55 protein-coding genes, 1 pseudogene and 1 riboswitch (1 of these 57 only partly in view) are annotated in these 55234 nt (G+C 65.1%); of the genes and pseudogenes, 26 read left to right on the top strand and 30 right to left on the bottom strand.

Annotated features, from left to right (window positions below):
* Nucleotides 1-114 precede the first annotated feature (114 nt).
* The 3 genes from OIN59_RS09180 (at nt 115) to OIN59_RS09170 (ending at nt 2883) form a co-directional block, all read left to right on the top strand.
* The gene (locus tag OIN59_RS09180) at nt 115-366 is read left to right on the top strand and encodes a hypothetical protein (protein ID WP_274109456.1); all 252 of its coding nucleotides are present in this window, start codon (nt 115-117) and stop codon (nt 364-366) included.
* A gap of 22 nt (nt 367-388) precedes the next feature.
* Nucleotides 389-1816 (top strand): tRNA adenosine(34) deaminase TadA, encoded by a 1428-nt coding sequence (tadA, locus tag OIN59_RS09175; protein WP_407655076.1) that lies wholly within the window; start codon nt 389-391, stop codon nt 1814-1816.
* A gap of 83 nt (nt 1817-1899) precedes the next feature.
* A complete protein-coding gene (locus OIN59_RS09170; protein ID WP_274109452.1) occupies nt 1900-2883 on the top strand; it encodes an LD-carboxypeptidase in 984 nt (327 codons plus the stop codon).
* Between the two features lie 70 nt (nt 2884-2953).
* On the opposite strand, the gene OIN59_RS09165 is transcribed toward OIN59_RS09170, so the two are convergent.
* Entirely contained in the window at nt 2954-3313 is a 360-nt protein-coding gene (locus OIN59_RS09165) for a hypothetical protein (protein ID WP_274109450.1), read from the bottom strand.
* A 400-nt stretch (nt 3314-3713) separates the two neighbouring features.
* Between OIN59_RS09165 and OIN59_RS09160 the strand changes: the two genes are divergently transcribed.
* From OIN59_RS09160 to OIN59_RS09150, 3 genes are all read left to right on the top strand, one after another.
* Nucleotides 3714-4643 (top strand): adenylate/guanylate cyclase domain-containing protein, encoded by a 930-nt coding sequence (locus tag OIN59_RS09160; RefSeq protein WP_274109448.1) that lies wholly within the window; start codon nt 3714-3716, stop codon nt 4641-4643.
* A gap of 81 nt (nt 4644-4724) precedes the next feature.
* Nucleotides 4725-7277, top strand: coding sequence for a penicillin acylase family protein (locus tag OIN59_RS09155; RefSeq protein ID WP_274109446.1), 2553 nt, complete (start codon nt 4725-4727; stop codon nt 7275-7277).
* 20 nt (nt 7278-7297) lie between these two features.
* Entirely contained in the window at nt 7298-8311 is a 1014-nt protein-coding gene (locus tag OIN59_RS09150; protein ID WP_274109444.1) for an asparaginase, read from the top strand.
* 81 nt (nt 8312-8392) lie between these two features.
* Here OIN59_RS09150 and OIN59_RS09145 read toward each other — a convergent pair whose 3' ends face one another.
* Nucleotides 8393-9010, bottom strand: coding sequence for a hypothetical protein (locus OIN59_RS09145; RefSeq protein ID WP_274109886.1), 618 nt, complete (start codon nt 9008-9010; stop codon nt 8393-8395).
* 238 nt (nt 9011-9248) lie between these two features.
* Between OIN59_RS09145 and OIN59_RS09140 the strand changes: the two genes are divergently transcribed.
* Entirely contained in the window at nt 9249-9977 is a 729-nt protein-coding gene (locus OIN59_RS09140) for a hypothetical protein (RefSeq protein ID WP_274109442.1), read from the top strand.
* A 36-nt stretch (nt 9978-10013) separates the two neighbouring features.
* Here the strand turns inward: OIN59_RS09140 and OIN59_RS09135 are convergent, their stop codons facing one another.
* The 5 genes from OIN59_RS09135 to OIN59_RS09115 all read right to left on the bottom strand — a co-directional run bounded on the left by OIN59_RS09135 (nt 10014) and on the right by OIN59_RS09115 (nt 15911).
* Nucleotides 10014-11288 carry an acyl-CoA dehydrogenase family protein gene (locus OIN59_RS09135; protein ID WP_274109440.1) on the bottom strand — a complete coding sequence of 425 codons (1275 nt, stop codon included), beginning with the start codon at nt 11286-11288 and terminating at the stop codon, nt 10014-10016.
* 54 nt (nt 11289-11342) lie between these two features.
* Nucleotides 11343-12428, bottom strand: a complete 1086-nt coding sequence (locus OIN59_RS09130; RefSeq protein WP_274109438.1) for a phosphotransferase — start codon at nt 12426-12428, stop codon at nt 11343-11345.
* A 46-nt stretch (nt 12429-12474) separates the two neighbouring features.
* Nucleotides 12475-13194, bottom strand: coding sequence for a Crp/Fnr family transcriptional regulator (locus OIN59_RS09125; RefSeq protein WP_063460954.1), 720 nt, complete (start codon nt 13192-13194; stop codon nt 12475-12477).
* A 186-nt stretch (nt 13195-13380) separates the two neighbouring features.
* Nucleotides 13381-14160, bottom strand: coding sequence for an oxepin-CoA hydrolase, alternative type (locus tag OIN59_RS09120; RefSeq protein ID WP_274109434.1), 780 nt, complete (start codon nt 14158-14160; stop codon nt 13381-13383).
* Nucleotides 14161-14387: 227 nt separating this feature from the next.
* Nucleotides 14388-15911: a 3-hydroxyacyl-CoA dehydrogenase gene (locus tag OIN59_RS09115; RefSeq protein WP_274109432.1), complete on the bottom strand. Its 1524-nt coding sequence runs from the start codon at nt 15909-15911 to the stop codon at nt 14388-14390.
* Nucleotides 15912-16077: 166 nt separating this feature from the next.
* Between OIN59_RS09115 and OIN59_RS09110 the strand changes: the two genes are divergently transcribed.
* Nucleotides 16078-18207, top strand: a complete 2130-nt coding sequence (locus OIN59_RS09110; protein ID WP_274109430.1) for a hypothetical protein — start codon at nt 16078-16080, stop codon at nt 18205-18207.
* Between the two features lie 92 nt (nt 18208-18299).
* Here the strand turns inward: OIN59_RS09110 and OIN59_RS09105 are convergent, their stop codons facing one another.
* From OIN59_RS09105 to OIN59_RS09090, 4 genes are all read right to left on the bottom strand, one after another.
* Nucleotides 18300-19196, bottom strand: a complete 897-nt coding sequence (locus OIN59_RS09105) for a thiamine phosphate synthase (protein WP_274109428.1) — start codon at nt 19194-19196, stop codon at nt 18300-18302.
* Nucleotides 19189-19998: a thiazole synthase gene (locus OIN59_RS09100; RefSeq protein ID WP_274109425.1), complete on the bottom strand. Its 810-nt coding sequence runs from the start codon at nt 19996-19998 to the stop codon at nt 19189-19191. The genes OIN59_RS09105 and OIN59_RS09100 overlap by 8 nt, the downstream gene beginning before the upstream one ends.
* An 83-nt stretch (nt 19999-20081) precedes the next feature.
* On the bottom strand, nt 20082-20279 hold the full coding sequence (thiS, locus tag OIN59_RS09095; protein ID WP_055393858.1) for a sulfur carrier protein ThiS: 198 nt from the start codon (nt 20277-20279) through the stop codon (nt 20082-20084).
* The gene (locus OIN59_RS09090; protein WP_274109423.1) at nt 20276-21406 is read right to left on the bottom strand and encodes an FAD-dependent oxidoreductase; all 1131 of its coding nucleotides are present in this window, start codon (nt 21404-21406) and stop codon (nt 20276-20278) included. Before OIN59_RS09090 ends, thiS begins: the two co-directional genes overlap by 4 nt.
* A 270-nt stretch (nt 21407-21676) precedes the next feature.
* Here OIN59_RS09090 and thiD point away from each other — a divergent pair, with 270 nt between their 5' ends.
* Nucleotides 21677-22552, top strand: a complete 876-nt coding sequence (thiD, locus tag OIN59_RS09085; protein ID WP_274109421.1) for a bifunctional hydroxymethylpyrimidine kinase/phosphomethylpyrimidine kinase — start codon at nt 21677-21679, stop codon at nt 22550-22552.
* Between the two features lie 80 nt (nt 22553-22632).
* Here the strand turns inward: thiD and OIN59_RS09080 are convergent, their stop codons facing one another.
* From OIN59_RS09080 to OIN59_RS09020, 13 genes are all read right to left on the bottom strand, one after another.
* Complete coding sequence (locus tag OIN59_RS09080; RefSeq protein ID WP_274109419.1) at nt 22633-23913, bottom strand: purine-cytosine permease family protein; 1281 nt, start codon at nt 23911-23913, stop codon at nt 22633-22635.
* A gap of 72 nt (nt 23914-23985) precedes the next feature.
* Nucleotides 23986-24090, bottom strand: a riboswitch (TPP riboswitch).
* A gap of 38 nt (nt 24091-24128) precedes the next feature.
* On the bottom strand, nt 24129-25010 hold the full coding sequence (locus OIN59_RS09075; protein ID WP_274109417.1) for an AraC family transcriptional regulator: 882 nt from the start codon (nt 25008-25010) through the stop codon (nt 24129-24131).
* Between the two features lie 16 nt (nt 25011-25026).
* A complete protein-coding gene (locus tag OIN59_RS09070; RefSeq protein WP_274109415.1) occupies nt 25027-25386 on the bottom strand; it encodes a nuclear transport factor 2 family protein in 360 nt (119 codons plus the stop codon).
* A 129-nt stretch (nt 25387-25515) separates the two neighbouring features.
* Nucleotides 25516-26571: an NAD(P)/FAD-dependent oxidoreductase gene (locus OIN59_RS09065; protein ID WP_274109413.1), complete on the bottom strand. Its 1056-nt coding sequence runs from the start codon at nt 26569-26571 to the stop codon at nt 25516-25518.
* 124 nt (nt 26572-26695) lie between these two features.
* A complete protein-coding gene (gene fdxA, locus OIN59_RS09060; RefSeq protein ID WP_055393870.1) occupies nt 26696-27025 on the bottom strand; it encodes a ferredoxin FdxA in 330 nt (109 codons plus the stop codon).
* Nucleotides 27026-27155: 130 nt separating this feature from the next.
* Nucleotides 27156-28529 (bottom strand): sulfate adenylyltransferase subunit 1, encoded by a 1374-nt coding sequence (locus OIN59_RS09055; protein WP_274109407.1) that lies wholly within the window; start codon nt 28527-28529, stop codon nt 27156-27158.
* The gene (gene cysD / locus OIN59_RS09050) at nt 28529-29497 is read right to left on the bottom strand and encodes a sulfate adenylyltransferase subunit CysD (RefSeq protein WP_274109405.1); all 969 of its coding nucleotides are present in this window, start codon (nt 29495-29497) and stop codon (nt 28529-28531) included. The genes OIN59_RS09055 and cysD overlap by 1 nt, the downstream gene beginning before the upstream one ends.
* A 21-nt stretch (nt 29498-29518) precedes the next feature.
* On the bottom strand, nt 29519-30166 hold the full coding sequence (locus tag OIN59_RS09045; protein ID WP_407655075.1) for a phosphoadenosine phosphosulfate reductase domain-containing protein: 648 nt from the start codon (nt 30164-30166) through the stop codon (nt 29519-29521).
* On the bottom strand, nt 30166-30546 hold the full coding sequence (locus OIN59_RS09040; protein WP_274109403.1) for a DUF934 domain-containing protein: 381 nt from the start codon (nt 30544-30546) through the stop codon (nt 30166-30168). Before OIN59_RS09040 ends, OIN59_RS09045 begins: the two co-directional genes overlap by 1 nt.
* Before the next feature lie 13 nt (nt 30547-30559).
* Nucleotides 30560-32398: a nitrite/sulfite reductase gene (locus OIN59_RS09035; RefSeq protein ID WP_274109401.1), complete on the bottom strand. Its 1839-nt coding sequence runs from the start codon at nt 32396-32398 to the stop codon at nt 30560-30562.
* A gap of 37 nt (nt 32399-32435) precedes the next feature.
* Nucleotides 32436-33239 carry a sulfite exporter TauE/SafE family protein gene (locus OIN59_RS09030; protein ID WP_274109399.1) on the bottom strand — a complete coding sequence of 268 codons (804 nt, stop codon included), beginning with the start codon at nt 33237-33239 and terminating at the stop codon, nt 32436-32438.
* Nucleotides 33240-33374: 135 nt separating this feature from the next.
* Nucleotides 33375-35336 carry an FAD-dependent 5-carboxymethylaminomethyl-2-thiouridine(34) oxidoreductase MnmC gene (mnmC, locus tag OIN59_RS09025; RefSeq protein ID WP_274109397.1) on the bottom strand — a complete coding sequence of 654 codons (1962 nt, stop codon included), beginning with the start codon at nt 35334-35336 and terminating at the stop codon, nt 33375-33377.
* 183 nt (nt 35337-35519) lie between these two features.
* A complete protein-coding gene (locus OIN59_RS09020) occupies nt 35520-35792 on the bottom strand; it encodes an oxidative damage protection protein (protein WP_010461281.1) in 273 nt (90 codons plus the stop codon).
* A 158-nt stretch (nt 35793-35950) separates the two neighbouring features.
* On the opposite strand from OIN59_RS09020, the gene OIN59_RS09015 reads away from it, so the two are divergent.
* The 11 genes from OIN59_RS09015 (at nt 35951) to OIN59_RS08965 (ending at nt 46114) form a co-directional block, all read left to right on the top strand.
* On the top strand, nt 35951-36973 hold the full coding sequence (locus OIN59_RS09015; protein ID WP_274109391.1) for a sulfate ABC transporter substrate-binding protein: 1023 nt from the start codon (nt 35951-35953) through the stop codon (nt 36971-36973).
* A gap of 179 nt (nt 36974-37152) precedes the next feature.
* The gene (ssuE, locus tag OIN59_RS09010) at nt 37153-37743 is read left to right on the top strand and encodes an NADPH-dependent FMN reductase (RefSeq protein WP_274109390.1); all 591 of its coding nucleotides are present in this window, start codon (nt 37153-37155) and stop codon (nt 37741-37743) included.
* A 169-nt stretch (nt 37744-37912) separates the two neighbouring features.
* The gene (locus OIN59_RS09005; protein WP_274109389.1) at nt 37913-38887 is read left to right on the top strand and encodes a sulfonate ABC transporter substrate-binding protein; all 975 of its coding nucleotides are present in this window, start codon (nt 37913-37915) and stop codon (nt 38885-38887) included.
* 26 nt (nt 38888-38913) lie between these two features.
* Nucleotides 38914-39933, top strand: coding sequence for a sulfonate ABC transporter substrate-binding protein (locus tag OIN59_RS09000; protein WP_274109388.1), 1020 nt, complete (start codon nt 38914-38916; stop codon nt 39931-39933).
* Nucleotides 39934-40075: 142 nt separating this feature from the next.
* The gene (gene ssuD / locus OIN59_RS08995) at nt 40076-41254 is read left to right on the top strand and encodes an FMNH2-dependent alkanesulfonate monooxygenase (protein ID WP_274109387.1); all 1179 of its coding nucleotides are present in this window, start codon (nt 40076-40078) and stop codon (nt 41252-41254) included.
* Nucleotides 41255-41291: 37 nt separating this feature from the next.
* Nucleotides 41292-42155, top strand: a complete 864-nt coding sequence (ssuC, locus tag OIN59_RS08990) for an aliphatic sulfonate ABC transporter permease SsuC (protein WP_274109386.1) — start codon at nt 41292-41294, stop codon at nt 42153-42155.
* A gap of 74 nt (nt 42156-42229) precedes the next feature.
* The gene (locus OIN59_RS08985) at nt 42230-43039 is read left to right on the top strand and encodes an ATP-binding cassette domain-containing protein (protein ID WP_274109385.1); all 810 of its coding nucleotides are present in this window, start codon (nt 42230-42232) and stop codon (nt 43037-43039) included.
* 63 nt (nt 43040-43102) lie between these two features.
* Entirely contained in the window at nt 43103-43318 is a 216-nt protein-coding gene (locus tag OIN59_RS08980) for a TOBE domain-containing protein (protein ID WP_274109384.1), read from the top strand.
* A 182-nt stretch (nt 43319-43500) separates the two neighbouring features.
* Nucleotides 43501-44109, top strand: coding sequence for a TetR/AcrR family transcriptional regulator (locus tag OIN59_RS08975; RefSeq protein ID WP_274109383.1), 609 nt, complete (start codon nt 43501-43503; stop codon nt 44107-44109).
* A 216-nt stretch (nt 44110-44325) separates the two neighbouring features.
* On the top strand, nt 44326-45327 hold the full coding sequence (locus OIN59_RS08970; protein ID WP_274109382.1) for an NADP-dependent oxidoreductase: 1002 nt from the start codon (nt 44326-44328) through the stop codon (nt 45325-45327).
* A gap of 79 nt (nt 45328-45406) precedes the next feature.
* Entirely contained in the window at nt 45407-46114 is a 708-nt protein-coding gene (locus OIN59_RS08965; protein WP_274109381.1) for an SDR family oxidoreductase, read from the top strand.
* On the opposite strand, the gene OIN59_RS08960 is transcribed toward OIN59_RS08965, so the two are convergent.
* Entirely contained in the window at nt 46093-46557 is a 465-nt protein-coding gene (locus OIN59_RS08960) for a hypothetical protein (RefSeq protein WP_274109380.1), read from the bottom strand. The genes OIN59_RS08965 and OIN59_RS08960 overlap by 22 nt on opposite strands.
* Before the next feature lie 381 nt (nt 46558-46938).
* On the opposite strand from OIN59_RS08960, the gene OIN59_RS08955 reads away from it, so the two are divergent.
* The 4 genes and pseudogenes from OIN59_RS08955 (at nt 46939) to OIN59_RS08940 (ending at nt 49228) form a co-directional block, all read left to right on the top strand.
* Nucleotides 46939-47154 (top strand): hypothetical protein, encoded by a 216-nt coding sequence (locus OIN59_RS08955; RefSeq protein ID WP_274109379.1) that lies wholly within the window; start codon nt 46939-46941, stop codon nt 47152-47154.
* A 12-nt stretch (nt 47155-47166) separates the two neighbouring features.
* A complete protein-coding gene (locus OIN59_RS08950) occupies nt 47167-48150 on the top strand; it encodes a DUF6976 family protein (RefSeq protein WP_274109378.1) in 984 nt (327 codons plus the stop codon).
* Nucleotides 48151-48242: 92 nt separating this feature from the next.
* Nucleotides 48243-48365 (top strand): annotated as a pseudogene (locus OIN59_RS08945) (short-chain dehydrogenase); the annotation flags it as partial.
* A gap of 458 nt (nt 48366-48823) precedes the next feature.
* Nucleotides 48824-49228 carry a GreA/GreB family elongation factor gene (locus OIN59_RS08940; RefSeq protein ID WP_274109377.1) on the top strand — a complete coding sequence of 135 codons (405 nt, stop codon included), beginning with the start codon at nt 48824-48826 and terminating at the stop codon, nt 49226-49228.
* 472 nt (nt 49229-49700) lie between these two features.
* Here the strand turns inward: OIN59_RS08940 and OIN59_RS08935 are convergent, their stop codons facing one another.
* Complete coding sequence (locus OIN59_RS08935) at nt 49701-50567, bottom strand: LysR family transcriptional regulator (RefSeq protein ID WP_274109376.1); 867 nt, start codon at nt 50565-50567, stop codon at nt 49701-49703.
* A 109-nt stretch (nt 50568-50676) separates the two neighbouring features.
* Between OIN59_RS08935 and OIN59_RS08930 the strand changes: the two genes are divergently transcribed.
* Nucleotides 50677-51687 carry a zinc-dependent alcohol dehydrogenase family protein gene (locus OIN59_RS08930; RefSeq protein WP_274109375.1) on the top strand — a complete coding sequence of 337 codons (1011 nt, stop codon included), beginning with the start codon at nt 50677-50679 and terminating at the stop codon, nt 51685-51687.
* Between the two features lie 47 nt (nt 51688-51734).
* Nucleotides 51735-52106: a nuclear transport factor 2 family protein gene (locus OIN59_RS08925; RefSeq protein ID WP_274109373.1), complete on the top strand. Its 372-nt coding sequence runs from the start codon at nt 51735-51737 to the stop codon at nt 52104-52106.
* Between the two features lie 177 nt (nt 52107-52283).
* On the opposite strand, the gene OIN59_RS08920 is transcribed toward OIN59_RS08925, so the two are convergent.
* The 4 genes from OIN59_RS08920 to OIN59_RS08905 all read right to left on the bottom strand — a co-directional run.
* Entirely contained in the window at nt 52284-52820 is a 537-nt protein-coding gene (locus OIN59_RS08920; RefSeq protein WP_274109371.1) for a hypothetical protein, read from the bottom strand.
* A 170-nt stretch (nt 52821-52990) separates the two neighbouring features.
* The gene (locus OIN59_RS08915) at nt 52991-53767 is read right to left on the bottom strand and encodes a YkgJ family cysteine cluster protein (RefSeq protein ID WP_274109369.1); all 777 of its coding nucleotides are present in this window, start codon (nt 53765-53767) and stop codon (nt 52991-52993) included.
* Nucleotides 53764-55230: a sensor histidine kinase gene (locus OIN59_RS08910; protein WP_407655074.1), complete on the bottom strand. Its 1467-nt coding sequence runs from the start codon at nt 55228-55230 to the stop codon at nt 53764-53766. The genes OIN59_RS08915 and OIN59_RS08910 overlap by 4 nt, the downstream gene beginning before the upstream one ends.
* Nucleotides 55227-55234: the 3' end of a response regulator transcription factor gene (locus OIN59_RS08905; protein WP_274109365.1), read on the bottom strand. The gene runs 679 nt beyond the window's last position; the window shows 8 of its 687 coding nt (coding positions 680-687); its start codon lies beyond the right edge, outside the window — the gene reads right to left on this strand; its stop codon occupies nt 55227-55229. Before OIN59_RS08905 ends, OIN59_RS08910 begins: the two co-directional genes overlap by 4 nt.

Raw genomic sequence — 55234 nt, 5'->3', positions numbered from 1 at the left:
CCTGCCTCCACGGCCGCGCATTGCGGCCGTTTTTGCGTGCGGGGTTTGGCTTTACAGTCAGGCCCCATAGCAAGAAACCCAGCGGGCCACCGGTGCCTGTCAAGGAGCCAAGGTATGCGTGCAATGTTTGGACTGGTTGGGCTGGTGGTGGTGCTCGCCATCGTGGGGCTGTTGACCAAGAAGCAGTTGGCGGCCACGCGTGCACCCGTGCCAGCGTTGCAGACCGCCACGGGCGCAGTGGGGCCTGCCTCGGCGCCCACGGGCACGGTGCGTGAGCAGAGCCAGCAGATGCAGCAGCAGGTCAAGCAGCAGATGGAAGGCCTGATGCAGCAGGCGCGCCCCATGCCCGAGGATGATAAAAAATGAGCCAAATCGGCTACAAGCGCATATGCCTCATGCGCCAATAGCTATTAAAAATATAGCGGTGGATATCGCTCACGATGTGCACTGGATGCGCCTGGCTTTGGCCGAGGCGCAAGCCGCAGCCGGCGCTGGCGAAGTGCCTGTGGGTGCCATCGTAGTCAAGGACGGCCAGGTCATCGCCACCGGCCGCAATGCCCCTGTGGAAGGCCACGACCCCACAGCCCACGCCGAGATCGTGGCTCTGCGAGCGGCTGCGCAGCGGCTGGGTAACTATCGGCTCGACGGCTGCAGCCTGTACGTGACGCTGGAGCCCTGTGCCATGTGCAGCGGCGCCATGTTGCATGCGCGGCTGGCGCGCGTGGTGTATGGCGCTGCAGACGCCAAGACGGGGGCGGCTGGTTCGGTGCTTAACCTGTTTGGCCATGCCGAGATCAACCACCAGACCCAGGTGCAGGGCGGGGTGCTGGCCGATGAGTGCGGTGAACTGCTCAGCGGCTTTTTCCGCCAGCGCCGCCATCAACAGCGCGCCGAAGCGTTGGCCCGCCATCCCTTGCGTGACGACGCCCTGCGCACACCCGATGCGGCTTTTGCCAACCTGCCGGGCTACCCTTGGGCTCCTCACTACGTCAGCGACCTACCGAGCCTGGCGGGCCTGCGTTTGCACTATCTGGACGAAGGCCCCCGCGATGCGCGCCGCACCTGGCTGTGCCTGCATGGCAACCCGGCCTGGAGCTATTTGTACCGACGCATGCTGCCTACCTTTCTCGCAGCGGGCGACCGCGTGGTGGCGCCCGATCTGATCGGCTTTGGAAAAAGCGACAAGCCCAAGAAGGAGGGTGTGCACCAGTTCGAATGGCACCGCCAGGTGTTGCTGGAGTTGATCGAGCGGCTGGACTTGCGCAATGTCGTGCTGGTGGTGCAGGACTGGGGCGGCATCCTGGGCCTTACGCTGCCCATGGCGACGCCTGAGCGGTTTGGCGGCCTGCTGGTGATGAACACGCTGCTGGCCACGGGCGATGCGCCGTTGCCCCAGGGTTTTGTGGACTGGCGCGCCATGTGCCGCGACAAGCCGCTGTATGAGGTGGGGCGCCTGTTGGCGCGCGGCAATCCGCACCTGAGTACGGCAGAGTGCGCGGCGTATGGCGCACCATTTCCTGACAAGGGTTGCCGGGCCGCGCTGCGCGCATTTCCAGAACGTGTCCCCGCAGCGTGTGATGATGCGGGGGCGGCGCTGTCGCGTGCGGCCCGCGATTTCTGGCAGCACCAGTGGCAAGGCCGCAGCCTGATGGTGGTGGGCGCCCAAGACCCCGTGCTGGGTCTGCCCACCATGCGGGCGTTGCAACAAAACATCCGTGGGTGCCCCGAGCCGGTGGTGCTGCCCCATGCAGGTCACTTTGTTCAGGAGCATGGCGAGGCCATCGCCGCGCAGGCTGTGGAATACTTCGCGCACTGACTTGTCCGCTGGCGCCGTCTGACTGCACTTGGCGCCCGGCTTCCCCTTGTTTACGGAGCAGACCCCTTGCGGGCCTGAGCGCTTTGCACGACCACCATCACGACCACTCGCAGTGCGACCACGACCACGGTCCCAAGCACATCTACATTTACTCGCCTTCCAGCGCCGTGCGGGACAAGGCGGCTTTCAAGCGTGGCATCGCCCGGCTCAAGGCCCAGGGCCATGAGGTGGAGGTAGACGTGGACGCTCTGGCCACGCACACCCGTTTTGCGGGGGATGACGCTACCCGTTTGGCCGCTATCCACCGTGCAGCGGCCAGCGGCGCCGATGTGGCGCTGATATCGCGCGGTGGCTACGGCCTCACGCGCATCCTGCCGGGCATCCGCTACAAGGCGGTGGCCAAGGCGATCGAAAAGGGTACGCACTTTGTCGGTGTGAGCGACTTCACCGCTTTCCAGCTCGCCGTGCTGGCCCAGACGGGGGCCACCACCTGGGCAGGGCCCTCGCTAGGGGCCGATTTTGGCGTGGCGGGCGAGCCCGACGACATCATGGACGCCTGCTTTGATGACCTGCTGACCGGTCATGGCGAAGGTACAGGCTGGCGCATGCACAAGGAAAAGCCCCATGCCACCACCGGCAAGCCCGCCGTGCCCAATGTCTATGTGAAAAGCGCCACATTGTGGGGCGGCAACCTGGCCGTACTGGCATCGCTGGTGGGCACGCCGTATTTCCCGCAGGTCAAGGGCGGGGTGTTGTTTGTGGAAGATGTGCACGAGCACCCCTACCGCATTGAGCGCATGCTGACCCAGCTGTTGTACGCGGGCGTGCTGGCCCAGCAAAAGGCCGTGGTGCTGGGCCAGTTCACCAACTTCAAGCTGGCGCCACACGACAAGGGCTACAAGCTGCAGTCGGTGGTGGACTGGTTGCGCACCCAGATCAAGGCACCTGTGCTGACCAATCTGCCCTTCGGGCATGTCGAAACCAAAGTGCTGCTGCCCGTGGGCGCCACGGTGTCGTTGTCGGTGGAAGAGCGTGATGCGCTGATTTACTGGGGCCACCAGCACTGAGTGCGCGGGTTGAGCGCGGCTGGGTGGCGGGAATAAGAAGCAGGCCCGCCGCGAGCAGCCGCCTCAGGGTTCAGAAGTGCGCGCGGGGCGCGTGTGGCATCTGCGGGACACGCAACGATAGCGGCAACTGACCTTGGAACATCGGCGTGACCTTGTCCAGCACGGTCTGGGCGACGGCCTGGCCCCGCAGCGGAATCAGGGTATCGAGCAGGTCGCTGCGCAGATACCACAGCGCCTCGATATCGCCCGCATAGCGCAGGCGCATGCTCATGCGCGCCACTTCGCAGCCGCTGAGCCCCGTCAGGCTTTGCAGCATGGCACGCCGCACCTCCTCCAGGCCCTGGTCGCGCACCCAGGCTGTCGACGACGGCTTGTCACGACCGAGCAGGTCGTGCAGGTTGTTGCGGAGATTGGGCTTGTTCCAGCGCATGGGCGGAGGGCAGTGCGGTTTTTGTAACAGGGTTGATCAAAGTAAGCGGGAGTGAGGATTGACGCAAGGGCGGCGCTCCTGTTTTTGCATAAAGACAACACGATGGCCCCGTTTGTTGCGAACTTTTACGCATTCGCTGCGGATGTTTTCGGTGGCCTGACGGTGCGCGGCGTGGTGAGCAGGTGCCCTGCGAGGCTCGCGCTTTAGGGCGTTGTCATCGCCCTGTGCGGCATACCGTCCAAAGCACGTCGATGCCGCTATCGCCTGCGGCGGGGCCACAGGCGGTGGCCTGCGCGGCCTGCAAAGGCCTTGGTACAGGATTGTTGACGCTTTGATGGGTGCGTCTTCGTTGAGCTTGCACTAAACTGAATCACATGATGTTACTGATCGGCCACCGTTCATGAGTGTGTTGTCAACGGTGGTCTTCGCCGACTTATCGGGCAGTACCTCGTTGTACGAAACGCTCGGCAACGAGCGCGCCACCGAGGCGGTGACCCAGGTCACGCAGTGGATCAGTGACACCATCGAGGCGCATGCTGGCCGTGTGGTCAAGAAGCTGGGCGACGGGGTGTTGTGTATTTTTGGCGATGCGGCCAGTGCCGTGACCGCCACCACCTATATGCTGCGCCAGCACCAGGCGCGCCTGGACCGTTGGCCGCAGCCGCTGCGCATGGACATCCGCGTGGGCGTGGCCAGCGGTGATGTGGTCGATGTGGACGGTGACTGCTACGGCGATGCCGTCAATGTGGCCTCCCGCCTGTGCGAGCGCGCGGGCCCTGCCGAAATCTGGGCCACCGAGACGGCAGTGCTCTTGGCAGGGGCGGCCCCTGACGTGTGGTACCGCAAGCTCGGCCTCATGGAGATCCGTGGCAAGGCCGAGTTGCAGATGCTCTACCAGGTGGAATGGCGCGAGAACGAAGAGCTCGACTCGCTTACCATGCAGGCGGCGCTGGTCAGTAATTTTGCGCCAGCCGATCCCATCCTGGGGCAGATCCAGTTTTCTTGGCATGGTGTAGACATGTCATTTACCTCGTCGGATGCGCCCGTGCACGTGGGGCGGGCCACCCATGCGCAGTTGTGCATCAACGATCCCCGCGTGTCGCGGCTGCATGCGCGCATCGACTGGCGCAACAGCGGCTTTGTGCTCACCGACATGAGCAGCTTTGGCACCTGGGTGCGGTTTGACGGCAGCGACTCGCCCGTGCGGTTGCGCCGTGACGCCTGCATCCTGCATGGCATGGGGCAGATTGCGTTGGGGGTTCCTTTTTCCGAGCCCAGTGCCCCGGTCATGAACTTTCAGGTCGCAGGGACCCGCGTTCATCTGGGTTGAGCCTTCGGCCGTCACCGCGGCGGGGCCAGGTCGAGTCCCCACCCCCTTTCACTTTCGAACAATAGACAGGAGACACGAGACATGGCGTGGATGAAGCGAACGGCCGTTGGTTTGGTAGTGGCGGCATTGTTGGCCGGCACGGGGGCTGCGGTGTATGTGCAGCGCAGCTTTGCGGCGATGGATGGCAAGCTGGTCGTGAAGGGCCTGCGCCAGGCCGTGCAGGTGCAGCGCGATGGCGCTGACGTTACTCATATTCGCGCACAAAGCCCGCAAGACGCCTGGTTTGCCATGGGCTATGTGCATGCGCAGGAGCGCACGTGGCAGTTGGAGTTCAACCGCCGCGTGATGCACGGCGAGCTGTCCGAGGTGTTTGGGCCGGCCACGCTGGAGACCGACAAGCTCATGCGCACGCTGGACATCATGGGCACGGCCAAGCGCCAGTATGCAGGCCTGCCGTTGTATGCCCAAGAGGCCCTGCAGGCCTACAGCCAGGGGATTCACGCGTTTCACCAAAACCGCCCCCAGGCGCTGCCGCCTGAGTTTCATATTCTGGGCGTTCAGCCGGGTGGGGTAGCGGGCGCGGTGTGGGAGCCCGAAGACAGCGTGGGCTGGGCATTGATGATGGCCCTGGACTTGGGCGGCAACTGGGGCAACGAGTTTGCGCGGCTGTCCATCGCCAAAACGCTGGATACCGAACGCCTGTGGCAGTTGATGCCACCGTACCCAGGGGAGCGCCCCGCTGCCTCGGCCGATCTGGCCGCGCTGTACCGGCAACTGGGGGTGTACCGTGCCACCGATGCCAACGCTTCTGCTGCGGCCCCCGCTGCTGCCGCGCTGGCTGATAACCGTGCCGAGCCTGTCGTGCTTGGCGACGGACCGTTGTCCCGCCAGATCAGCGCTGGCATGCTGGCCTGGGCGGAAGAGCTGACACGCAATGCGGGTACCAACGAAGGCAAGGGCAGCAACAACTGGGTGCTGGCTGGCACCCGTACCGTCAGCGGCAAACCGCTGCTGGCCAACGATCCACACCTGGGCCTGTCTGCTCCCGCCATCTGGTACTTTGCGGGCCTGCAGGCACCGGCGGGTAAGGCCTCCGACGGCACATCCATGGGGGCGATCGACGCCGTGGGCGCCACCTTGCCCGGCATGCCTTTTGTGGTGCTGGGCCGTACCGACAAAGTGGCCTGGGGCTTCACCAACACGGGCCCGGACGTGCAGGACCTGTACCTGGAGCAGATCAACCCTGCCGACGCGTCGCAGTACCGCACGCCCGAGGGCTGGGCGCCGTTCACCGTGCGCGCCGAGACCATCCGCGTCAAGGGGCAGGCCGATGTGGCACTGAAGGTGCGAAGCACGCGCCACGGCCCTGTGTTGAGCGACGCGCAGAAGTCGCACGCCGACGTGCTGGACCTCAGCAAATACGTGGTTGCGCTGCGCTGGAGCGCCCTGGATGCGGACAACCAGACCGTGCTCGCGGGCCTGCAGACCAACCAGGCGAAATCGGTGGACGCGTTGTTCGAGGCTCTGTCGCACTACCACTCGCCGATGCAGAACGTGGTGGCGGCTGACGACCAAGGCAACATCCGCTTCAAGGCGGCGGGCCGTGCGCCCGTGCGCGATGCTGCCAACGACATCCGTGGCGTGGCGCCCTCGCCGGGCTGGGACGCACGATACGACTGGAAGGGCTGGCTGCCGTATGACCAGACACCCGAGGACAACGGCGCCCGGGGCTGGATTGCCACCGCCAACCAGCGTGTGACCGCACCTGATTACTCCCACTACCTCACGCAGGACTGGGCCTTGCCCTACCGCTACGAACGCATTGCGCAGCTCATTGAGGCGACCGAAAAGCACGATGCCGTGAGCATGCAGGCCATCCACCGCGATGTGACCTCGCTGGCCGCGCGCAGGCTGCTGCCCTATCTGCAGCAGGCCTCGTCGTCGCACCCCCTGGCAGCGGCTGCGCAAGAGCAACTCAAGGGCTTTGACGGTGTGATGGATGCAGGCAAGGCCGCGCCCCTGGTGTTTGCCGCCTGGACGGACGAGCTGGCGCGTGGCCTGATCGTGCCGCGCATCGGCGAGGCGCGATTTACCGCCACCTATGGCAAACGCGACTACCGTGCCGCGCTGGAGGGCATCCTGGAGCGCAACGACACCTGGTGGTGCCAGCCTGCATCGTGCTCGGAGCAGTCTGCAGTAGCCCTGGGCCGTGCGCTCGACCGGCTGCAGGCAGCTTACGGCGCCGATCCTGCGCAATGGCGTTGGGGCGCTGCGCACCCGGCGCTCAGCGTGCACCGGCCGTTTGGCAACGTGCCTGCGTTGGCTAGGTTTTTTGACGTGAGCGAGCCGTCGCATGGCGACGCCTACACCGTCAACGTGGGGCAGTACAACGCGGGCGAGGCCAAGGGGCCGTTTTTGAACCGCCACGCTGCATCACTGCGCGCGGTGTACGACCTGGCTGACCTGGAACAGTCGCGCTTTATCTACCAGACCGGACAAAGTGGCCTGGTGTTTTCGCCGCGTTACCGCGATATGAGCAGCACCTGGGCGCAGACCGGCTACCGCGCGCTGCAGCGCCAGCCCGCGCGCTGGGCGCATGAGCTGACGCTGGCCCCTGCACCCGCTGCGCAATAACGCAGATCTGGAGGGTCACCATGGGTTTTGTGCCGCTGATCGAGGTGACCCGGGGCGACCTCGCCGAATGCCAGCACTGGGGCGCCGTGGCGGTGGCTGACCGCAACGGCCGCGTGCTGGCGCAGGTGGGCGACCCGTACACGGTCACTTTTACGCGCTCCACCATCAAGGCTTTTCAGGCCCTGCCGTTCATGCAGTCCGGCGGGGCCCATGCGCTGGGCTGGGGTTCGGGTGAACTGGCCCTGCTGTGCGCCAGCCACAACGGCGAACCCATGCATGTGCAGGAGGTCGAGCGCATGTTGGGTAGCGTAGGGCAGAGCTACCATGCCCTGCGCTGCGGCTGCCACCGGCCGCTGTTTGCCGAGCTGGGGCTGGGGTCGCTGCCAGACGGCTTTGTGCCCGACGAGCGCCACAACAACTGCAGCGGCAAACATGCGGGTTTTGTTGCCCACTGTGTGCAGCAGGGGTGGCCGCTGGACAACCACCTCGACCCTGCGCACCCGTTGCAGGTGGCCATTCGCGAGCGGGTGGCGCAGGCGGTGGGGTTGGGGCCCGATGAGCTCGCAATGGGCATCGACGGCTGCTCTGCCCCCAACTACGCCATGCCGCTTGCGCATCTCGCGCGGGGCTATGCGCGTCTGGCGGGTGGGGCGCCAGACACCGATCTGGATCAGAGCCTGACAGCACTTGCCGACGCGATGGTGCAACGCCCCGAACTGGGCTCCGGCACCGGTCGGCACGACCTGGATTTCATGCGGGTGGGGCGGGGCGAGTGGGTCTCGAAAACCGGGGCCGACGGTGTGCAGGTCGTGGGCAGCCGCAGCCGTGGCGAGGCCTTTGCTCTCAAGGTCATGGACGGCAACATGGTGGCGCAGGTGGCGGCTGCCGTGGAGGTGATGGACCAGCTGGGCTGGCTGGACGCTGCCCAGCGAGAAGCGTTGGCACCGCGCAGAAACGCAGTCATTCGCAATGCCAAGGGGCTGGTGGTGGGCGGGCGTCGGCCTGTCTTTCGTTTGCAACGCGCAACGGTTTGAGCCTGCGGGAGTGCCCCAGGAGCAGTCTCGCCGTGTTGGGGGCGGGGCAGAGGTTTTTAAGCGAAATAGGCCGATAGCGCACTATTTATATGCGCTGGCTGCTTCAAAAAATATAGCAAATGACTCGGTGTCCGGCAGCACATAAATCACCCCCGGCGTCCGCCCGAACCAGGGTGCGATGAACTGGTCGTAAAACGCTGCGGGTGCGTTCACGCAGCCATAGCTGATGCGTTTGTCGCGTGCGCCGGGGCTTGCCAGGCGCTGTGGGCGGCGTTCTGCGGCACTCACGCTGCGCACCCGGTGCAGTGAGACTGCGGCGTCGTAGTCGATCCACACAATGTCTTCCCCCTGCAGGTTGCGGCCGGGCTCGGTCACAAAGCGGCCCGCAGGGGTGGTGCGTTCGTGCGGGCGGATGTGGGACAAGGGCCGGGTGCCGATGCCGGGCGCAGAGCGGTCGCCCGGGGCGGCGCCCAGCAGCACGGGCGCGCTGCCCAGCCATTGGGCTTGGGCCGAGAACACGTGGATGTGCGCTGCGGGTTTGTCGATCACGGCAAATGGCAAGCCCTGGTGGTCGGCCGTTGCGGTGGACCAGCGCACCAGTTGGCGCACCCGGGCCGAGGCGTCTTCGGGCAGTGCCAGGGCGTAGCGTGGTGTGACGAGCGCACAGGCTACGGCGATGAGGGCGAGTCGGCGGTCCATCGAGAGGGAGAGGGGCATGTGGTTTGTCCATGGCGCCAAAAGTCACACCAGCCGATGGCACCTATGCGGTGCGATGCCAGTGCACCCGTAGACTGGCTGCACCAGGCACTCGTTGTGTTGTCCTTCGGGGGATTGCGGGCAACGACTTAGCGGGATTCATCCGGTTTGCCGCAGCGGCCAATGCCCACAATAATGCCTGTATCCGTGACTTCCGCGAAGCCCAGGGCTTCGAATCGCCATGTTTGACCGTCTCCGAAAAGCGCTGCATCTGCCCGGCGGCCCCACCGCCGCACGGCCCGTGTCCAACCAGGAGGTGGTGCAGTGGGCGGCCACCCAGCGCCTGGCGATCGTGCCTCAGGCGGTGGACGGGCATTTTGATCTGGGAGGCGACCTGAACGGTCACCCGTGGCGGCTGGAGTGTGGCAACCCCACACGCGATTACGTGCATGGCCTGGAGCTGCGAGGGCGCGCTGATCTGGGGGTGGACCCGGATGCGGCGGTGATGGTGCTCAACCGCTCCTTGCAGGAGTCCCTGGAGGGCAACGCCTACAACGCCATCACTGACACCCTGCAGACCACGGTGAATGCCAGCTTGCCCGAGGAAATGCGTTGGCTGGCCATGTATGAAGAGGTGGCCTGGCCGGGGCTGCCAGCCTCGTTCCGCGAGCACTTTGCGGTGGTGGCGGAGCGTATAGAGACAGCTCAGCGCTGGATTCATGCGCCAGTCGTGTCTCAGTTGCTCAACATTGTGGAAGGCGAGGGTGGCGCGGTGCGGGCACAGTCGCCGCTGCTGCTGATGTTGGTGCGTGGCAAGGTGTACTTGCGCATGGAGCACACGCAGCGCAGCCTCACGGAAATCGCCCAAGCCACACAGCTACTCTTGGCGGCTGCCCAGGGGGCTCTGCAGAACCTGCCACCCCCTCCGCCCGCTGATGCGCAGATGGAGGACGCAGCAGGGCTGCAGTAGCGCCGTAGATGCGTCGTAAATGCGCGCAGGCGCGCGTCAGCCGCCGCGTGTCACCGGCACGGCGGCATCGCGGCCGTAGGTGCCGTACTTGCCCAGCTCCCACTTGGCAATGGCGTTGCGGTGCACTTCGTCCGGGCCGTCGGCAAAACGCAGGGTGCGCGCACCGGCGTAGGCGTAGGCCAGGGGGAAGTCGTCAGACATGCCGCCGCCACCATGCACCTGCATGGCCCAGTCGATGACCTGGCAGGCCATGCTAGGAGCCACCACCTTGATCATCGCGATTTCGGTCTTGGCCACCTTGTTGCCAGCCACGTCCATCAGCCAGGCGGCCTTGAGGGTCAGCAGGCGGGCCATGTCGATCTTGCAACGGGCCTCGGCAATGCGTTCCTGCGTCACGGTTTGCTGGGCCACGGTCTTGCCGAATGCGACGCGCGACGACGCGCGCTTGCACATCAGCTCCAGTGCACGTTCGGCCAGGCCGATCAGGCGCATGCAGTGGTGGATGCGTCCGGGGCCCAGGCGGCCTTGGGCGATCTCGAAGCCACGGCCCTCGCCCAGCAGGATGTTGGAGACGGGCACGCGCACGTTCTCGAACGTCATCTCGACGTGGCCGTGGGGCGCGTCGTCATAGCCCAGCACGTTGAGCGGGCGGACGATGGTGATGCCCTTGGCGTCGGCGGGCACCAGCACCATGCTCTGCTGCGAGTGGCGGGGTGCGTCGGGGTCGGTCTTGCCCATGGTGATGAACACGGCGCAGCGTGGGTCGGCCGCGCCGGAGATCCACCACTTGCGGCCATTGATCACGTACTCGTCGCCCTGGCGTTCAATGCGGGTCTCGATGTTGGTGGCGTCGCTCGACGCCACATCGGGCTCGGTCATCGCAAAGGCCGAGCGGATCTTGCCTTCGAGCAGCGGCTTGAGCCAGCGGGCCTTGTTGGCTTCGTCGCCGTAGCGGGCAATGGTTTCCATGTTGCCGGTGTCGGGTGCCGAGCAGTTGAACACTTCGCTGGCCCATGGCACGCGGCCCATGATTTCGGCCAGCGGCGCGTATTCCTGATTGGTCAGGCCCGCACCGTCGTAGCCCGAAGCCGCAGCGCTATCGACCGGCAGGAACAGGTTCCACAGCCCGGCGGACATGGCCTTGGGCTTGAGGTTCTCGATGGTGTTCAGCGCGCTCCAGCGCTTGCCTGCCGCTGTGTTGGCGGCCAGTTCGTCTTTGTAGGCAGACTCGTTCGGATAGATGTGGTCATCCATGAACTTGAGCAGTTTGGCCTGCAGTTCCTTGGTTTTGGGCGAGTAGTCAAAGTCCATGGGTTTCTTCTCCGTTGGTAATCGTGGGGCGGCGCTTGGGGTTGCGTCGCGTGCTCAGCCGCGCTGCGCAAACGACCAGGCCAGTTGGGCCATGGGTCGTGCGGTGTCGCCCGAGGCCTTGGCCTGGGCGCTGGATGCCGTGCCTGCCTCCACCCGCTTGGCAATGCCTTGCAGGATGGCTGCGATGCGGAACATGTTGTAGGCGAGGTAGAAGTTCCAGTCCGCACGCAAGGCTTCGGGTGTGGTAATGCCGGTGCGCTCGCAGTACAGACGGATGTAGGTGTCTTCGTCGGGGATGCCCAGCGCGCCCAGGTCCAGCCCTGCGATGCCGCGCCCGAGCGAGGCAGGGATGTGCCAGCTCATGCAGTGGTAGCTGAAGTCAGCCAGGGGATGCCCCAGCGTGGACAGCTCCCAGTCGAGCACGGCAATCACGCGTGGCTCGGTGGGGTGGAACATCAGGTTGTCCAGGCGGTAGTCGCCGTGCACGATGGACACGTGGCCTTCGTCCCTTGCGCTGGCGGGCATGTTGGCGGGCAGCCACTCCATCAGGCGGTCCATCTCTTCGATGGGCTGCGTGATGGACGCCACGTATTGTTTGCTCCAGCGACCGATCTGGCGGTCAAAGTAGTTGCCGGGTTTGCCGTAGCTGGCCAGGCCTCTGTCTGCAAATTTGACGGTGTGCAGCGCTGCGATCACGCGGTTCATCTCGTTGTAGATGTCACCGCGTTCAGTCGGCGTCATGCCGGGCAGGGACTGGTCCCACAGCACACGCCCCTGCATGCACTCCATCACGTAGAAGGCGCGCCCGATCACTGATTCGTCCTCGCACAGCACAAACATGCGGGGTACGGGTACATCGGTGCCGTACAGGCCGCTCATCACCGCAAATTCGCGCTCAATGGCGTGGGCCGAAGGCAGCAACTTGGCCACGGGCCCAGGCTTGGCGCGCATCACGTAGCTGGTGCTGGGTGTGATGAGCTTGTACGTGGGATTGGACTGCCCGCCCTTGAACATCTCCACCGTCAGCGGGCCCACAAAGCCCTCCATGTTCCTGGAGAGCCATGCAGTCAGCGTTTCGATGTCGAAGGCGTGCTGATCGGAAACAGGGCGGGTGCCGACGAAATGGTCAAAGTTGCTCATGGAGGGGCGGGTGAAGGTTCGGGCAGTCAGTGGTTGGGTGGGTGGGTCAGTTGTCGGTTTCGGCGATGCGCATCAGTGCTTCTCGGTCACGCACCACCAGGCCGCCCGGCTCGATGCGGATGGCGTCCTCGCGTTCCATGGCCTTGAGTTCCTGGTTCACCCGTTGGCGCGAAGCGCCCAACAGTTGCGCCAGTTCTTCCTGCGCCAGTTGCAGGCCAATGCGCATCTCGCTGCCATCCGACAGACTGGGAATGCCGTAGCTGCGAACCAAGTGCACCAGCTGTTTGGCCAGCCGCGCGCGCAGGGGCAGGGTGTTGAGGTCTTCCACCAAACCGTACAGCTGACGAATGCGCCGCGCATGCAGGCGCAGCATGGCTTCGTAGAACTCCACGTGCGAAGCCAAGATCTTCTTGAAGTCGGACTTGGCCACGCACAGGATGGTGGTGTCGCCATGCGCATACGCGTCGTGCGTGCGCCGGTCTCCGTCGAAGATCGCCACGTCGCCGAACCAGATGCCCGGCTCCACATAGGTCAGCGTGATCTGCTTGCCCGAGATGGAGGTGGAGCTCACTCGCACCGCACCGCGTGCACAGGCAATCCACTCTTCGGGTGGATCGCCGCGTGCGCAGATCAGGGCGCCGTCCTTGAAACGTTTGACGTATGCACATCGGAGGATGTCGTGGCGTAGCGAAGGTGAAAGGGAAGAAAACCAGCGACCGGAGTTGATCGCTTCACGTTCTTCGATAGTAAGAATCGGGTCGTCCATGGTCTGTCTTTTGGGTGACTAGAAACAGACCCATTGTCGCGTCAGGGACCTGCGCAATACGTCAGGGTTGTCACCTGCGTGTCTGCCCGTAGGCCAAAAGAAAACCCCCGGCGCTGGGTGGCAGCGTGCCGGGGGTTGATGTTGTGATGGAGGGGGCGAGCGCCTGCTGGCACCCGCTGCGCCGTGTCACTCGTAGCGGGGCGCGCGCTTTTCAAGGAACGCCGAGATTCCAGCCCCGCCGTTGGCGTGGTGCAGGTTCTTCACGAAGTGGTCGCGTTCATGGGCCAGATGGTGTGTGAGCTGAGCATGTGGCGCCTCGTTCAGCAGCTCCTTGATGCTGGCCAGTGCATTGGGTGCACGGGCATTGAGCTGCTCGGCCAGCGCCAGGGCTGTGTCGAGTGCATTGCCTGCTTCGGCAATGCGGTTGACCAGGCCCAATGCGTGCAGACGTTCTGCGCCGATGCGGTCACCACACATGAGGATCTCGGTGGCAATCTGGCGAGGCAGGGCCTGGGCCAGGCTCCAGCTGGCGCCGCCATCTGGCGACAGTGCCACGTTGCTGTAGGCCATCACAAACACTGCATTGCGTGCCGCCACGATGAAGTCGCAGGCCAGCGCCAGCGAAAACCCTGCACCGGCTGCCGCGCCCTCCACGGCCGCAATCACCGGCTTGGGGTAGGTGCGGATGGTCTCGATCCAGTTGTGCAGGCCTTCGATGCTCTGTGCCTGCACCTCAGGCGCTTCCTGGCGGTTGGCCAGCAGGCGCTGCAGATTGCCGCCCGAACAGAACATGCCATCGGAGCCCGTGATGACCACGCTGCGGATGTCGGGGCTGCTTTCGGCCACGCCCAGCGCCTCCACACCTGCTGCATACATCACCGGGTCGATGGCATTGCGCCGCTCGGGGTTGCGAAGGGTCAGGACCAGGGTCTGGCCCTGGCTGGTGCTCAGGAGTTCTGCGGGCATCTTGTATCCGGGTAAAGGCTTCGGACGGCTGTTGTCAGGTTTGCACGGGGCTACGCATCGTCCGCAGCTTATCGAACAGAGTGCGGCTCAAGCCAAGGCAGCCGTGCAAGGGCCGCCAAGCTGCGCAGCCGCGTTTCACTTGCGTGCACTGGCTGCGTCCCCCTTCCCGAATTGCACAGCAATTCGGGAAGGGGGACGGCGCGAAGCGACTCAGGGGGGCGAATCAATCAGTCTTCTTCCACGTGGCTCAGGCTCAGGCCGATGGCTCCTCGCCGACGCAGCCATGGGCTGGGGCGGTAGCGCGTGTCGCCATACACGGTCTGCATGTTGAACAGCACCTCCAGAATGTTGGTGGGACCCCAGCGGTCGCCCATGGCCAGTGGGCCCAATGGGTAGCCCAAGCCCAGGGTCACGGCGGTTTCCAGGTCCTTGGGCGAGCAGATGCCTTGCTGGCAGATGTCGCTGGCGATGTTGACGATGGTGCTCACCACGCGCTGCGTGACAAAACCACCGCTGTCGCGGATCACGCTCACGGCCTTGCCGTCGCGTGCAAACAGGGCATGCGCCGCGTTGCGGATGTCCACGCGGGTGGCGGGGTTGGTGGCCAGCACGCGGCGCTTTGTTGCGGCGTCATCGATGAGCATGTCAATGCCAATGGTGCGGGCCGGGTCCAGTCGCTCCACCACCGCGACGGTGGTCACGTCAAAGCCCAGCGGTGCGACCAGCGTGATGGCCTGGGGGGAGGGGGATTGGCCCGTTTCGATGGTGGCACCCAGGTCCTTGAGCAGCTGGTACAGCTCTGCACGGCGGGCAGCGCGCGGGGACACCCACACTGGTGGAATGTCGTTGACCACAGGGACCGGGGCTTCGGCAGGCACCTGTGCCACGCCATCCACATAGCGGTAAAACCCTTCGCCCACCTTCTTGCCCACAACCCCCCCTGCCAGGCGCTGGGCCGTGATCACGCTGGGGCGAAAACGCGGCTCGTCGTAATACTGGCGGTAGATGGATTCCATGACCGGATGCGACACGTCCAGCGCCGTCAGGTCCATCAGTTCGAAGGGGCCCAGCTTGAAGCCGACCTGGTCGCGCAGGATGCGGTCGATGGTGGCGAAATCGGTGACGCCCTCACCCACGATGCGCAGGGCTTCTGTGCCAAAACCTCGCCCCGCGTGGTTCACGATGAAGCCGGGGGTGTCCTGCGCCTGCACGGGGGTGTGGCCCATTTCTTTGGCATATGCGGCCAGCGCGGTGCAGATGGCAGGACCTGTCTTGAGGCCCGCAATCACCTCCACCACCTTCATGAGCGGAACGGGGTTGAAGAAGTGGAACCCGGCCAGGCGTTCTGGGCGCTGGAGGGCTGCGCCAATGGCGGTCACGGACAGGGATGACGTGTTGGTGGCCAGCACGGCATCAGCGCGTACCACCCCTTCCAGTTCGACGAAGAGGGCTTGTTTGGCGTCCAGCCGTTCCACGATGGCTTCCACCACCAGGTCACAGTTTGCCAAGGCTGCTGTTGTTTTGACGGGGTGCAACCGCGCGGTCAGCGCGCTGGCTTGTTCCGCGTCCATCCGGCCTTTGGCGACCAGCTTGTTCCACTGTTCCTGCAGGGCGGCCCGGGCGGCGTCGGCTGCTCCGGGGTTGGCGTCTAGCAGAAAAACCTGGCTGCCGGCCTGGGCCGCAATTTGCGCGATGCCCCGGCCCATGGCGCCGGTGCCCACGATGGCGATGTTGGGAAACTGAATTTTCATAGCGGCATTATGGCTCTGGCCTTATCTGGGAGTTATGTGCAAGAATCCTTTAGACCAAAAAACAGAATTGATTGTGATAATTCGTAACACCATTTTGGGGCCGGGATTGTGGGCGCTTGCAGCCGGCGCTTCGGCGCTGTCCCTGGGCAACGGTAATGGTACGGTCGTGTTGGGCGCTCCGGTCGATCTGTCGTTCGAGTTGCAGCCCGACCCCGGTACGGATGTCGCGTCCTCTTGCGTCACCGCCAAGCTGGTGGCGGGCGACAACGCCATCAGCGACAACAAGGTGCGCGTGATCCCCCTGCCCGAGGTGCGTGGGCGCCCCTCAGGGGTCCGCGTGCTGGCCTCTGTGTCGCTGGATGAGCCCGTGCTCACCGTCACCCTGACCGCAGGATGCAACGGTAAAACCACACGCAGTTACACATTTCTCTCGGACTTGCCAACAGCCGTCACCCGGTCTGCCTCTGCGTCGCCGGTGGACCTTTCGCGGCTTCCTGCGGTAACCCCTGGTGCAGGTGCAGAGTCACAGCGTTCGCCTTTGGCGGGGAGTGGCAGTGCAGCCGCATCCGCAGCGGCGGCCGGTGTTGCGCAGGCCGCCCGGCCCAGTGACAAGGCGCCTGTGCCCGCAAGGGCCGCGCGGCCGCCTGTCGCAGACAACCGTGCACCGGGTTCTGCAGCTGCTGTGCGACCCACAACGCGTGTGGGCACTGCGGCGCCTGGCAAGTCGGTGGTTGCCTCTGTGCCCGCCGCGCGCTCCCGTCTGGTGGTTGAGCCCTTGGACACTTGGCTGGACAGCCCCGTGGCGTTGCGTTCCACGGCCCAACTGCCGACGGCGCCGTCCGAGGAGATGTCGGCCTTGCGCGCGCAGGCCGCAGCGCTGTGGAAGTCTTTGAATGTGCAGCCGGAGGAGTTGCAAAAGGACGACGAACGGCTGAAGGCGCTGGAATCGGATACAGCCACACTGCGTGCGCAGGCCGCGAAGGACCGCGCAGCCGCTGGCCAGTTGCAACAGCAGCTGGAGTTGATGGAGCAGGAACGCTTTCCCGCGACGGTGGTTTACGCCCTGGGCGGGCTGCTCGCCCTCGCGTTGTTGGGTGTGGCATGGATGTGGTCGCGGATGCGCAGCGCCTCTGACAAGGCGGTGCGGTCGTGGCGCGATTCCGTGGCTCTGGGCGCACGTGCCGATGCGGCATCGGCACATGACGAGGCCCTCGGCCTCACGCCCCATCCCGGCGACACCTGGCTACCGTCTGAGACTCAGCCCCACGCCGTCGCAGCGAACCCCGAGTCCGGTGCCACTCCCCTCCAAAAAGCGGCCTCGGTAACGGTGGAGCCACGCTTTGTAACGACCAGCCCTGCGGCGAGTGCTCCAGCTCCATTGCAGGCCAAGGCTGTTGCTGCGCCGCCCGCCGCAGCCTCGGTGGCGCCCCACATCGTCAACCCCGAAGAGCTGTTTGACATCCAGCAACAGGCCGAGTTTTTTGTCTCGGTGGGCGAACACCAACAGGCCATCGAGGTTCTGAAACACCATATTGCAGAGCACCGCGAGACTTCGCCGCTGGCCTACCTGGAGCTATTGCGGCTGTACCACACGCTCAGCCGTGTGGATGAATTTGCGCAGTTGCGCACGCAGTTCATGCAGTCCTTCAATGCGCAGGTGCCGGAGTTTGCGGGCTTTCACCGCACGGGCCGCATGCTGTACCACTACACCGATGCGCTCGCCGAGATCGAGGCCGAGTGGACGACGCCTGCGGTGCTGGGCTTGCTGGAGAAATTTCTGTTCCGTCGCACGGGTGCCGAGGCTGTGGATCCGTTTGACCTGGCGGCCTATGACGATCTGTTGCTGCTGCTGGCGATTGCGCAGACCACGCCTGCCAGTGCGCGTGGTGCACAGCCGCCGCGCAAGCGCACGACGCCGTTGGCTCCACCACGGTCCGAAACCGTGGTCGCGCCGTCGACCCTGGCCCCAGCGGTGGAGTTGCAAGACGATTTGCTGCTTGATTCTCTGGCCGCCAGCCTGGAGTTTGAGTTTGCGGAGAAGGTTCTGCAGCCGCCTGCGCCCGCGCCTTATTCCGGGGGGGCTCCCAATCCACCGGCAGCCCTGGGCGAGGACTCGCGAGGGATTCCGCTCGATCTGGACCTGTCGGACCCTCCACACCTCACGCTGAGCGATCTGCCCCCGGTGCCTGTGACATCGTCACCGCCAGCGGGCCAGCCTGTCGGCTTTGGCATGGAGAACGATCTCATGGAACTGCGCCTCGAACTGGAGCAGATGAAGAAGCCGGACCGCAAGTAGGCCGGGCCTGCCTCCGGGCGGTTGCCCAGGCAGCGTGCGCTACTGGGTTCTGGATGGTAGGGCTATGGGCTGCGGCTATGCGCTCCGACCCATCAACGCATGAGCGCCATCAGCTGCGCAGCCGATGCTTCAGGGTGAGGGGCGTTGACCAATGCCCGCACCACTGCCACAGAGCCCACCCCGGTGGTCAGTACGGTGGGGAACTGTTCAGCACCGATCCCTCCGATGGCCACTTGTGGGTAGTGGCGCATCAACCGCGCATACACGCCCAGCCTGCCCACGCCCTGGGGTGCGGTGACCATTTTTTTCAATGTCGTGGGGAACACGGCGCCCATGGCGATATAGCTGGGCCCCACGGCGTCGGCACGCACCATTTCGGCATACCCATGGGTGCTCACTCCCAGGCGCAGCCCCGAGCGGTGCAGCGTCTGTAGCTCCTGGGGCGTGAGTGCGTCCAGGTCTTCCTGGCCCAGATGGATGCCATAGGCGCCCGCGTCGATGGCGTCCCGCCAATGGTCGTTGATGAACAACAGCGCGCCTGTGCCTTGCACTGCTTTGACGGCTGCCTGGACTTCGGCTCGGATGGCATGGGCATCGTCCGACTTGAAGCGCAGTTGCACGGTGGGCACCCCCGCGCGTGCCATGCGGCCCACCCAGAGGGCATCGGGCAATACGGCATACAGACCCAGGTGCTGCGGGCAGGCGGCAAACTGCTGGGCGCGGGGAAGGTTCTGCAGGCCAAAGTCCTGGGGCTCGTCTGGCCATTGGTCGGGCTGTGCGCTGCCGGTGCGCAGCGCGCGCGCCTGCCAGGCACGGGCCAGGCATTCGGCGTCGTGGGCAATAAAGCCCAACGCACTGCAGGCCTGCAGTGCGGCGAGGTAGGTGGGGTCTTGCGAAGTGGAGGGGGGCACCGGCTCGGGCGTAAACCCGGCAAAGGTGCCCGCGTGGTGCGCAACGATGGCTTGCGCCAGGTCAGTGATATCACGCATGGGCGTGGTGCCAGAACGGTGTGCCCAACACGGGCGTGCTGGGCTGGGCCGCATCCTGGGCGGCCATGGCGCCGGCAAGGCGCGCAATGCGCCCTGCGTTCACAGCGTCTGCGAACGCGCCAGCCATGGCTACCGGGTCTTGGGCCAGTGCCACGGCAGTGTTCAGCAGCACGCCGTCGTAGCCCCATTCCATCACCTGGCAGGCGTGCGAAGGCAAGCCCAGGCCTGCATCCACCAGCATGGGAACGTCCAGGCGCTCGCGCAGCGTCTGCAAGGCATAGGGGTTGACGGGGCCACGCCCCGTGCCAATGGGAGCGGCCCAAGGCATCACAGCCTGGCAGCCCACATCGACCAGGCGCTGGCACAGCACCAAGTCTTCGGTGCAGTAGGGCAGCACCTGAAAGCCTTCTTTGATGAGGTGTTCGGCCACGCCCACCAGGTTCAGCGTGTCCGGCTGCAAGGTGTAGTCGTCGCCAATCAGCTCCAGCTTGATCCAGGGGGTGTTGAACACCTCGCGAGCCATCTGCGCAGTGGTGATGGCTTCTTGCGCGCTGTGGCAGCCTGCGGTGTTGGGCAGCACGGGCACATTGAGCTTGCGCAGCAGCTCCCAGAAGCTGCTGCCGCTCTCGGCTGGGTTGCTGCCCTGGCGGCGGAGCGAAGCTGTGACCATGGCAGGCTTGGCGCGCAATACGGCGGCTTCGAGCACCGCAGGGGATGGGTAGCGCGAGGTGCCCAGCAACAGGCGGCTGGCGAACTGCTGGCCGTACAGCACCAGGGGGTCTTGGGGCGTTGAAGTGGTCATGGTATTACTATGCTTTTAATAGCTGCTAGCGCTTATTCATCAAGCGCTAGGTGCCAATTTGGCTTCAAATTTCAGATGGCGGATCAGCCCCCCGTCACGGGCGAGATGATTTCCACGCGGTCGCCGGGCTGCAGGGCCTGCGCGGCGTAGCGGGTGTTGGGCACAAAGGTGGTGTTCACGGCTACGGCAAAAGGCGGACGGGCCGCGATGGCGGCCACGGCGTCGGCCACGGTGGCCCCTTCGGGCAGTTCGTGCGGGATCTGGTTGATGGAAATGTTCATGCGAAGGCGGCGGCCGCGCTGGGTGGGGGCAGGGGGGCGGGCTCTAGATCCAGCGCGAGGTCAAAACGTTGCGAAAGTTGCGATTGTCCTGCGTTCAGCACTTCGAGCGTCACATCCAGCATCGCGGGCGCGATCATGAAGCCGTGGCGGTACAGGCCATTGATCTCCAGCACGCCCGGGCGGGGCTGGCGGATGGCGGGCAGGTTGTCGGGCAGCGTGGGGCGGCACTGCGTGGCCAGTTCCAGAATGCGGCCTTCCGCAAAGCTGGGGTGCACGGCGTAGGCGGCACTCAGCAGTTCCAGCGTCGATCGCACGCTGGCGGGCGAGAGGTCGTCCGACTCGATCTCGGTCGCGCCGATCACGAACAAATGGTCTTCCTTGGGTGCGATGTAGATGGGGTAGCGCGGGTGCACCAGCCGCGTAGGGCGCTGCAGCGTGACATCCGGCGCGTAGATGCGAACCACCTCGCCCCGCACGCCGCGCAACGCAGGCCATTGGCCCTTGGCGCCTAGACCACGGCAGTCCAGCACCCAGTCGGGCTGGCCGGGGGCGCCGGGCGTGAAGGCCTCGGGCGACTGGGGCGTGTGCCAGTGCATGTGTACGGACAGCCGCTGCATTTCCACCACCAGGGCGGCCAGCAACTGCCGGTTGTCGAGCTGGCCTTCGCCAGGCAGGTACAGGCCCTGCGCAAAGCGCTGCGCCAATGTGGGCTCCGCCTGGGCCAGCGCGGCGCCGTCCAGTTTTTGCAGGGCGGGCAGCTCGGGCACCTTGTGCTGGTTGGCCTCCAGTTGGCGCGTGAGCCGCTGGGCTTCAGCTGCGTCCTGGCGGTGCCACACGATGAGCGTGCCGGCCTGCTGGAAGAACACGGGCTCTGACAGGGCGCCCAGCAGTTCGGGCCAGCGGGTCAACGCATGGTGGCCCATGCGCACCACGCCGGGTTCGGTGATCGCTGACTCTGCCAGCGGCGCCAGCATCGCGGCGGCCACGGTGGCGGCCGAGTTTTCTGCCGCCGGGCTGCCTGCGTCGTAGATGTCTACACGGTGCCCTTGGCGGGCCAGCTCCACCGCAAGCAGGCGACCCATGAGGCCCGCGCCCAAAATGGCAAAAGAAGAGGGTTGAAGTGGCATAAGTCCGTCGGTGGGTCCGTGTGTTGGCAGGCAACCATGGACAAAACGGGGGCAGAGCCGTTGGTGGAAACTCCCCACGCCAGCATGACCTGGATCGGGTAGCGGGGCCATGTTGCTGGCAGTGCCATGCAGCGCTGCTTGCGAGCCCCAGGGTATTTCTCAGTCGCACACCAAAAACGGCGGGACACCCCTGTTTCGTCCGGAAAAATCAATTACAGCACAACCCTTGGCAGCTCTTTTTGCGCTAACGCATAGGCCATAATTTTTGCCATGATTTCACCGACGATCTCCTTGCCCTCCACGGGCCACCGCTACGCACGCGTGCTCTCCATTGCCGGGTCTGACAGCGGCGGCGGCGCGGGCATCCAGGCCGATCTCAAGACCTTCAGTGCGCTGGGCTGCTACGGCATGACGGCCATCACCGCCATCACGGCCCAGAACACCTGCGGGGTGACGGGCATCCACGGCATTCCGCCCGAGATGCTCAAGGCCCAGATCGATGCGGTGGTGCAGGACATTGGCGTGGACGCCGTCAAGATCGGCATGCTGCACTCACCGGACGTGGTGCACGTGGTGGCAGAAGCCATTCGGACCTATCAGCTGCCGCACGTGGTGCTGGACCCGGTGATGGTGGCCACCAGTGGCGATCGGCTGATTGCCCAGGAGACGGTGGCCGTGCTGGTCAAAGAGCTGTTTCCGCTGGCCGAAGTGGTCACGCCCAACCTGGACGAGGCCGGCTGGCTGCTGGGGCGCAACATCGAGGGCGTAGAGGCGCTGGAGCTGGCCGCTCAAGACCTGCTGCGACTGGGCGCCCGCGCCGCGCTGCTCAAAGGCGGGCACCTTCCGGGCGACTGGGTGGTGGATGTGTTGGCCGTGCAAGGCGGGGAACACGCACAAGGACGGGGCCACCGGTTGCAGTCACAGCGCATTGCCACCCACAACGGGCATGGCACCGGGTGCACCCTGTCGTCCGCGATTGCCGCGCAGCTGGCACTGGGCCAGCCGCTGCAGCAGGCCGTGGAGCAGGCGCGGGCCTACATCCTGGGGGCCATTGCTGCCGGCGCGGATGTCACCACCGGCCACGGCCATGGCCCGCTCAACCACGGCTACGCGCCCGTGGCGCAGCGGGTGTTTCAGGCGCTGTAGAGCGATTTTTGGGTATTTTGAGGCTCAAGCGCCAGTCAATCATGCGCTGATTGCTCATCTTTTGATAGTGATTGATTGGTTCAGTGTGCCTTGGGCCTCGTGGCCCAGGCGAGCACAAAGCTGAACACCAGTGCGGGCAGGGCAGAGCCCGCATCGGGCAGCGCCTTGGGTGCCAGGTGGTACACCGCGATGCCCGCCAGCCAGATGGCCACGGGCACCGCATTCACCTTGCGCGCAGCCGCGAGCAGGGCGGGCGCATCGGTGCCAAAGGCTAGGCGCCCCAGGATCACGCCAAACAGCGGCACAAACACCGAGCTGAGCAGCAGCAAGAACGGCTCCAGGCTGTGCATGGGCAGCACCAGCGCCAGCCCGGTGCACAGCGCGGCCACCAGCAGGCCCCAGGCGCGCACGCCCCAGCGCGGCAGCAGGCTGTGGGCCGACACGGCGCCCGAATAGGCGTCGCCATAGGCGTTGTCCACCTCGTCGATCAGGATCAGCGACAGCGCAATCAGCCCGCCCTGGGCCAGCAGCAGCGCCTGCACCAGGTCCTGGCTGGGCAAGGTCAGCGCCACCAGCACCCCCAGGCTGTAGCACCAGATGTTGGCCAACGCATAGCCCAGCCAGGTGCCGCGCAGTGCCGAGCCGCCGTTCTTGCCATGGCGTGCGTAGTCGGCCACCAGCGGCAGCCAAGAGATGGGCATGGCGATCACCAGGTCCAGCGCAGGCAGCACGCCCATGCCGCCGTCGCCCTTGCGTGTCCACAGCGCTTCAAAACCTTGGGTTTGCGCCAGCGAGAGGAACTGCCACGACAGCCACAGCAGCGACAACACCACCAGCGGCAGGGCAATGCGCGCAATCAGCTTGCGCACCAGCTGCACCATCGATCCGCTGATCAGCAGCATCACCACGCCGCCCCACAGCAGCGTCGCCAGCACCGGCCAGTGGGCACCGGCCATGGCGCCCGACTGCTGGCCGATGGCCACGGTGGCATCGCGCATCACCACCAGCTCGAACGTGCCCCAGCCCACCAGCTGCACGATGTTCAGGATGATCGGCAGGCTGGCAAACGTGCGGCCGTACACGGCATGCATCAGCCCGGCGCTGGCCAGGCCGCTGTCGCATCCCAGCTTGGCCACCCAGCCCAGCAGGCCCGCGCCCACGATGGAACCGGCGACGATGGCGATCAGGGCTTCTTTGGTACCCAGCGCGGGCATCAGGTATGCCCCCACCTGCATGACCAGCAGGCCCACGCCCAGGCTGAACCAGAGCGAGGCGTGGTCATGCCACTGGAATACGCGGCGGTCAGAGGAGACGGGGGCCAACGCTTCGTTGTGGGAGGGCGCGGCGGGCGATGAGGACATGGAAGGCTCCGTAGCAGTACAGAGCAGGGGCGGCCCGCCAACGCGCCCCAAAGTCATTTCATTCAGGGCAATGCCAAAGCGGACGTGCTTCCCTGCGCGAGGATGATCTCAATCAGGTTCAAAGGGACTCTCTCAGTCGGTTCCGGTGGCCCGGTATCGACACCCCTAGCGAAAGCGCTCCCGAAAGAGCGCGGGGCTCATTGTAGGGCGCGCGTTCAACCCGGTGGCGGGGTGACCGGGATCGCATAGTGCATGACGGAGTCATGGAGGGTGGGGTGGTACGCCGACCCGTAGATCTCCAGATCAGGTCCCAGGGTGTGTTGATGCTCTGCCGACAGCATCCAGCTGGAGTAGATGTAGTTCACCGTCGCGTCGACATTCTGCGCAGGACCCCGGTGGGTGAAGCGTGCATAGGTCGATGCGGGGATTTCCGTGGCCGCCATGCCTGGTGGCAGCACGCCGAGGCCTTGCACTTCGATGCACGCCAGGTAGCGCAGTTTTTCGGTGTGTGGCCTCTCTGGTGCCACGATGCCGTAGCACACGCCGGGCACCGTGTTCGCAATTTCACCCAACCGGGGAAGGAACGCAGCCCACAGGGGCGGCAGCTTTTGGCCCAGGTTGTTCTTTTCGGAGTCGATGCCGTAGTAGTCCGTGGGCAGTCCGACCAACTGCATGGGGGGCTGCTCCTTGATGTCGGGTGTCAGGGAGATGTTGTGGTGCAGGTGCGCGAGGTAGCTCTGGTCAAAACGGATCTTGCGCACGAACAGCGAGCGGTTGCCCATCTTGCGGTACTGCGACGGCGTGAGCCGAAAGCAATCCCGGAACGCACGCGTGAAACTCTCCTGCGTCTCGTACCCTGACGCCAGCGCAATGTCGAGCACGCTCAGTCGCGTGTTGGTCAACTGCTCCAGCGCCCGCGAGAACCGGCGCGACCGGATGTAGGTCTTGAGGGTTTCGTTGGTCAAGGCCTTGAAGATCCGCTGAAAGTGCCACTGGCTCATTCCCGCGGTCCGTGCCACCTCGGCAAGTTCGATATCGGATTCGAGATGGGCTTCGATGAAATCGATGCCCTCCTGGATTTGCCGGAGATAAAGCACGGGTGCGTCCGTCCGATCAAGGGGTTTCAAAGAAACCGGTCATGGCAACGAGCCGGTTCTGGTCGTTGTACCGGCCGTAGCTCACGCCTTCTCCGATCACCTGCCCGCTGCCATCCACCATGTTCCATTTGGCAATGCTCTGCTGGTTGTGGCTGGCGAAGTAATGGGTCACGAAATGGCCGCCGGGCACCTGGCGGTGGAAGTCGTCCATGTAGGCGGTCAGTTGGGTCCAGCCCTGGGCGGTGGCCAGCGGGTCGTTGTAGGTGCAGGCGGGGTCGAGGGACTGGGAAAACAGGGCCTCCCTGTCTGCGGCCGAGTCGCTCTTCCACGACGCGGTGTAGGTGTCCCAGATGGATTGAAGGGGTTGTTGGCTCATAGCGTGCTCCTGGTGGGTGTTGACGGGAGACGCCATCGTGCCGGGCGCCTGCGCGCTTTTTGGACATTTTGTGCTTATTTGTGGGCGCGTCGTTTGGGCATGAAGCGACCGTGCCCTGACCCGCCTGGACTACGCGCTGGCGGAAGGCGCCGATGCAGAGGCTACGCCCAGTAGCTGGTGCAGCCGTGGACTGGTGGTGGTGTATTGCAGCGCCACCTTGTCGCCCTTGAGCGCCTCGGCCGCACCAAAGGCCGCCAGCGTGGCCTCGTGGAAACCGCACAGGATGAGCTTGCGTTTTCCGGAGTAGGTGTTGATGTCGCCCACCGCGTAGATGCCAGGCACGCTGGTGCGGAAGGCCTCGGTGTCTACCACCAGTTGCTTGCGCTCCAGGGCGATGCCCCAGTCGGCAATGGGCCCGAGCCGGGGGGAGATGCCGAGCACGGCCACCAGAATGTCGAGCGGCAGGGCGCGTGTGTTGCCTTCGGCGTCCACCACCTGCAGCGCCGTCAGGCGGTCGCCAGAGGCCTCGATGCCGGTGATCTGCGCGGCCTCAACCACGATGTGGCCTGCATCGCGCAGTTGTTGCAGTTGCTGCAGCAGCGCATCGGGCGCCTGGAAGACATCGCGGCGGTGCAGGAGGCTGATACGCGCAGCACGGCCTTGTTCGGCCAGCTCCACGGCACGCGCCACGGCGGTCTCGTCGCCACCGTGCACGACGATGTTGTGGCCGGATGCCTCAAAACCAGGGGGAAGGGCCTGGTAGTGCACCTGCGTGCCCACCAGACGCTCGATGCCTTCGATCTTCAGTGTGCGCGGCACAAAGGCGCCAACACCCGCCGCAATGAACACCGAACGGGCCAGCAACTGGGCCCCGGCGCTGGTCTGCAGCAGCAGGCGGCCATCGGGCTGGAGGGCCAGGGATGAGACCAGGGTGTTCAGGTGCCAGTGTGGCTTGAAGGGCGCGATCTGCTGGAGCAGCAGATCGGCCAGCTCGCGTCCCGTGCAAACGGGGATGCCGGGGATGTCGTAGATGGGCTTGTCGCCATACAGCTCAACACACTGGCCACCCGCATGGGGCAGGGCGTCGATCAGGTGGGCGGTGATGCCTTGCAGGCCCAACTGGAAGACCTGGAACAGGCCCACGGGACCCGCGCCGATGACAACGGCGTCGGTTTCTTGAATCATGCTCACGCCGCGCGCGCAGCGCCCGAAACTGGCGCTGCCAAAGACCAGTGCCACCGTGGAACTGGCTTTGCCAGGCCACCGGTGGCGTCCCCCTTGGGGGATGGCGCGAAGCGACTCACGGGGGTCACTTGACCAGTTCGTTGACCTTGCCCGGCTTGCCATTCCACTCGTCGGCGTCGGGCAGCGCGGGCTTGCGCTTGGTGATGCTCTTCCAGCCGTCGGCAAAGGCCAGGTCTGCGTTGAGCTTGATGAAGGCGATCTGATCGGCCGGCAGGTCTTCTTCGGCAAAGATGGCGTTGGCCGGGCACTCGGGGATGCAGACGGCACAATCGATGCATTCGTCAGGGTCGATGACGAGCATGTTCGGGCCTTCGCGGAAGCAGTCCACGGGGCACACGTCCACACAATCGGTGTACTTGCACTTGATGCAGTTTTCGGAAACGACGTGGGTCATGGCTGGAAATTGTGTGGGGTCGGTCGGTGAAAACCCGCGATTTTAAGGCCTTCACCCACCATCAGTAACAGGGCCCCTGAGCCCGCAAGGGGGACTCAGGGCATTTTCAAGGCGGTTTTGTTGCGCTGGGTCAGTTCACCAGCACCGCGCCAGCGGTCTTGTGGCTGGCAGTGTCCACCAGGATCAGCGAGCCCAGCACGCGGGCTTTGCCGAAAGCGGCGGCCGGAATCGCCTCTTGCAGCAGCAGCTCCACATGGCCGATGGCGTTGGGGTCGAGCTGTGTGGCGGCCTCTTCGGCCAGCGTGTTGATGTTGAGCTTGTGCACCACAGCCTTCACCTTTGCCTTGACCCAGCGGTGGCCATGCAGCGCCCAGTACACGCGGCCTGCGACCAGTGGCTCGTCGTCCATCCAGGCGATGGTGGTGCGCAGTTCGCGGCTGGCGGGCCATGCGGGCACGGCGGCGGGGGTGTCGCCAAAGTCGTCATCGACCGGGGCTGCTGCCGCTGTGGGCGCGGCCAGAATCCAGTCGCCACGCGATACGTCCACTTCGCGGTCGAGGATGATGCCGGCGCTGGTGCCTGCGGGCACGTCCTTGGGGCGGCGGGCGTGGTCCAGCACCTGGGCCACGGTGGCCAGCTGGCCGCTGGGGAAGATCTGCACGGGCGTGCCAGGCGCTACGTTGCCCGAAGCCACACGGCCCCAGAACACGCGGCGGCCCTGGCTGGTGTCGGCCGACGAGGATGACGACTTTTCGACCCACTGCACGGGGAAGGCCAGGGGCAGGCCCGTATCGGCCGGGGTGTTGGGCAACTGCTCCAGCACCTGCAGCAGCGTGGGGCCTTCGTAGCCGCACCAACCTGCGTTGGCGTCCACCACGTTCCAGCCCTTGAGGGCGGAGACAGGTACCGTGGCGCGCACGGTGATGCCAGCCGCCTGGGCAAAGGACTGCAGCGCGCCCTGGATGTGCTTCCAGGCCAGCGCTGGGTCTTCCACCGCGTCGAGCTTGTTCACGGCAAACACCAGCGAATGCACGCGCAGCAAATGGGCCAGCAGGCTGTGGCGGCGGGTTTGGGGCAGCAGGGCCAGGCCCGCGTTCTTCCAGTCGAGCTTGGTGGCATCGACCAGCACGACGGCGGCGTCGGCACTGCTGGCGGCGGTGACCATGTTGCGGGTGTACTGCTCATGGCCGGGGGCGTCGCCAATGATGAACTTGCGCTCTTCGGTGGCGAAGTAGCGGTAGGCCACGTCGATGGTGATGCCTTGCTCGCGCTCGGCGCTCAGGCCGTCGGTCAGCAGGGCCAGGTCGGTCTCGCCCTGGCGCTGCACACCGGCCAGGTGGTCTTGCAGCACGGCTTTGCTGTCCACCAGCAGGCGGCCGATCAGTGTGCTTTTGCCATCGTCCACCGAGCCGCAGGTGATGAATTTGAGCGCAGAAATATGGTCGTTTTGGCCTGTGGCGCTTGTTGGTGTTGCGCTGGCAGCTATCGAATTGGTAGTGGTCATCAGAAGTACCCGTCTTTTTTGCGCTTCTCCATCGAAGCGTCGGAAGTCTTGTCGTCCATGCGCGTGGCGCCGCGCTCGCTCACGTCGGCGGCCAGGGTCTCGATGACGATTTCAGCCGGGGTGGCTGCCGTGCTTTCCACCGGCGCGGTGCAGGTGATGTCGCCCACGGTGCGAAAGCGCACGTCGCGCGTTTCCACCACGTCGCCGTCGCGCGGGGGCGTGAGTTCGGTCACGGGCATCAGCAGGCCCTTCTTGTCCACCACCTGGCGCTTGTGCGTGTAGTAGATGCTGGGCAGGGCGATCTGCTCACGGTCGATGTACTGCCACACGTCCAGCTCGGTCCAGTTGCTGATGGGGAACACGCGGAAGTGCTCGCCGGGCTGCAGGCGGGTGTTGAACAGGGTCCACAGTTCGGGGCGCTGGGCCTTGGGTTGCCATTGGCCGAAGCTGTCGCGGTGGCTGAAGATGCGCTCCTTGGCGCGGGCCTTTTCTTCGTCGCGGCGGGCGCCGCCGATCAGCGCGTCAAAGCGGAACTCATCAATCGCTTCGAGCAGCGTGACGGACTGGTGCACGTTGCGTGACTCACCGGGGTGGGCCAGACGCACGGTGCCGCGCGCCATCGAATCCTCGACATTGCGCACGATGAGCTCGGCGCCTAGCTCCTTGGCGCGGAAGTCGCGGAAGTCCGTCACCTCGGGGAAGTTGTGCCCCGTGTCGATCATGAGCAGCGGGTACGGAATGCCGCCGCCATTGGCCTTGGTGCCAAAAGCCTTTTCGGCGCACTTGAGCATCACCAGCGAATCCTTGCCGCCCGAAAACAGCAGGGCGGGGCGCTCGAAGGCGGCGGCCACTTCGCGCAGGATGAAGATGGTTTCTTCTTCCAGGGCGTCGAGGTGCGAGTTGTTGAGGTGGTAGCTCATATCGTTGGTTTTCTTCTCAAGCAGCGCGGTATCGGTCCGGGTGTTCATGGTCGGATGCAATCGGTGATCTCAATGCGCTATATGCAGTCCGCACTCGCGGTTGTCTTCGCCTTTGGTGGGGTCCACGTAGTCGAAGTTGTTGGGCAGGCCGTGTTTCACGCAGTATTCGTGCAAGTCCTTGGATGACCAGTGCAGCAGCGGCGCCACCTTGATCAGGCCGTCGGGGTTGATGCTCACGGGGTCCATCTGTGCGCGCACGGCGGTGTCGGTGGCGCGCAGGGCGGTGAACCAGACCTTGGGCGCGGTTTCGCGCAGCGCGCGGGCAAAGGGCTCCAGCTTCACTTCCTCGGTGAAGGCCGCATGGCGCGGGTCGTCCAGCGCGGGTGTGGGGCCTTCCACGGCTTCGCGGTGAGCGCGCGAGCGCAGTGGCAGGTAGATCTGCAGGTTCAAACCCAGCTGCTTCGTTACTTCGTCGGCAAAGCGGTAGGTGGCCTCGGTGTTGTAGCCGTTGTCCATCCACACCACCGGCGCGTCGGGCTTCACCTGGGAAACCAGGTGCAGGATCACCGCCTCGAACGGGCGGAAGTTGGTGGTGACGATGGTGGGCTGGCCCAGGCCCAGGGCCCATTCCACCAGGGCGGGGGCATTGCGGCCCAGGTCGGCGTTGATGGCGGCGAGATCAAGCTGGCTCATGGCGTGGGGGTCTCTCATGTTCATCAGGCGGCCTCGCGGAAGTGAGGCAGCGGGTGCGTCGCGTCGCCCTGGTAAAAGGCTTTGAAGCGGTCGAATTGGCGCTGGGCGTCGGCCATGTCTACGCCTTCGCGCAACACGGCCACATCGAAGCCACAGCGGGCCATCTGCACCAACTGGTCGATCAGCACGTCGCCGGTGGCACGCAACTCACCCGCAAACTTCAGGCGCCCGCGCAGCAGGCGTGCCTGGCTGAAAGCCCGGCCGTCGGTGAACTTGGGGAACTGCAGGTCGATGCGGTCCACACCCGCCAGATCCAGCTCGAAGGGGTTGGCGTCGTTGGGCAGTTCAATGACCTTTTGGCCTACAGCGCTTGCTTGGTGCTCGTTGGCAGCTATTATTTTCATAGTGTTCGATGCCTCAGGCGGCTTCGGTTTCAACGGGGCGGCGCGCTGCGTTGGCGGCGGCCTTGAAGGGGTCAAGACCGACACGGCGCACCGTGTCGATGAAGTTCTCGTAGCGCGGACCTTCGGCGTCGCCCGTCAGCGGTTGGCGTTCGGCGCGATAGGTGGCCAGCAGGGCTTCGATGACGCCGGGCACTTCGGAGGCGCTGAACGAGGGGCCGATGATCTTGCCTGGCGTGGCGGGGCCCGACAGGTCGGAGCCGTCTGCCCCACCCAGCGTGATCTGGTACCACTCCTTGCCGTCCTTATCGACGCCCAGGATGCCGATGTGGCCGCTGTGGTGGTGGCCGCAGCTGTTGATGCAGCCGCTGATGTGCAGGTCGATCTCGCCCAGGTCCCACAGCTCGTCCAGGTCCTGGTAGCGCTCGGTGATGGCTTCGGCAATCGGCAGTGAGCGAGCGTTGGCCAGCGAGCAGAAGTCGCCGCCGGGGCAGGCGATCATGTCGGTCAGCAGGCCGATGTTGGGCTTGGCCAGGCCCAGGGCCTTGGCAGCCTGGTACAGCGCAGGCAGCTGGTCGCGGCGCACCCAGGGCAGCAGCAGGTTTTGCTCGTGCGTCACGCGGGCTTCACCGCCCGAGAAGCGGTCGGCCAGCTCGGCGGCGGCTTCCATCTGCTCGGCCGTGGCATCGCCCGGCGCATAACCCAGGCGCTTGAACGACAGCATGACGGCGCGCAGTTGCGGGTGGCGGTGCGGCAGCACGTTGCTGGTGAGCCAGCGGCCAAAGTCGCGGTCTTCGCTGGCGCCGGTGCGCAGCAGCTCCAGGGTTTCGGCTTCGGCGTCGGCGGGCGACAGGTCGAGATCGGGCTCGCGGAAGTTCGCCGCCACGCGGTCGTATTCGGCCTGGGTGATGGTGTGTGGGCCACCTTCGTCCTCGACGATCTGGCGGAATTCTTCATTCACCTGGTCGATGTAGGCCTGGCCTTCGGCCTTCACCAAAATCTTGATGCGCGCCTTCCAGCTGTTGTCGCGGCGGCCGTAGCGGTTGTACACGCGGATCACGGCTTCCAGGTAGTTCATGAGCTGGTTCCACGGCAGGAACTCGCGCAACACCGGGCTGATGGTGGGCGTGCGGCCCATGCCACCGCCCACGCGCACCTTGAAGCCCAGCTCGCCTGCATCATTCTTCACCAGCTGCAGGCCCACGTCGTACCAGCCCAGCGCCGCGCGGTCTTCGCGCGCACCGTTGATGGAGATCTTGAACTTGCGGGGCAAAAAGCTGAACTCGGGGTGCAGCGTGCTCCACTGGCGCAGGACTTCGCAGAACGGGCGTGGGTCGGCAATCTCGTCGGCGGCAATGCCGGCCAGCGCGTCGCTGTTGATGTTGCGGATGCAGTTGCCGCTGGTCTGGATGCCGTGCAGCTGCACGGTGGCCAGCAGGTCCATCACATCGGCCGCCTTGGACAGCGGAATCCAGTTGTACTGCACGTTGGTGCGCGTGGTGAAGTGGCCGTAGCCGTACTTCAGCTTGGTGCCGATGCGTCGGCCGTCGGCCAGCGGGATCTCGCCCAGCTTCTCCTGGGTGGTTTGGGCCTCGGCCAGCAGGGCAGGCTCGGGCTGGTCGTATTCGCGGGCCACACGGGCCAGCACGCGCAGTTGGGCGCTGGACAGCTCGCCATACGGCACGGCCACGCGCAGCATGGGCGCGTAGCGCTGCACGTACCAGCCGTTTTGCAGGCGCAGGGGGCGGAACTGCTCTTCGCTCAGCTTGCCGGTCTGCCAGCGTTCGAGCTGGTCGCGGAACTGCTCGGCGCGCAGGCGAATGAATTGGCGGTCGAATTCGGTGTATTGGTACATCGTGGTTTACCCAGCCTTGGTGCGGCTTTTGGGCCTCTCAAATCAAAATCAATTTCATGCCCGCCCAGGCGAGCAACAGCGACAGGGCCGAGCGGATCAAGCGCTCGGGTGTGCGGGTGACCAGGCGCGAGCCCAGCCAGATGCCCGGCAGCGAGCCAGCCAGCAATTGTGCAAGCAAAGACCAGTCCACCGAGCCCAGCGATGCATGGCCCAGGCCCGCCACAAAGGTCAGGGGCACGGCGTAGGCGATGTCGGCGCCGATGATGCGCGGCAGGGGAAGCAGGGGGTACACCACCAGCAGCACCGTGACACCGATGGCGCCTGCACCGACCGAGGTGAAGGTGACCAGCGTGCCAATCACGGCGCCCAGCAGCACGGGCAAGATCCAGTGGCGTGGCCGGGTGGGGTCGCCGGTGTGCGTTTTGCGGGCAGCGGCTTCGGCCGCCTGGCGCTGAGCAGAAAACGCGATCACTTTGTAGAGCGTGGCTGCCGCCGTGAGCAGCAAGGCAAAACCCAGCGTGGTGGTCATGATGGCTTGCGCCGTGCCGCTGGCCGGGCCCAATACCTGGAGCGCCCACAGCGCCAACAAGGCGGCTGGAATGCTGCCTGCACACAACTGGCCCACCACTTTCCAGGGCACAAGGCGCTGGCGGGCCAGGCTGACCGTGCCGCCCATCTTGGTGAACGCGGCAAACAGCAGGTCCGTGCCCACGGCCATGTGCGGTTTGATGCCAAAGAAGAAGATCAGGATCGGCGTCATCAGCGAGCCACCGCCCACGCCCGTCAAGCCCACGATGAGCCCGACCGCAAAGCCCGCAAAAACAAACGCCAATTCATGCATGGCGGTGAATGTAGAGGGCTTGCTTATGGATGCAAACTATTGTTTTGCTCTTCCAATATGTCTATTTGTTTATATGGAAGGTTTGGTGCAGGCTGGCGAGGTGGCTATCGGTGGCCACCCGCTGCGCCGGAGTTACTACAGTCGCTCGGTGCCCAGCGCCTTGGCCAGCCGGGTATCCAATGGCAGGGGCTCGCCCTGCAGGCGGGCGGCCAGCAGTTCGCCGCACAAAAGAGCCAGCGTCAGTCCTCGCGCGCCCATGGCGGTGTTGACCCACAAGCCGGGCTGTTCCGTGGGCGCCACGGGGCCGACGATGGGCAGTCGGTCTGGCGCCGTGCAACGCACAGCCGCCCAGGTCTGCAGGGCGAGTGACCCGGTCGTGGGAGCGGGCGGCTCTGGGTGGGTGTCTGGGCCAGAGAGTGCCTGTGCGAAGGTGTCTTTCAGCTGGGGGGCGACCCCAGGCAGCAGTCCTTGCAACTTGTCCCAGTTGGTGGCGTGGGCCGTCTGGATGTCGGCGGCGCTGGCGGGCAGCGTCTGCATGTCGCGCTCAAAGGTGGATCCCATCACCCAGCCTTGGCGGCCGCCCGCATCGCCGTCCAGCGGAAAGTGGGGCACCAGGTTGCCGTTGCCGTTGGCCGGGAACGGCAGCAGTGGCGCGGCAGGGGCTCCATGCACGCCCCAGGAGACCTGTCCCCGCACGGGCTGCAAGGGCCAGCGGTGGTTGAGCAGCTCCAGGCTGCCAGCGCCCGCCGCAATGACCACCGTGGGTGCCTCGGCCAGCACCTGGCCCTGGGCGTCCAGCGCCTGCCAGACCTGGGCGACGGTGTTGCCATCGGTTGAGGAGGGCTCGGTGCGCCGTAGCTGCGCCACCTGGCACCTCCCTTGCCAGCGTATGCCGGGTTGGGCCAGCAAAGCCTTGGCCAAGCGGGCTGGGCGCACCCAGCCTGCCTGGTGGTGCCAGCAGGCGGTGGCGTCGGGGGGCAACTGGGCTGCTGCAAGGATGGCGGGGGACGCGGGCTCGCTCCAGGCTGCGCCTGGGCCATCCGCCCAACGGGGCGACAGACCTGGGGAACCATCGGTGCGGTGCTCCAGCACACCACAATGCGCCCAGTCCACACCCTCGCGGAGCAGCCAGTGGGCTTGCTCCAGCGTGGTGCGGATGCCGCTGCGCGACAGGCGCGACAGCACGCTGTCGTCGGGCGACACATGGGGCGCAAACACACCGGCGGGCAGGGCCGATGCCCCCGCAGCGGGCTCGGCGGCCTGGTCCAGCACCACCACCTGCCAGCCGCGCCGCGCCAGGCTGGCGGCAGCGGCGGCGCCCGCAATGCCGCCGCCGATCACGATGCAGGGGCCGGGCAAGGCGGGGGTGGGCGTGACTGCGGGCTGGCGCGTGGTGCGTGGTTCCCAGCGCGGGTTGTAGGTGGCGTGCAGGTTGTCGCGCTTGGGCGGCACGCCGGGCACGCGGGTCACTTCAAAGCCACATTGCGCCAAGGCATCGCGCACAGCGCGTGCGATGGTCCAGGTGGCGAGCTGTGTACCGCGACGGCAACAGCGCGCTACGGCCTTCAGGGTGTGCAGGTCCCAGCTTTCGGGGTTGCGCTGGGGGCTGAAGCCGTCAAGGTAGATGGAATCCACCGTCAGGTTCTGCTGGCGCAGCATGGCCTGGGTGTCGCCCACGTACAAAGTGAGCAGCACCCGCCCTTCGTCAAAACGCAGCCGGTGCACGCCCGGCAGCAGGCCCTGCCACTGGCGGTGCAGTGCCTCGGCCAACGGGGCCAGCTCGGGGTGTACCGATGTGGCGCGCAGTAGGTCATCAGCACTCACGGGCCAGGCTTCGGTCGATACGAAATGCAGCAGGGTGGGGCGTGCCGGGTCGGCCCGCCAGGCGGCCCAGGTCACCAGGAAGTTCAGGCCAAAGCCAAACCCGGTTTCCAGGATGCGCCATTGCGACTGCCCCGCCCAGGCCTCGGGCAAACCGCAGCCGTGCAGAAACACACGGCGGGCCTGGGTGAGGCCACCGTTTTCGCTGTGGTACCGGTCGCCGAAGCGGGGGCTGTAGGGGGTGCCATCCGGCAGCCACTCGATGGGTTCAGTCATGTGGACGGCAAAAGGCCGGCGTGGCGCCGGCCTGTTGGAAAGGGAAGGCGGTTTTTACCGCGAACCGCTCCGGGGTGTGTTGCGCTGCGTCACGCACTGGGCGGGACGTAGCCCACTGCAGCGTCTGCACCGCTGCCAAAAAAGTGGTTTTAGCGAAACCATTTCTCGCAGTGCTTCACTACGTTACGCACTGGGCGGGACGTAGCCCGCCGCGGCGTCTGCGCCGCCGCCAAAGAAATGGTTTTCCATCTGCCGGGCCAGGTACTGGCGGGCGCGGGCATCGGCCAGGTTCAGGCGGTTTTCATTGACCAGCATGGTCTGGTGCTTGAGCCAACCCGCCCAGGCTTCCTTGCTCACGCTTTCCCAGATGCGTTTGCCCAGCTCGCCAGGGTAGGGGGGGAAGTCGAGGCCTTCGGCTTCCTTGCCGAGCTTGATGCATTGAACGGTGCGTGCCATGGGAATTCCTTGTTGTGGGGCGAGCGAAAAACGATTCGCTCAGATGTTTTGGATATTAAGAACTGAAATCTCAGTAGTTCCAGTTTTGAAGAGGGCCTTCCAGAATGCGTTTCATCGGTGTTTTGCACCGCAACACATTCTTAAAAAAGAGGCCCTCCATGAACTTTCGCCGCGACTTTATCAAGTTTCCCTTCGCCGCCGCCCTGGTGGGCAGTTTGGCCCTGACGACATTGCCGTCGTTTGCACAGTCTGTGACGCTGCTCAATGTGTCGTACGACCCCACCCGCGAGCTGTATGTGGAGTTCAACCAGGCGTTTGCCAAGCACTGGAAGGCTAAGACCGGCCAGGACGTGACCATCAAACAAAGCCACGGCGGCTCGGGCAAGCAGGCGCGCTCCATCATCGACGGGCTGGACGCCGATGTGGCCACGCTGGCTCTGGCGGGCGACACCGATGCGCTGCACACCAACGGCGGCTGGATCCCCAAGGACTGGCAAAAGCGCCTGCCGCACAACAGCTCGCCCTACACCTCGACCATCGTGCTGGTGGTGCGCCAGGGCAACCCCAAGGGCATCAAGGACTGGGACGACCTCGTCAAGCCCGGCATCAGCGTGATCACGCCCAACCCCAAGACCTCGGGCGGCGCGCGTTGGAACTACCTGGCCGCGTGGGAATTCGCCAAGCGCAAGTACGGCGGTGACGCCAAGGCCAAGGACTTCGTGGCCAAGCTGTATGGCAACGTGCCGGTGCTCGACACCGGTGCGCGCGGCTCCACCATCACGTTTGCGCAGCGCAACCAGGGCGATGTGCTGATTGCGTGGGAGAACGAGGCCTACCTGCTCGAAAAGGAGTTCGGCACCAAGTTCGACGTGATCGCCCCGTCGATCTCCATCCTGGCCGAACCCGCCGTGTCGGTGGTGGACAAGAACGTGGACAAGAAGGGCACCCGCGTCGTGGCCGAGGCCTACCTGCAGTACCTGTACACCGAAGAAGGCCAGGACATTGCGGGCAAACACTTCTATCGCCCGGCGGTGTCCGACAAGGCCAAGGCCAAGTACGCCAAGCAGTTCCCCAAGCTGAACCTGTTCACCATCAACGACGCGTTCGGGGGCTGGGACAAGGCGGCCAAGGAGCACTTTGCGGACAACGCGAGCTTTGACCAGATCTATACACGCAAATAAGTCGGTTCCACCGCCCTGAAGGCGGCTGGGGTAACACCCACAGCCTCCATGCAAGAACCCTGGCCTCAACGGGCCGGGCAGGGCGTTGTTCGTCCTTCTTATTAGAAAAAACAAGCTCAAGCGCTTGTCCATCATGCGCTGACAGCTATCAAAACAGTAGTCATAGAGGAACCAACACCATGTCCGCCTTGCTCATCGCCGGCAGCCCCTCCGAACGCTCCCGCTCTGCCGCCTTGCTCGACGCCGTGGCCCAACGCCTGTCAGTGCGCGGCGCGCTGGTAGACCGCATCCACATCCGCGACCTCTCGCCCCAGGCGCTGCTGCTGGCCGACTTTGGGCACCCCACAGTGGTGCATGCCATCGACCAGGTGGCTGACGCCAGCGTGCTGGTGGTGGCCACCCCCGTCTACAAGGCGGCCTACAGCGGCGTGCTCAAGGTGTTTCTGGACCTGCTGCCGCAAACGGCCCTCAAGGGCAAGACCGTGTTGCCCCTGGCCACGGGCGGCAGCCCGCACCACATGCTGGCCCTGGACTACGCACTGCGCCCCGTGCTGCAGTCGCTGGGCGCCAAGAACATCCTGCCCGGCATCTACGCTACCGATGCCCAGGTCACGCTGACGCCCGAGGGCAGCTACCACCTGCAGGCCGACATTGCCACGCGGCTGGACGACGCAGTGAACGTGCTGGTGACCGAAACCCTGCGCCCATCGCCCGCCCAGGCCACGCGCTTCGCGCCGGTGCCGTTCTCGCAGGTGCGATGTAGCGTCTGACGCAGGCTTGGCGCTGCGGCCCGTGCCGCCGTGCCAAGCCCTGCCTTCTTCCCCCCTCCCATCCTTTTTTTGATTTTTGCTGCGCCGGGTGCGCGGGCAGGGCGATGTGCTGCCTGCTGCCAGCCCGCCCGGTGCTCTCTTCACCTGATTGGCCTCTGGAATCCGCGCAATGAACGAACTGAACCGCTTCTCCCTGCAACGCCGCCACCTGCTGGCCGCCGGTGCTGCATCCGCTGCCGCTGCGGCGATCCCCTCCGCCTGGGCCCAGGCCCCCGGCGCGGCCCGCGTGCTGCGCGTGGGCCACCAGAAGGGCTGGCTTTCCATCTTGAAGGGCCGTGGCACGCTCGAAAAGCGCCTGGCCCCGCTGGGCGTGAAGGTGGCCTGGACCGAATTCAACGCAGGCCCCGTGCAGCTCGAAGCGCTCAACGTGGGCTCCATCGACTTTGGCGACGTGGGCGAGGCACCGCCCATCTTTGCCCAGGCGGCCGGTGCGCCGCTGGTCTATGCCGGTGCCACCGTGCCACGCCCCGCGCTGGAGGCGGTGATCGTGCCCAAGGATTCGTCCATCCGTTCGGTGTCCGACCTCAAAGGCAAACGCGTGGCCTACAACAAGGGCTCCAACGTGCAGTATTTTTTGGTCAAGCTGCTGGAGAAGAACGGCCTGAAATACGGCGACGTGCAGTCCGTCTTCCTGGCCCCGGCCGATGCGCGGGCTGCCTTTGAAAAGGGCGCTGTCGATGCCTGGATCATCTGGGACCCGTTCCTGGCCGCCGCGCAAAAAACGCTCAATGCCCGCCTGCTGGCCGACGCCACGGGCGTGGTCAACAACCGCGCTTACTACTTCACCTCGCGCGACTTCGCCACCAAGAACGCCGACGTCCTGCGCATTGCGATTGAAGAGGTCAACGCCATCGACATCTGGGCGTCCAAGAACAAGGACGCCGCCGCTGCCGAACTGTCGGCCGTGCTGGGCTTGGACAAGTCCATCACCGACCTGTACCTGAACCGCGCCCGCTTCGGCACCGCGCCCGTCACGCGCGAGATCCTGGCCGAGCAACAGGCCATTGCCGACACCTTCTTCGACCTCAAGCTCATCCCCAAAAAGCTCAACCTGCTGCACGCCGCGCCGGTTGATCTGCTGTGACCCGGGCCGTGAAAGGACACATCGCCATGACCCGCCTCACCGTCAACCCAGAGCGCCGCCGCGCACTGCAGCTGCTGGGCGTCACCGCGTTCAGCTGGGCGCTGGCCAGCCGCTATGCCCACGCACAAAGCGCCGCCGTGCAAGGGCCTGAGCAACTGCGCATTGGCTACCAGAAGTCGGCCGTCAACCTCGTCATCCTCAAGCAGCAGGGCGTGCTGGAAAAACGCTTTCCGGGCACGCGGATCAGCTGGCTGGAGTTCCCGGCCGGGCCGCAGCTGCTCGAAGCCCTGTCGGTGGGCAGCCTCGAATTCGGCCTCACCGGCGATTCGCCCCCCGTGTTTGCCCAGGCCGCTGGCAAAGACCTGCTCTACGTGGGCGCCGAGCCGCCCAAGCCCGACAGCTCCGCGCTGCTGGTGCTCAAGGATTCGCCTCTGCGCACCCTGGCCGACCTGAAAGGGCGCCGCATCGCCGTGCAAAAGGGCAGCAGTGCCCACTATTTGCTGGTCAAGGCGGTGGAGCGTGCCGGGTTGCAGTGGGCCGACATCCAGCCCGTGTACCTGGCCCCTGCTGACGCCCGCGCCGCGTTTGAGCGCAAGAGCGTGGACGCCTGGGCCATCTGGGACCCGTTCTACGCCGCCACCGAGCTGGCCATTCAGCCCCGCGTGCTGGCCACGGGGCGCGACCTGGCGAGCAGCAACAACTCGTTTTACCTCGCGGCCCGCCCGTTTGTGTTGGCCCACCCGCAGGTGCTGCGCGCGCTGTTTGAAGAACTCAGCCGTGCCGACCGCCTGGCGCAAGAAGCGCGCAAGGACGCCATCAAGCTCATTGCCGACTTCAGCGGCCTCGATGCCGGTGTGGTGAGCCTGTTCATCCAACGCCGCCCCTCGTCGCCCGTAGGGCTGCTTTCGCCCGCCACGGTGGCCGACCAGCAGCGCGTGGCCGATGCGTTCCTCAAGCTCGGCCTCATCCCCAAGCCTGTGAACGTGGCTGACATCGTGTGGCGGCCCGCAGCCGCGCAACTGGCCGCTGCGTCGGCGCGGCCCTGAGATCTATTGGATTCGGCGGCACCCACTTGCAACCGTTCACGCTGAGCCTGTCGACGCGCGGCGCGAGGCTTCGACGGGCTCAGCCTGAAGGGGTGGTTGAGATCCGCTGCAGTTCACCCACCACTTTCCAAGGCATTCACTCATGAAAATTTTCTGGTTCATCCCCACCCACGGTGACAGCCGTTATCTCGGCACCGCCCAAGGCGCGCGCCAGCTCAACCACGACTACCTCAAGCAAGTCGCTGTGGCGGCCGACAGCCTGGGCTACGAAGGCGTGCTCATCCCCACGGGCCGCTCATGCGAAGACCCGTGGGTGGTGGCTTCCAGCCTGTTGCCCGTCACGCGCAACCTCAAGTTCCTCGTTGCCGTGCGCCCCGGCCTGCACCAGCCCGCGCTGGCCGCACGCATGGCGGCCACGTTCGACCGGCTCTCGGGCGGGCGCCTGCTCATCAACCTGGTGACGGGTGGCGACCAGGCCGAGCTGGAGGGTGACGGCGTGTTTCTGGACCACGCCACGCGCTACGAACAATCGGCCGAGTTCATCCGCATCTGGCGCGAGATCCTGGCGCGCAGCCACCGGGGCGAGTCGCTGGACTATGAAGGCAAGCACCTGTCGGTGAAGGGCGCCAAGCTGCTCTTTCCGCCGCTGCAGCAGCCGCACCCACCGGTGTACTTTGGCGGCTCGTCGCCCGCCGCGCACGACCTGGCGGCTGAGCAAGTTGAAACGTACCTGACCTGGGGTGAGCCACCGGCTGAAGTCGCCAAGAAGGTGGCCGATGTGCGCGCCCGCGCAGCCCAACATGGCCGCACCGTCAACTTCGGCATCCGCCTGCACGTCATCGTGCGCGAGACCGACGAGCAGGCCTGGGCTGCCGCTGAAGACCTGATCCGCCACGTGAGCGACGACACCGTGGTGCGCGCCCAGGCCGTGTTTGCGCGTATGGACTCCGAAGGCCAGCGCCGCATGGCGTCCCTCCATGCAGGCGGCGCCAAGCGCACCCGCAAAGACCTGGAGATCAGCCCCAACCTGTGGGCCGGCGTGGGCCTGGTGCGTGGTGGCGCAGGCACTGCGCTGGTGGGCGACCCGCAGACCGTGGCTGCGCGCATCGAGGAATACGCCGCGCTGGGGCTGGACACCTTTGTGCTGTCGGGCTACCCGCACCTGGACGAGGCCTACCGCTTTGCCGAGCTGGTGTTCCCGTTGTTGCCCCTGCCACTGCGCAACCAGCTGGCCAGCGGCAACCCCTTGTTTGGCAACCCGCTGGGCCCGTTTGGCGAAACCGTGGCCAACGACTTTGTGCCGCGTGCGTCGCAAAGCTGACCCCCTCTGCACCCGAACCCGAACCGGAACCCGTCCCATGACTCAGACCGTCAGAGAACTACAGGTATCCCCACTGGCCGACGCCGTGGACCTGCCCCTCGAAGGGCCCTTGCTGCCCGCACCTTTGGCCCGCTTTGCCCGGCAGATCGCGCAGCGCCTGTTGCCCTGGGCCGTGCCTGTGGGGCTCATCGTGCTGTGGCAGATCGCCTCGTCGCAAGGCTGGCTCTCCACCCGCGTGTTGCCCGCGCCGCTGGAGGTCGTGAAGGCCGCGTGGGCCCTGGCCGCCTCGGGCGAGCTGTGGACCCATGTCAAGGTCAGTGCAGGCCGCGCGTTGGCCGGGCTGGCGGTGGGTGGCGGCCTGGGCCTGTTGCTGGGTCTGCTCACCGGCTCGGTCAAGCTGTTCGAAACGCTGCTCGACTCCACCATCCAGATGGTGCGCAACATCCCTGCACTCGCACTGATCCCGCTCGTCATCCTGTGGTTCGGCATCGACGAATCGGCCAAGCTGTTCCTCATCAGCGTGTCGGTGTTCTTCCCCATCTACCTCAACACCTTCCACGGCATCCGCAACGTAGATCCGGGCCTCATTGAGATGGGCCGCACCTATGGCCTGAGCCGCTGGCAGCTTTACCGGCAAATCATCTTGCCTGGCGCGCTCTCCAGCATCCTGGTGGGGCTGCGTTTTTCACTCGGGCTGATGTGGGTGATCCTGATCGTGGCCGAAACCATCTCGGCGCAAGCGGGCATTGGCTACCTCACCATGAACGCCCGCGAGTTCCTGCAGACCGACATCGTGCTAGTGGGCATCTTGTTGTATGCGCTGCTGGGCAAGCTGGCCGATGTGTTTGCCAAGGGGCTGGAGCGCTATTGGCTGCGTTGGCATCCTGGTTACCAGGCGTGATGCCCGCGTTGAGCATCTGAATACTCACTTTTTTATAGCTGCTAGTGCTTTATGGATAAGCGCAGGAGGCCATTTTGACCATCAATTCATCTCCACAACCCCAAGGCGTGCGCCTGGAAGTACGCGGCGTGGACAAACGCTACGGCACGCGCGATGTGCTCAAGAAGACCGAGCTGGTCATTGAGCCCGGCCAGTTCGTCGCCATCGTGGGCCGCAGCGGCTGCGGTAAGAGCACGCTGCTGCGCCTGGTGGCGGGGCTCGAATCGGTGTCGGGCGGAGCGATCCGCCTGGACGGGCAAGACGTTGCGGGCCTGAGCAGCGGCACCCGCATCATGTTCCAGGACTCGCGCCTGCTGCCCTGGAAGCGTGTGCAAGACAACGTGGCCCTGGGCCTGCCGCCCGCACAGCGCGGCGCTGCCGCCGACGTGCTGACCCGTGTGGGGCTGGGCGACCGCCTGGGCGAGTGGCCTGCGCGCCTGTCCGGCGGCCAGCGTCAGCGTGTGGCCCTGGCGCGTGCGCTGGTGCACAACCCGCGCCTGCTGCTGCTGGACGAGCCGCTGGGTGCACTGGATGCGTTGACGCGCATCGAGATGCACCGCCTCATCGAAGGCCTGTGGCGCAGCAGCGGCTTCACCGCGCTGCTCGTTACCCACGATGTGCAAGAGGCCGTGGCCCTGGCCGACCGCGTGATCCTGATCGAAGACGGCCAGATCGCGCTGGACCAGCGCATCGACCTGCCTCGCCCCCGCTCGCACGGCGACGCCGCGTTTGCCGCCATCGAAAAACGCATCCTCGACCGCGTGCTGCAAAAGCCCGACCTGCAGTCCACCCTCGAACCCACCTGGCCCGGCGTGCAAGCACACGGGCTGCGCTGGGCGGTGTGATTTCCCCGTATCTACATTTTTTCAACGGCCCTTTTTTTCAGCGGACTTTTCAAGGAGAACCCCATGTCCATTCAAGCCATCAACGTACGCAACCAGTTCAAGGGCAAAGTGCGCGAGATCATTCGCGGCGACGTCGTCTCCGAGGTCGATGTCGAAACCCCCTGGGGCATCGTCACCTCCGTCATCACCACCCGCTCGGTGGACGACCTGGGCCTCGTTCCGGGCTCCGATGTGGTCGCACTGGTCAAGTCCACGGAGGTGTCCATCGCCAAGCTGTGACGGAGCGTGGCCCACCGCCATCTGGCGGTGCGCCCCTTGATCGCCAAGGGTCCACCCGTGGCGCGGCTCACTTCCCCCAAGCCCCGTAAGGGGCCTGTTTTTTTGGGGGGAGATACACGGGCCTGCGTCCAGCCCCTATGGCTATGGATATCGGCAGGTTGCAGCGGTTGGTCGATTTGTGTATGATAAACATCATGCGAAATAAACAGCCCAATGCCCGAGCCGCAGCCAAGGAGGCGACCCATGAGCGCATCGTGTCGGTGGCAGCGCGGGCGATCCGTCGCCAGGGCTACCACGGCACCGGGGTCGCAGACATCATGAAGGAGGCGGGCCTGACGCATGGCGCCTTCTATGCGCACTTCGGGTCCCGCGAGGCCATGCTGGCCGAAGCTGCCGCACAGGCGTGTGCCCAGTCTGCGGCCACAGTGGCGGGCGTTGTCGCGGGGGAGCCCGCCTCGCAGGCGATGGCAACCGTGCTCAAGGCCTACCTCTCACGCCAACACGTCGAGGGTGTCGAAACGGGTTGCCCGCTGGCAGCGCTGGGCTCCGAAACCTCGCGCCAGTCCCCCGAGGTGCGGCGCATTTCCACCCGGTACGTCAAGGAAATGGTCGATCTGATTGCGCGCCAGTCGCCGCAGTGGGGTCAGCCAGAGACGCATGAACAAGCGCTCGTCACCCTGTCCACCATGGTGGGCGCCCTGGTGCTCGCCCGTGCGGTGGACGATGCGGCGCTGTCCGACAGCCTGCGCGAGGCCGCGCTCAAGCACCTGTTGCCTGCGGAAACGGCATAACGCGAACCCACTCACCAGGTGCCCCCTTGATCGTGATGGTCGAGCGATGGCACGCATTTTTTTGTCTTTACATATGATGATTGTCATGCGAAATTTAGAATTCAACCCTACCAGCTATCTGGCTTCTCATGGCGGGGCGGCATTTTCTGCGGAGCCTCTTCAGGCTCCGTGGCTTTGCCGCGCCGCCGTGCAAGCCCCTGCAGCAAAGGAAGCCCCATGAAAGCTTTTGTTCTGGATCGCTATGCCAAAAAGGGTGTGCTCAGGCCCGCGGATGTTCCCGCCCCCTCATTGCGCGACGATGAGGTGCTGGTCGAGGTGCACGCAGCGGGCGTCAACCCGCTCGACGCCAAGATCCGAGACGGTGAGTTCAAGCTCATCGTGCCCTACAAGATGCCGCTCATCCTCGGGCATGACGTGGCGGGCGTGGTCGTGCAGGTGGGGCCGCGCGTGCGGCAGTTCAAGCCGGGCGACGAGGTCTATGCCCGGGCGGACGACTTTCACATCGGCACCTTTGCGGAGCTCATCGCGATCAAGGAATCTTCGCTGGCCTTCAAGCCCCGCAGCCTGACCATGGAAGAGGCGGCCTCGATCCCGCTGGTGGGCCTGACGGCATGGCAGGCCCTGGTGGAGAGGGCCCAGGTCAAGAAAGGGCAGAAGGTCTTCATTCAGGCGGGGTCGGGCGGGCTGGGCAGCATGGCCATCCAGCTGGCCAAGCACCTGGGCGCCACCGTGGCCACCACCGCCAGTGCAGGCAATGCAGCACTGGTGCAAAGCCTGGGTGCGGATGCCGTCATCGACTACCGCAAACACGACTTTGAAGACGTGCTGCGCGACTACGACATGGTGTTGCACAGCCAGGACGGCAAGGCGTTGGCCAAGTCCCTGCGCGTGCTGAAAAGCGGTGGCCAACTCGTCTCCGTCTCGGGCCCGCCCGATCCCGCATTCGGCGAAGCCGTTCGCGCGCCCGGCTTGTTGCGGATGGTGTTTCGCCTATTGAGCGCCGGTACCCGGCGCCGCGCTCAAGCGCTTGGCATCGGTTACTCGTTCCTGTTCATGCGGGCACAGGGCAGCCAGCTGCAGGAGATCACGCGCCTGGTTGACGCAGGGACCATCCGCCCGGTGATCGACAAGGTGTTCCCGTTCGACGCGACCAACGAAGCCATCGCCTATGTGGAAACCGGCCGTGCCAAGGGCAAGGTCGTGATCAAGGTGCGCTGAGCCGTTCGCTTGCCGGTACCCCGCACCCATCCCCGGCCATAGATCCCCGTTCATTTCCGTCCACCTCCTGGAGATTCTCATGAAGATCGAAAACGCAGTTGTCCTCATCACCGGCGCCAATCGCGGCATCGGCCTGGCATTTGCCCGTGAACTGCTCGCACGCGGCGCGCGCAAGGTGTATGCCGGTGCCCGCGACCCTTCCACCATCGCTCCACAGCCGGGCGTGCAGGCCTTGCGTTTGGACGTCAACAACCCCGAGGACGTGGCGGCTGCCGCAGCGCTGGCGTCAGACGTGACCTTGGTGATCAACAACGCGGGCATCGCCCAGCCCGGCGGCTTTCTGGATGCCGATAGCGAAGAGGTCATGCGCCGCATTTTTGAAACCAATGTCTTCGGCGTGCTGCGCGTGAGCAAGGCCTTTGCCCCCATCCTGCAGGCCAACGGAGGCGGGGGGCTGCTCAACGTGTTGTCCGTGGCGTCGTGGGTGAATGGCGGCGAGCTGGCCGCGTACTCGGCCAGCAAGTCTGCCGCCTGGTCGCTCACTAACGCACTGCGCCACGAACTGGCCGCACAAAAGACGCAGGTGCTGGGGCTGCACATGGCGTATGTGGATACCGACCTGACGCGCGGCTTTGACGTGCCCAAGACCAGCCCTGTTCAGATCGTGCGGCGCGCGTTGGACGGCCTGGAAGCAGGTGCCGACGAGGTGCTGGCCGATGAACTCACGCAGCACGTCAAGCTCGCAATGACGGCCACGCGCCCCAGCTATCTGCCGCAGCAGGCCTGAGCGCGGGCAAGACGCCTTTCCCTGGGGCCGTGGTGCCCTGGGGTTACTCCAACGGTGCCCTGGCCTGCGCGAAACCGTTGTGGCCGAAACCAGATCTGGAACCTGACATACGGCGCGTAGCCAAAAGCCAGCACGCACCACGCCAGGAAAAACACGTTGGCCCGGTACGGCCCCGCCCGCTCTGCCTGCTCCGCCAGCGTGTAAATCTGTCCGGCACAGCCCTTGCCTGCGTTGGGTACCTGGCCCCGCACCAGTGCGCCCAACAGGGCAAACCACAGATAGCCGGCCGCAGCGCCCATCACCAAAAACCCCACCGGCCCCACCATGCCTTGGGTGGGCTCGCCTTTGTTGTCCCGATGCCCTTGGTTGAGCAGCTTTTGCCCATGTCGGTAAAAGAAGAAGCCGACCCAAAGCATGAGTGCGTAGTGCAGGAACGTGAGCATATCGGGCGGTGGTGTAAGCCGCTGCCCATGGCATCTGGGCGATAGATGTGGCGCGATAGCGTGGGGGATTGAGCGCCCCGAGACGTCGCTCGGGTTGGCCGAATCCATGGCGCTCTCTCCTTTGCGATGTGTATGGGGGACTGCGTCGCAAGCCGTTCAAGGAAAGAGAGCTCCGCAGCAAGGACGCAGTGAAATCAAAAAAATCAATTTATTTGTGTTTTTGGTTGCGAATTTGCTGATTTTATCGTTTAATTCATTTTGTGAGCTTTGTGTGCAAACTTAACAAAGAAAAGTGGGCCTCGGTGGGTCGACAGGCTGCTCGATGGCCGCTGGCGCAAGGTTGGTACAGGCTCTCAATACAACCCTAGAACGGAGTCACATATGGCAGTCCCCCCTCTTAATCATCCTTGCTGGCAACGTATTGCTGGTGGGAGTCTGGCGCGCTTGAAAACGCAGCATCTCGGAACACAATTGATGGCCAAGCGCATTGAGCGCAGCACCGATCCCGTTTCTGCCAAAGCGGTTGAGTTGCACGCCTATTTCTCCAAATGGGAGCGTGCGTTGCCGAACGAAATTCAACAACTTGCAAGTCTTTGATCGGAGAAAAATATGAATGAATTGATTACAGTTGCAAAAGCTGCCGAAATGATTCGCGCGGGCTCGGTGTTGAGTCTGGCTGGCCCAGAGAGCGCGCTTGACCAGTTGCCCGCTGGCAACTGGATTGGTGGAACCATCCCTTACTTCATGGTGGATGCGGGTGGCACGGTCGTGACAGAAGGGCAGGTTTTTGCGACGGATTTGACCCACCTGGGCCAAGTGCAAATTGCCAGCTACGGCGCAGCCGAGTTGGGTGGCATTGTGGGCAATGCCCCTGAAAACGGCTTCTCGCTCACCATCATTCCGGCTTTCAGCCAGGCGCATCAGCGGTTTGCTGCAGAGGCATCCAACAACCCAGACGCATTTTTGAAGCCCACAGTGGGCTGGATTTCCGGCATCCATTTGTCAGATGCAGGCAGCGCCAGCCCCAAGGTGTATGACGGCCGCACCGCTACCAAGCACCAGGATGCCGCCGTTGTGGCGTATGTCAGCCTGCCCGCTGACAAATTGGCCAGCATCGAAATCGTCAACCTGTTTGAACCTGGGGATGGGGACGTGTTGCACTTCGCCGAGACGTCGTTCCATGTCAAGGAGTGCATCGTTAACGGCCAGACCGTCAACTTTGCGCAATACCTGCGCAGCAAGGGGCTCGATGACGGCAAGTTGCCATTGGTGGGTGACTTTGCCGGGGCCCATGTGAATGTTTCGCTGCAAAACATTGATGACGCCACTGGCGTGGTCAATCTTTACGCGCCGGTATTTGCGGGGGTTGACTACCGCTTTGCCAAGCCTGTGGGCGACTACGCAGCCGCGTTTCGCAATCGCTTGGCCGATGTGGATTCCAAAGGGTTGCTGACAGGCTGCAATTGCATTCTCAACTTCCTGTACGGCGAGCTGGAAGGCAAAGCCATTGGCGGCGTCCAAGGCCCTGCGACCTTTGGCGAAATTGCTTATCAGCTGCTGAACCAGACGATGGTGACGATCCGTATCGACTGAGGTTGGCGCGTCTGCATCGTCCAGCCCGGCGGCTTTCTGGATGCCGACAGCGAAGAGGTAATGCGCCGCATTTTGAAACCAATGTCTTCGGCGTGCGGCGCGCGCTGGACGGCTTGGATGCAGGTGCGGACGAGGTGCTGGCCGATGAACTCACGCAGCACGTCAAGCTCGCGATGACGGCCACGCCCCCCAGCTATCTGCCGCAGGCTGCCTAACAGCCTGTTTGCGATCTCGCAGGGGTGGCACTGGCGCCGCGACGTGTGGCGGCGCAACCAGTCCGCTCATGCCGTGCACTTGTGGCGCAAGGCGGTTGGTGGGAGAGCCCGGCCTGTGGCCGTGACAAAGAGCAAATGCTCAGTCACCGGGTATCTGGCAAGAACCCTGGGGCTATTGCCCACAAACCCGCCCGCGTTGCCTACACTCGGGCCCATGACGACCCTTCTGGTTTGCCCTTGTGCCGCTCTGGCTGCGCTGCCCCATGCAGCGGCCTGTGCGCGAGCGGTGGCCAAGAAGAACGCACGTCGTCAGCTGACGCCAGCACATTCCTGAGCCCGGCGGCACCCCCTCTCCCAACCCCTTGTAGCGCAACCATCCACCGCCGGGCACCAGCCAAGCGCGGTAGCGGCCGTCTTGTCCCTGCGGGGCGACAGCCGCATTTGATGGAGTGCTTTGTATGCATGCAGTTGTTACCCCTGGCGAGCGCACGCTCACGGACCTGGACTATTCGCGCCTGACCAAACTGGCGGGAAACCGGCTTGCGCCCTTGCTGGGCGATCTGCTGGCCAACGCAGACATCATCAGCCCGCGCACCGTGCGGGCTGATGTGGTCACCATGAATTCGCGCGTGGAGCTGGTGGACCAGCACACCCACAGGCGCCAGGTGCTGACCCTGTGCTACCCGCAGGACGCCGAGCCGGCAGCGGGTTTCATTTCAGTGTTGTCGCCAGTGGGCATCAGCCTGCTGGGCCTGAGGGCTGGAGATGTGGCCAAGTGGCAAACGCCCCATGGCGAAGAGTGCGCAGCCACCATTGAGAACATTCAGTTCCAGCCTGAGGCCACCGGCGACTACCTCACGTAGCCGCCACTGCCCGTCGGCCCGCTACGGGCCACCACATTCGTGTCCAAGCGGTACCGCGCCTGGACTGCACCGCGGCAGATGTCGCCCGCGATGCGACAGATGCCGACCTGGTGGTGTGGGGCTCGGCACCGGTGCGTGGGCTGCGGGCCTGGTTCGGTGCCCATCCCGCCATCCAACTGCTGCGCACCTGTCAGCGCCCCGTGATGGTGGTGCGCAACGCTGTTGGCCAGCCCTGCCAGAGCCTGATTTTCTTCTTCGAGTGGCCGGGGCGACCCTGCGCGGCAAATGCTGGTAGTGCCGCATGGTTTTCAATCCGCATCCTGTGGCCGCGTTGATCCGCATTGGCAGCATCGCGGCGGGCATTCGTGGTCTGCGGACGGTGCTGGCCAAAAAGACGCACCCTTGTCGCGGGTTCATTGAGCGCGTATTTGCCGCTGGGTGTTGATCTGAGAGCGTCAATACCTCCAGTGGACTAGGTGCCTTCATCGTTGTAGCTGGGGTTGAGCCTGTGCATGAGCACATCAACCAGCGCACGCAGCCGTGGCAGCCTGCGCAAGTCCCGGTGATACCCCAGCCAAACATCGCGCCCCGGCGGCGCCTCGGCGCCTTCCAGCCTTTGCAGGCCAGGGTGTGAATCACCCAACGGGCAGGGCAATACGGCCAGGCCCGCACCCGATGCACAGGCCACCGCCTGCACGTGCCGGTTGTTGCTGCGAAACGCGATGCGCCCTGAAGGAAAGGCTGCGCGCAACCACGTGGCGTCAGGCATCTCGCTAAAGCCCAGGTCCATCGTGATGAGGCGAACGTCAGCCCCGTTTGGGGGCACCTGTGTGCCGCGCTGGACGTACAGCGCGTACGGCACATGCATCAGTCGCCGCTGTATGACGTCGGGTTCGTCAAAAGGAACAATGCGCGCCACCAAGTCCGCCTCACGGCGTGCCAGGCTGAACAGGCGCGCATCGGTCAGTAGCTCGATGGTGACCCGTGGGTGGTCGTTGGTAAACGCCGCACAGAGGGGCGCCAACACGTGCAGACCAAACCAGTCGGAGGTCGATACCCGCAGGCCGCCTTCCAGCTGCTGATCGGCGCCGTCCAACTGCCTGGTGAACGACAGTGCCTGCGACTCCATACCCTCGGCATGGCTCAAGACAGCGGCCCCCTCGTCGGTCAACACGAAACCCTCGGAGGTTCGCTGAAACAAGGTGTGGCCCAGAGAACGCTCCAACGCCTTCAGCCTGCGGCCCATCGTGGGCTGGCTTTGTTTGAGCGCGCGGCCTGCCGCACCCAGCGTGCCGTGCCGGGCAATGGCCAAGAACACCTGCACATCATCCCAATTCATCGGCTGGATCATACAAAAGTGAATGAACAGGTTTCAATTTTGTGGCTTTTCATGCAAAAGAGAACGGTGAACACTGGCGGCACTGTTCATTACCAAGAAGGTACACACCATGTCAATCTCTCCCGCCCCCACCATGCAGGCCCTGGTACTCGCATCACCGCATGGCCCGCTGACCCCCACATGGCTGCCCCGGCCACAGCCCGATGCGGGTCAGGTGCTGGTGCGTATCCATGCCAGCGGCGTGAACCCGCTGGATACCAAGATTCGTGCAGGCGCGGCCGAGCACGCCCAGCAACCGCTCCCTGCCATTTTGGGCATGGACCTGGCTGGAGTGGTGGTGGAGGTCGGGCATGGCGTTTCACGCTTCAAAGTGGGTGACGAGGTGTATGGCTTTACCGGTGGCATTGGCGGTTTGCAAGGCAGCCTGGCGCAATATGCCGCCGTGGACGCCCGACTGATCGCCCGCAAGCCAGCCCGTTTGACGATGCGCGAGGCAGCCGCCTTGCCACTGGTCTTCATCACCGCCTGGGAGGGACTGGTGGACCGCGCCAATGTCCGCAGTGGCCAGCAGGTGCTGGTGCATGGCGGCGCCGGGGGCGTGGGCCACGTGGCCGTGCAGCTGGCCCGCGCCCGTGGTGCTGAGGTGTTTGCCACGGGTACGGCGGCGCAGGCCGGTTACATCCGGTCTCTCGGTGCCACGCCAATTGACTATGAAACGACCTCGGTAGAGGCGTATGTCAACGCGTTCACGGAGGGTGAAGGCTTCGATGTTGTGTACGACACGGTGGGGGGCTCGGTGCTGGACGCATCCTTCCTGGCCGCCCGTCGCTACTCTGGCCACGTGGTGACGTCTCTCGGCTGGGGCACCCACAAGCTGGCACCGCTCTCGTTCCGGGGCGCCACCTTCTCGGGGGTGTTCACGCTGCTTCCCATCCTCACAGGGCAATTTCGCGAACACCATGGCGAGATCATGGAACAGGCCACCATCCTGGCGCAATCCGGGCAGTTGATGCCGTTGCTTGACCCCGCCACTTTCACGCTCGACACGGCCGAAGAGGCGCACGCCCTGGTAGCCGACGGCCGCGCCCGTGGCAAGGTGGTGGTGAGCGTGGTGGCATGAGCAAACCGCCTGCAGAATGCCCCAGCTCGCCAGCTGGTATGGGCAGCATGCAAAACATCGGTGGTGGCGCGATGGGCCCCACCCATGAACACCTTCGCCTGGTGGCCGATGCACTGATAGCCGCCACCAATGCCCTGGACGTGGAGCGTGCGCTGAGCCTGTTCGCGCAGGGTGCAGTGATCGATGATCCATCCACTGGCCACCGCTTTGATGGCCATGCCGGAATACGCCGTTACATCGAACAGTATTTCGTCGGCTACCAGACGGTGACCCGGTTTCTGTCGATAAAGCGTCTAGGCACCCACCGTGCGAGGGTGCGGGTTGATTTCACGGGGGATTTTGGTCACGAGATCGGACGCCTTGAGATCGCCATGGACGCAATGGGCTTGATCGCTCGCCTGGATGCTGATCTCGAATGACCTGAACGACCTGAACGACGTTCTTGGCCGCGCGACGACCGCTCAGGGTTTGCTTGCGAGGCCAGGCTGTGGGAGGCGGCTCTGACACACGTCGATGCGAAATTTCATCGAAAACAGCCTGAAGTGCCAGTGAATAGTGCGGTACTAGCTATCGAAAAGAGAGCATTTTGACGCTGCTCAACGCGGCAAGCACCCCGCAAACCCCCTGGGCCCCGCCGCCGAAACGTCCGCCAGCGTCACCACCTCCACCCGGTCGTTCTGCCCCGGTATTTTGGTCAGCCGCTGGCCGTTTTGCCAGTGCCACTGTTTGCCGTCAAAGCTGTAGATAAAGGTGTGCGTGCGGTTGGACAACAGGTGCGCGGGCGTGAGGGTGATGGCCTGGGCAGCGGCTTCGGTGGGTGCGTGGGCCTGGGCCTCGTTGTCCTTGATGACGAGCTTGCCCACGTAGGGCGTCACGGTGGATTCGGTGCGGGTGACTTCGGGTTGGACCAGGGCGGGGCTGTAGCCGGTCAGGGTCCAGTCGCCCGCAGCGCCGGGGAGCACATGGGGTTGCCGCGCGGCCAGGAACTGGGTGCAGACGGCGGTGATGGCATCGAAGCTCGCTGTTGCGGGGCCGGTGGCTTCGGGCTTGCTGCAGCCCGCCAGGCCTGCGACCAAGGCTGCGGCAGCAGCCCAGTGGAGAGGGGCGTGGGGGTGGTGGTGTGGCTGGGTCATCAGGCAAGGCGCGGTGATTCGTCAAAAGGATTCGGCGGCGGGGTGCGTGACCGGGGCAGGGGGGATCAGCTGGCTGTTGTGCGCTGCTCGCCATGTTGATACCCCGTTGGCTGCCGCTGCACGGTCAGGTTGCATTGTGGGCAGTCGGTTGCTGCCTGGCTTGATGGAGGTCAAGGCGTGCGGACTTTGAGGGCGGCGTCGCCGTGGTACCAGCGCAGCAGGGCGCTGGGTTGATCGACCTGCGTGTTGTCCAGGGCTGCCAGCACGGCGGCGTTGAGTTCGTGGGCGCCGGCGGGCAGGGGCTGGTCGCGGTAGGCCAGTGCGGTGCCGGCCATCAGGGCTTCAGCGTCTACCAGCAGGCGCAGGTTTTGCGGGATGGTGGGCGACTGCTCCGCGCAGTGTGTGGCCGACAGTGAGTGCGCCTTGCGGCAGGCGGCTGGGCGCACGCTGTAGATGGCGCAGCGGTCGCTGGCGAGAAAGCTGCAGGGCTGGCGTGTAGGGCTGGGTGCGGCTGCGATTGCGGTAGCCACATGCTGCTGCAGGCGCTGTAGTGCGTTGGCTTGGTCCGCAGCGGGCAGCGTGCGCAGGTGCTGGGCGATGCGCAGCACCTCGGGTTCGGTCGCTTCCACGCGCAGGTAGCAGCAGTGGGCGCAGCCTGCCTGGCACGCGGGCTGAGGGCCGGTGGCACGGGCTTGTTCTGCCACGGTGTCCAGGCCCTGGTGCAGTTGCGCGACGAAGTGCACGGCGGCCTGGGCGGCGGCCTCGGTGGCCTTGGCAGCGGTGATGGCGCCGGTGTCATTGGCTGCCACGCCCTGCTTGGCGTTGGCCTGTGCTGCCCGCAGGGCCCGCACGGCAGCGCTGCGCACGCGGGCGATGGACTGCAGGAAGGCGGCTTGCTCAGCCTCGGTCAGCGCTGTGGAGTGTGGGGGCGAGAGCGGATGGGTCATTGGGGTGTTTGAACCGTGCTGGAGGGCGCGGGCGCGGTGGGGGCCACCGGCAGCCACACGCTGGCCGCCAAGCCAGAGCCGTCGGTTGCATCGGTGGCTGCTGCCAGCTCCAGTCGTCCGTCCATCAGCTGTACATACCGCGCCACGATCGCCAGGCCCAGCCCCGCGCCTTGGCCCAGGCGCTGGCCCTGGTCGCCCTGGGCCCAGCGCTGCTGCAGCTGCTGCGCCAGCCCGGCGTCTACACCGGGGCCGTTGTCGGTCACGCGCAGCACCGCAAAGCCTGGTTGAGTGTGCAGCGCCACCGTGATGCGGGGCGGGTGGCCGCGCCCGTAGCGCAGCGCGTTGTCCAGCAGGTTGTTCAAGATGCCTTCCACCAGCGCAGTGTTGCCCCGCACCACCACGGCCTGGTCCAGGCCCTCGGCGCCCAGGTCCACCCCCAGGGCATCGGCACGTGGCAAAAAGCGCAGCAGCAAGTCCCGCACGAGGGTGTGCAGCGCCAGGGGCTGCAGGGTCAGCGCAATGCCGCCTTCGGCTGCGCGGGCCAGGGCCAGCAGTTGGTCCACGGTGCGGCTGGCGCGCTGTTCGGCCTGTGCGATGCCTTCGATTTCGCTACGCCATATGGCCGGGTCATTATGGGCCAGGGCGTGGGCGGCCTGTGCGCGGATGCCTGCCAGCGGGGTGCGCAGCTCATGCGCCACGTTGCCTGCAAATTCGCGTTGCGCATGCAGGCTTTGCTGTACACGCGCCAACAGTCCGTCCAGGGCCACCCCCAGGCGCTGTACGTCGCTGGTGCTGGCCTGTTGCGTCAGTGTGGGCGGCAGGGGCTGCAGGTCGGCTGCGTCGCGCTGGTCCACAGCATCTTGCAGCGCGGCCAGCGGGCGCAGGTCGCGCTCTATGCCGCGCAGCAGCCACGAGCCCAGCACCACCAGCAGCCACAGCTGGGCCAGGCCCGAGTACACCAGCAACCTGCGCAGCAGCTGCGTGCGCTCGGCGGTGGTCTGCGCCATGACGACGGTGAAAGACGGTGGCCCCACAATCTGTAAGGTGGCGCGTCGCAGTTCACGCCCGTCACGTGTCAGATGGGAGAAAGCGTGCATGCCGCCCGGGGCCACGGTGCCCGGCTGCAGGTCGGGGTCGCCCGCGATGAAGCTGCCGTCCGGTGCGTACACCGCAAACCACACGGTTTCGCTCTGGTCAAAACGCAGCAGGCCCACCTCGCGCGGCGTGAGGTCCAGCCGCAAAGGGGCGCCCGCCGGATCTGTTGGCTGGCCGCCGCGCACATGGGCGGCCACGGCGTGTGCGTCATCGAGCAGCGCGCGGTCAAATGCCTCGGCCACAAAGTGGTTGCCCACCCCCAGCACCACCGTGCTGCCCAGCCCCCAGATCAGCACCAGCGACAGCAACACGCGCCGACCTATGAGCTGGCGCAGGGCGGGCGGCAGTGGGCGGTTCATTCGCGTCATTCAT

The organism is Acidovorax benzenivorans, assembly GCF_028680575.1.
GTDB classification, from domain to species: Bacteria; Pseudomonadota; Gammaproteobacteria; order Burkholderiales; family Burkholderiaceae_C; genus Acidovorax; species Acidovorax benzenivorans.
The sequence above is the reverse complement of the archived record's forward strand: the minus strand, read 5'-3'. Positions and strand labels throughout refer to the sequence as shown.

Excerpts from the sequence above, each read along its gene's own strand:
- OIN59_RS09155 (WP_274109446.1), top strand. The coding sequence starts at position 4,725 with ATGGCGTGGATGAAGCGAACGGCCGTTGGTTTGGTAGTGGCGGCATTG.
- OIN59_RS09080 (WP_274109419.1), bottom strand. The coding sequence starts at position 23,913 with ATGTCCTCATCGCCCGCCGCGCCCTCCCACAACGAAGCGTTGGCCCCC.
- OIN59_RS09045 (WP_407655075.1), bottom strand. The coding sequence starts at position 30,166 with ATGAACATGAGAGACCCCCACGCCATGAGCCAGCTTGATCTCGCCGCC.
- OIN59_RS08975 (WP_274109383.1), top strand. The coding sequence starts at position 43,501 with ATGATAAACATCATGCGAAATAAACAGCCCAATGCCCGAGCCGCAGCC.
- OIN59_RS08955 (WP_274109379.1), top strand. The coding sequence starts at position 46,939 with ATGGCAGTCCCCCCTCTTAATCATCCTTGCTGGCAACGTATTGCTGGT.
- OIN59_RS09130 (WP_274109438.1), bottom strand. The coding sequence starts at position 12,428 with ATGAGCAACTTTGACCATTTCGTCGGCACCCGCCCTGTTTCCGATCAG.
- OIN59_RS09150 (WP_274109444.1), top strand. The coding sequence starts at position 7,298 with ATGGGTTTTGTGCCGCTGATCGAGGTGACCCGGGGCGACCTCGCCGAA.
- thiS (WP_055393858.1), bottom strand. The coding sequence starts at position 20,279 with ATGAACATTTCCATCAACCAGATCCCGCACGAACTGCCCGAAGGGGCC.
- OIN59_RS09135 (WP_274109440.1), bottom strand. The coding sequence starts at position 11,288 with ATGGACTTTGACTACTCGCCCAAAACCAAGGAACTGCAGGCCAAACTG.
- OIN59_RS09000 (WP_274109388.1), top strand. The coding sequence starts at position 38,914 with ATGACCCGCCTCACCGTCAACCCAGAGCGCCGCCGCGCACTGCAGCTG.
- OIN59_RS09100 (WP_274109425.1), bottom strand. The coding sequence starts at position 19,998 with ATGACCACTTCAACGCCCCAAGACCCCCTGGTGCTGTACGGCCAGCAG.
- OIN59_RS09120 (WP_274109434.1), bottom strand. The coding sequence starts at position 14,160 with ATGCCCGCAGAACTCCTGAGCACCAGCCAGGGCCAGACCCTGGTCCTG.
- OIN59_RS08910 (WP_407655074.1), bottom strand. The coding sequence starts at position 55,230 with ATGACGCGAATGAACCGCCCACTGCCGCCCGCCCTGCGCCAGCTCATA.
- OIN59_RS09090 (WP_274109423.1), bottom strand. The coding sequence starts at position 21,406 with ATGCCACTTCAACCCTCTTCTTTTGCCATTTTGGGCGCGGGCCTCATG.
- OIN59_RS09065 (WP_274109413.1), bottom strand. The coding sequence starts at position 26,571 with ATGATTCAAGAAACCGACGCCGTTGTCATCGGCGCGGGTCCCGTGGGC.
- OIN59_RS08960 (WP_274109380.1), bottom strand. The coding sequence starts at position 46,557 with ATGCTCACGTTCCTGCACTACGCACTCATGCTTTGGGTCGGCTTCTTC.
- fdxA (WP_055393870.1), bottom strand. The coding sequence starts at position 27,025 with ATGACCCACGTCGTTTCCGAAAACTGCATCAAGTGCAAGTACACCGAT.
- tadA (WP_407655076.1), top strand. The coding sequence starts at position 389 with ATGCCTCATGCGCCAATAGCTATTAAAAATATAGCGGTGGATATCGCT.
- OIN59_RS09125 (WP_063460954.1), bottom strand. The coding sequence starts at position 13,194 with ATGGACGACCCGATTCTTACTATCGAAGAACGTGAAGCGATCAACTCC.
- OIN59_RS09145 (WP_274109886.1), bottom strand. The coding sequence starts at position 9,010 with ATGGACCGCCGACTCGCCCTCATCGCCGTAGCCTGTGCGCTCGTCACA.
- OIN59_RS09015 (WP_274109391.1), top strand. The coding sequence starts at position 35,951 with ATGAACTTTCGCCGCGACTTTATCAAGTTTCCCTTCGCCGCCGCCCTG.
- mnmC (WP_274109397.1), bottom strand. The coding sequence starts at position 35,336 with ATGACTGAACCCATCGAGTGGCTGCCGGATGGCACCCCCTACAGCCCC.
- ssuD (WP_274109387.1), top strand. The coding sequence starts at position 40,076 with ATGAAAATTTTCTGGTTCATCCCCACCCACGGTGACAGCCGTTATCTC.
- OIN59_RS09040 (WP_274109403.1), bottom strand. The coding sequence starts at position 30,546 with ATGAAAATAATAGCTGCCAACGAGCACCAAGCAAGCGCTGTAGGCCAA.
- OIN59_RS09180 (WP_274109456.1), top strand. The coding sequence starts at position 115 with ATGCGTGCAATGTTTGGACTGGTTGGGCTGGTGGTGGTGCTCGCCATC.
- OIN59_RS09055 (WP_274109407.1), bottom strand. The coding sequence starts at position 28,529 with ATGACCACTACCAATTCGATAGCTGCCAGCGCAACACCAACAAGCGCC.
- OIN59_RS08980 (WP_274109384.1), top strand. The coding sequence starts at position 43,103 with ATGTCCATTCAAGCCATCAACGTACGCAACCAGTTCAAGGGCAAAGTG.
- OIN59_RS09005 (WP_274109389.1), top strand. The coding sequence starts at position 37,913 with ATGAACGAACTGAACCGCTTCTCCCTGCAACGCCGCCACCTGCTGGCC.
- OIN59_RS08950 (WP_274109378.1), top strand. The coding sequence starts at position 47,167 with ATGAATGAATTGATTACAGTTGCAAAAGCTGCCGAAATGATTCGCGCG.
- cysD (WP_274109405.1), bottom strand. The coding sequence starts at position 29,497 with ATGAACACCCGGACCGATACCGCGCTGCTTGAGAAGAAAACCAACGAT.
- OIN59_RS09035 (WP_274109401.1), bottom strand. The coding sequence starts at position 32,398 with ATGTACCAATACACCGAATTCGACCGCCAATTCATTCGCCTGCGCGCC.
- OIN59_RS08970 (WP_274109382.1), top strand. The coding sequence starts at position 44,326 with ATGAAAGCTTTTGTTCTGGATCGCTATGCCAAAAAGGGTGTGCTCAGG.
- OIN59_RS09105 (WP_274109428.1), bottom strand. The coding sequence starts at position 19,196 with ATGCGTGATATCACTGACCTGGCGCAAGCCATCGTTGCGCACCACGCG.
- ssuE (WP_274109390.1), top strand. The coding sequence starts at position 37,153 with ATGTCCGCCTTGCTCATCGCCGGCAGCCCCTCCGAACGCTCCCGCTCT.
- OIN59_RS09160 (WP_274109448.1), top strand. The coding sequence starts at position 3,714 with ATGAGTGTGTTGTCAACGGTGGTCTTCGCCGACTTATCGGGCAGTACC.
- ssuC (WP_274109386.1), top strand. The coding sequence starts at position 41,292 with ATGACTCAGACCGTCAGAGAACTACAGGTATCCCCACTGGCCGACGCC.
- OIN59_RS08935 (WP_274109376.1), bottom strand. The coding sequence starts at position 50,567 with ATGAATTGGGATGATGTGCAGGTGTTCTTGGCCATTGCCCGGCACGGC.
- OIN59_RS09030 (WP_274109399.1), bottom strand. The coding sequence starts at position 33,239 with ATGCATGAATTGGCGTTTGTTTTTGCGGGCTTTGCGGTCGGGCTCATC.
- thiD (WP_274109421.1), top strand. The coding sequence starts at position 21,677 with ATGATTTCACCGACGATCTCCTTGCCCTCCACGGGCCACCGCTACGCA.
- OIN59_RS08940 (WP_274109377.1), top strand. The coding sequence starts at position 48,824 with ATGCATGCAGTTGTTACCCCTGGCGAGCGCACGCTCACGGACCTGGAC.
- OIN59_RS09165 (WP_274109450.1), bottom strand. The coding sequence starts at position 3,313 with ATGCGCTGGAACAAGCCCAATCTCCGCAACAACCTGCACGACCTGCTC.
- OIN59_RS08925 (WP_274109373.1), top strand. The coding sequence starts at position 51,735 with ATGCAAAACATCGGTGGTGGCGCGATGGGCCCCACCCATGAACACCTT.
- OIN59_RS08915 (WP_274109369.1), bottom strand. The coding sequence starts at position 53,767 with ATGACCCATCCGCTCTCGCCCCCACACTCCACAGCGCTGACCGAGGCT.
- OIN59_RS09020 (WP_010461281.1), bottom strand. The coding sequence starts at position 35,792 with ATGGCACGCACCGTTCAATGCATCAAGCTCGGCAAGGAAGCCGAAGGC.
- OIN59_RS08920 (WP_274109371.1), bottom strand. The coding sequence starts at position 52,820 with ATGACCCAGCCACACCACCACCCCCACGCCCCTCTCCACTGGGCTGCT.
- OIN59_RS09115 (WP_274109432.1), bottom strand. The coding sequence starts at position 15,911 with ATGAAAATTCAGTTTCCCAACATCGCCATCGTGGGCACCGGCGCCATG.
- OIN59_RS08930 (WP_274109375.1), top strand. The coding sequence starts at position 50,677 with ATGTCAATCTCTCCCGCCCCCACCATGCAGGCCCTGGTACTCGCATCA.
- OIN59_RS09070 (WP_274109415.1), bottom strand. The coding sequence starts at position 25,386 with ATGAGCCAACAACCCCTTCAATCCATCTGGGACACCTACACCGCGTCG.
- OIN59_RS08965 (WP_274109381.1), top strand. The coding sequence starts at position 45,407 with ATGAAGATCGAAAACGCAGTTGTCCTCATCACCGGCGCCAATCGCGGC.
- OIN59_RS09140 (WP_274109442.1), top strand. The coding sequence starts at position 9,249 with ATGTTTGACCGTCTCCGAAAAGCGCTGCATCTGCCCGGCGGCCCCACC.